The 53,969-nt window shown below is 64.0% G+C and carries 62 protein-coding genes (1 of these 62 cut by a window edge); 36 read left to right on the top strand and 26 right to left on the bottom strand.

Annotated elements, in window-relative coordinates:
* A protein-coding gene (locus ACIP5Y_RS07770; RefSeq protein WP_400348524.1) for a zinc-binding alcohol dehydrogenase family protein crosses the window boundary here: on the bottom strand, positions 1-775 show its 5' portion. The gene continues 185 nt to the left of window position 1, outside the view; 775 of the gene's 960 nt are visible here — the first part of the coding sequence; it begins with the start codon at positions 773-775; the stop codon falls past the left edge of the window.
* Between the two features lie 83 nt (positions 776-858).
* On the opposite strand from ACIP5Y_RS07770, the gene ACIP5Y_RS07765 reads away from it, so the two are divergent.
* On the top strand, positions 859-1,461 hold the full coding sequence (locus ACIP5Y_RS07765; RefSeq protein ID WP_400348523.1) for a TetR/AcrR family transcriptional regulator C-terminal domain-containing protein: 603 nt from the start codon (positions 859-861) through the stop codon (positions 1,459-1,461).
* 18 nt (positions 1,462-1,479) lie between these two features.
* On the opposite strand, the gene ACIP5Y_RS07760 is transcribed toward ACIP5Y_RS07765, so the two are convergent.
* A complete protein-coding gene (locus ACIP5Y_RS07760; protein WP_400348521.1) occupies positions 1,480-2,514 on the bottom strand; it encodes an endonuclease/exonuclease/phosphatase family protein in 1,035 nt (344 codons plus the stop codon).
* Between the two features lie 341 nt (positions 2,515-2,855).
* Between ACIP5Y_RS07760 and ACIP5Y_RS07755 the strand changes: the two genes are divergently transcribed.
* Positions 2,856-3,116: a hypothetical protein gene (locus ACIP5Y_RS07755; RefSeq protein ID WP_400348519.1), complete on the top strand. Its 261-nt coding sequence runs from the start codon at positions 2,856-2,858 to the stop codon at positions 3,114-3,116.
* A 101-nt stretch (positions 3,117-3,217) separates the two neighbouring features.
* A complete protein-coding gene (locus ACIP5Y_RS07750) occupies positions 3,218-3,562 on the top strand; it encodes a hypothetical protein (RefSeq protein WP_400348518.1) in 345 nt (114 codons plus the stop codon).
* Between the two features lie 31 nt (positions 3,563-3,593).
* Here ACIP5Y_RS07750 and ACIP5Y_RS07745 read toward each other — a convergent pair whose 3' ends face one another.
* The gene (locus ACIP5Y_RS07745; protein WP_400348517.1) at positions 3,594-4,802 is read right to left on the bottom strand and encodes a NupC/NupG family nucleoside CNT transporter; all 1,209 of its coding nucleotides are present in this window, start codon (positions 4,800-4,802) and stop codon (positions 3,594-3,596) included.
* Positions 4,803-5,026: 224 nt separating this feature from the next.
* On the opposite strand from ACIP5Y_RS07745, the gene ACIP5Y_RS07740 reads away from it, so the two are divergent.
* The 3 genes from ACIP5Y_RS07740 to ACIP5Y_RS07730 all read left to right on the top strand — a co-directional run bounded on the left by ACIP5Y_RS07740 (position 5,027) and on the right by ACIP5Y_RS07730 (position 7,330).
* Positions 5,027-6,232: a diguanylate cyclase domain-containing protein gene (locus ACIP5Y_RS07740; protein ID WP_400348515.1), complete on the top strand. Its 1,206-nt coding sequence runs from the start codon at positions 5,027-5,029 to the stop codon at positions 6,230-6,232.
* Positions 6,233-6,237: 5 nt separating this feature from the next.
* Positions 6,238-6,939 carry a nitroreductase family protein gene (locus ACIP5Y_RS07735; RefSeq protein WP_400348513.1) on the top strand — a complete coding sequence of 234 codons (702 nt, stop codon included), beginning with the start codon at positions 6,238-6,240 and terminating at the stop codon, positions 6,937-6,939.
* A gap of 208 nt (positions 6,940-7,147) precedes the next feature.
* The gene (locus ACIP5Y_RS07730; RefSeq protein WP_400348511.1) at positions 7,148-7,330 is read left to right on the top strand and encodes a hypothetical protein; all 183 of its coding nucleotides are present in this window, start codon (positions 7,148-7,150) and stop codon (positions 7,328-7,330) included.
* Between the two features lie 234 nt (positions 7,331-7,564).
* Here the strand turns inward: ACIP5Y_RS07730 and ACIP5Y_RS07725 are convergent, their stop codons facing one another.
* Positions 7,565-8,458 carry an NADP-dependent oxidoreductase gene (locus ACIP5Y_RS07725; RefSeq protein ID WP_400348510.1) on the bottom strand — a complete coding sequence of 298 codons (894 nt, stop codon included), beginning with the start codon at positions 8,456-8,458 and terminating at the stop codon, positions 7,565-7,567.
* 87 nt (positions 8,459-8,545) lie between these two features.
* Here ACIP5Y_RS07725 and ACIP5Y_RS07720 point away from each other — a divergent pair, with 87 nt between their 5' ends.
* The gene (locus ACIP5Y_RS07720) at positions 8,546-9,151 is read left to right on the top strand and encodes a TetR/AcrR family transcriptional regulator (RefSeq protein WP_400348509.1); all 606 of its coding nucleotides are present in this window, start codon (positions 8,546-8,548) and stop codon (positions 9,149-9,151) included.
* 30 nt (positions 9,152-9,181) lie between these two features.
* On the opposite strand, the gene ACIP5Y_RS07715 is transcribed toward ACIP5Y_RS07720, so the two are convergent.
* Entirely contained in the window at positions 9,182-10,063 is an 882-nt protein-coding gene (locus ACIP5Y_RS07715) for a cyclase family protein (protein ID WP_400348508.1), read from the bottom strand.
* 345 nt (positions 10,064-10,408) lie between these two features.
* Between ACIP5Y_RS07715 and ACIP5Y_RS07710 the strand changes: the two genes are divergently transcribed.
* Positions 10,409-11,272, top strand: coding sequence for an SDR family NAD(P)-dependent oxidoreductase (locus ACIP5Y_RS07710; protein WP_400349184.1), 864 nt, complete (start codon positions 10,409-10,411; stop codon positions 11,270-11,272).
* A gap of 10 nt (positions 11,273-11,282) precedes the next feature.
* Positions 11,283-11,759, top strand: coding sequence for a MerR family transcriptional regulator (locus ACIP5Y_RS07705; RefSeq protein ID WP_400348506.1), 477 nt, complete (start codon positions 11,283-11,285; stop codon positions 11,757-11,759).
* Positions 11,760-12,256: 497 nt separating this feature from the next.
* On the opposite strand, the gene ACIP5Y_RS07700 is transcribed toward ACIP5Y_RS07705, so the two are convergent.
* The gene (locus ACIP5Y_RS07700; protein ID WP_400348504.1) at positions 12,257-16,447 is read right to left on the bottom strand and encodes a HEAT repeat domain-containing protein; all 4,191 of its coding nucleotides are present in this window, start codon (positions 16,445-16,447) and stop codon (positions 12,257-12,259) included.
* A 177-nt stretch (positions 16,448-16,624) separates the two neighbouring features.
* Positions 16,625-17,221 carry a hypothetical protein gene (locus ACIP5Y_RS07695; RefSeq protein WP_400348503.1) on the bottom strand — a complete coding sequence of 199 codons (597 nt, stop codon included), beginning with the start codon at positions 17,219-17,221 and terminating at the stop codon, positions 16,625-16,627.
* A 197-nt stretch (positions 17,222-17,418) separates the two neighbouring features.
* On the opposite strand from ACIP5Y_RS07695, the gene ACIP5Y_RS07690 reads away from it, so the two are divergent.
* The 10 genes from ACIP5Y_RS07690 (at position 17,419) to ACIP5Y_RS07645 (ending at position 24,982) form a co-directional block, all read left to right on the top strand.
* Positions 17,419-18,300 carry a hypothetical protein gene (locus ACIP5Y_RS07690; RefSeq protein WP_400348502.1) on the top strand — a complete coding sequence of 294 codons (882 nt, stop codon included), beginning with the start codon at positions 17,419-17,421 and terminating at the stop codon, positions 18,298-18,300.
* A 75-nt stretch (positions 18,301-18,375) separates the two neighbouring features.
* A complete protein-coding gene (locus ACIP5Y_RS07685) occupies positions 18,376-19,299 on the top strand; it encodes a DUF4365 domain-containing protein (protein ID WP_400348501.1) in 924 nt (307 codons plus the stop codon).
* Positions 19,300-19,302: 3 nt separating this feature from the next.
* On the top strand, positions 19,303-19,647 hold the full coding sequence (locus tag ACIP5Y_RS07680) for a DUF6968 family protein (RefSeq protein ID WP_400348500.1): 345 nt from the start codon (positions 19,303-19,305) through the stop codon (positions 19,645-19,647).
* A 127-nt stretch (positions 19,648-19,774) separates the two neighbouring features.
* Entirely contained in the window at positions 19,775-20,236 is a 462-nt protein-coding gene (locus ACIP5Y_RS07675) for an NUDIX domain-containing protein (protein WP_400348498.1), read from the top strand.
* Positions 20,237-20,277: 41 nt separating this feature from the next.
* The gene (locus tag ACIP5Y_RS07670; RefSeq protein ID WP_400348496.1) at positions 20,278-20,619 is read left to right on the top strand and encodes a PCC domain-containing protein; all 342 of its coding nucleotides are present in this window, start codon (positions 20,278-20,280) and stop codon (positions 20,617-20,619) included.
* Positions 20,549-21,028, top strand: a complete 480-nt coding sequence (locus ACIP5Y_RS07665; protein ID WP_400348494.1) for a VOC family protein — start codon at positions 20,549-20,551, stop codon at positions 21,026-21,028. Before ACIP5Y_RS07670 ends, ACIP5Y_RS07665 begins: the two co-directional genes overlap by 71 nt.
* Before the next feature lie 138 nt (positions 21,029-21,166).
* On the top strand, positions 21,167-21,766 hold the full coding sequence (locus ACIP5Y_RS07660; RefSeq protein ID WP_400348492.1) for a hypothetical protein: 600 nt from the start codon (positions 21,167-21,169) through the stop codon (positions 21,764-21,766).
* A 980-nt stretch (positions 21,767-22,746) separates the two neighbouring features.
* Entirely contained in the window at positions 22,747-23,760 is a 1,014-nt protein-coding gene (locus ACIP5Y_RS07655) for a tyrosine-type recombinase/integrase (protein WP_400348490.1), read from the top strand.
* Positions 23,761-24,249: 489 nt separating this feature from the next.
* Positions 24,250-24,393, top strand: coding sequence for a hypothetical protein (locus ACIP5Y_RS07650; RefSeq protein ID WP_400348488.1), 144 nt, complete (start codon positions 24,250-24,252; stop codon positions 24,391-24,393).
* A gap of 118 nt (positions 24,394-24,511) precedes the next feature.
* A complete protein-coding gene (locus tag ACIP5Y_RS07645; protein ID WP_400348487.1) occupies positions 24,512-24,982 on the top strand; it encodes a hypothetical protein in 471 nt (156 codons plus the stop codon).
* A gap of 72 nt (positions 24,983-25,054) precedes the next feature.
* On the opposite strand, the gene ACIP5Y_RS07640 is transcribed toward ACIP5Y_RS07645, so the two are convergent.
* Positions 25,055-26,512: a hypothetical protein gene (locus ACIP5Y_RS07640; protein ID WP_400348485.1), complete on the bottom strand. Its 1,458-nt coding sequence runs from the start codon at positions 26,510-26,512 to the stop codon at positions 25,055-25,057.
* Between the two features lie 99 nt (positions 26,513-26,611).
* On the opposite strand from ACIP5Y_RS07640, the gene ACIP5Y_RS07635 reads away from it, so the two are divergent.
* Positions 26,612-26,920, top strand: a complete 309-nt coding sequence (locus ACIP5Y_RS07635) for a GFA family protein (RefSeq protein WP_400348483.1) — start codon at positions 26,612-26,614, stop codon at positions 26,918-26,920.
* 163 nt (positions 26,921-27,083) lie between these two features.
* Here ACIP5Y_RS07635 and ACIP5Y_RS07630 read toward each other — a convergent pair whose 3' ends face one another.
* Together ACIP5Y_RS07630 and ACIP5Y_RS07625 are read right to left on the bottom strand one after the other, a co-directional pair.
* Positions 27,084-27,509: a hypothetical protein gene (locus tag ACIP5Y_RS07630; RefSeq protein WP_400348481.1), complete on the bottom strand. Its 426-nt coding sequence runs from the start codon at positions 27,507-27,509 to the stop codon at positions 27,084-27,086.
* Between the two features lie 181 nt (positions 27,510-27,690).
* Positions 27,691-27,834 (bottom strand): hypothetical protein, encoded by a 144-nt coding sequence (locus ACIP5Y_RS07625; protein WP_400348479.1) that lies wholly within the window; start codon positions 27,832-27,834, stop codon positions 27,691-27,693.
* Positions 27,835-28,441: 607 nt separating this feature from the next.
* Between ACIP5Y_RS07625 and ACIP5Y_RS07620 the strand changes: the two genes are divergently transcribed.
* The gene (locus tag ACIP5Y_RS07620; RefSeq protein WP_400348477.1) at positions 28,442-28,855 is read left to right on the top strand and encodes a hypothetical protein; all 414 of its coding nucleotides are present in this window, start codon (positions 28,442-28,444) and stop codon (positions 28,853-28,855) included.
* A 186-nt stretch (positions 28,856-29,041) separates the two neighbouring features.
* Here ACIP5Y_RS07620 and ACIP5Y_RS07615 read toward each other — a convergent pair whose 3' ends face one another.
* From ACIP5Y_RS07615 to ACIP5Y_RS07590, 6 genes are all read right to left on the bottom strand, one after another.
* The gene (locus tag ACIP5Y_RS07615) at positions 29,042-30,001 is read right to left on the bottom strand and encodes a hypothetical protein (RefSeq protein WP_400348475.1); all 960 of its coding nucleotides are present in this window, start codon (positions 29,999-30,001) and stop codon (positions 29,042-29,044) included.
* Positions 30,002-30,104: 103 nt separating this feature from the next.
* Entirely contained in the window at positions 30,105-31,010 is a 906-nt protein-coding gene (locus tag ACIP5Y_RS07610; protein WP_400348474.1) for an endonuclease/exonuclease/phosphatase family protein, read from the bottom strand.
* A gap of 444 nt (positions 31,011-31,454) precedes the next feature.
* A complete protein-coding gene (locus tag ACIP5Y_RS07605; protein WP_400348472.1) occupies positions 31,455-32,342 on the bottom strand; it encodes a hypothetical protein in 888 nt (295 codons plus the stop codon).
* Positions 32,343-32,667: 325 nt separating this feature from the next.
* The gene (locus ACIP5Y_RS07600) at positions 32,668-33,336 is read right to left on the bottom strand and encodes a hypothetical protein (protein ID WP_400348470.1); all 669 of its coding nucleotides are present in this window, start codon (positions 33,334-33,336) and stop codon (positions 32,668-32,670) included.
* Positions 33,337-33,461: 125 nt separating this feature from the next.
* Entirely contained in the window at positions 33,462-34,355 is an 894-nt protein-coding gene (locus tag ACIP5Y_RS07595) for a hypothetical protein (RefSeq protein ID WP_400348468.1), read from the bottom strand.
* A gap of 17 nt (positions 34,356-34,372) precedes the next feature.
* Positions 34,373-35,767, bottom strand: coding sequence for a hypothetical protein (locus ACIP5Y_RS07590; protein ID WP_400348466.1), 1,395 nt, complete (start codon positions 35,765-35,767; stop codon positions 34,373-34,375).
* Between the two features lie 131 nt (positions 35,768-35,898).
* On the opposite strand from ACIP5Y_RS07590, the gene ACIP5Y_RS07585 reads away from it, so the two are divergent.
* Positions 35,899-36,576: a hypothetical protein gene (locus tag ACIP5Y_RS07585; RefSeq protein ID WP_400348465.1), complete on the top strand. Its 678-nt coding sequence runs from the start codon at positions 35,899-35,901 to the stop codon at positions 36,574-36,576.
* A 69-nt stretch (positions 36,577-36,645) separates the two neighbouring features.
* Positions 36,646-36,981 (top strand): hypothetical protein, encoded by a 336-nt coding sequence (locus tag ACIP5Y_RS07580; protein WP_400348463.1) that lies wholly within the window; start codon positions 36,646-36,648, stop codon positions 36,979-36,981.
* Between the two features lie 18 nt (positions 36,982-36,999).
* On the opposite strand, the gene ACIP5Y_RS07575 is transcribed toward ACIP5Y_RS07580, so the two are convergent.
* The 3 genes from ACIP5Y_RS07575 to ACIP5Y_RS07565 all read right to left on the bottom strand — a co-directional run bounded on the left by ACIP5Y_RS07575 (position 37,000) and on the right by ACIP5Y_RS07565 (position 39,107).
* Positions 37,000-37,167: a hypothetical protein gene (locus ACIP5Y_RS07575; protein WP_400348461.1), complete on the bottom strand. Its 168-nt coding sequence runs from the start codon at positions 37,165-37,167 to the stop codon at positions 37,000-37,002.
* A complete protein-coding gene (locus ACIP5Y_RS07570) occupies positions 37,164-37,727 on the bottom strand; it encodes a hypothetical protein (RefSeq protein WP_400348460.1) in 564 nt (187 codons plus the stop codon). The genes ACIP5Y_RS07575 and ACIP5Y_RS07570 overlap by 4 nt, the downstream gene beginning before the upstream one ends.
* A gap of 315 nt (positions 37,728-38,042) precedes the next feature.
* Entirely contained in the window at positions 38,043-39,107 is a 1,065-nt protein-coding gene (locus tag ACIP5Y_RS07565; RefSeq protein ID WP_400348458.1) for a hypothetical protein, read from the bottom strand.
* 484 nt (positions 39,108-39,591) lie between these two features.
* On the opposite strand from ACIP5Y_RS07565, the gene ACIP5Y_RS07560 reads away from it, so the two are divergent.
* Both ACIP5Y_RS07560 and ACIP5Y_RS07555 read left to right on the top strand, forming a co-directional pair.
* Entirely contained in the window at positions 39,592-40,623 is a 1,032-nt protein-coding gene (locus ACIP5Y_RS07560) for a hypothetical protein (RefSeq protein ID WP_400348456.1), read from the top strand.
* Positions 40,620-41,030: a hypothetical protein gene (locus ACIP5Y_RS07555; RefSeq protein WP_400348454.1), complete on the top strand. Its 411-nt coding sequence runs from the start codon at positions 40,620-40,622 to the stop codon at positions 41,028-41,030. Before ACIP5Y_RS07560 ends, ACIP5Y_RS07555 begins: the two co-directional genes overlap by 4 nt.
* Before the next feature lie 208 nt (positions 41,031-41,238).
* Here the strand turns inward: ACIP5Y_RS07555 and ACIP5Y_RS07550 are convergent, their stop codons facing one another.
* The 4 genes from ACIP5Y_RS07550 to ACIP5Y_RS07535 form a co-directional block, all read right to left on the bottom strand.
* Positions 41,239-41,652 carry a GNAT family N-acetyltransferase gene (locus tag ACIP5Y_RS07550; protein WP_400348452.1) on the bottom strand — a complete coding sequence of 138 codons (414 nt, stop codon included), beginning with the start codon at positions 41,650-41,652 and terminating at the stop codon, positions 41,239-41,241.
* Positions 41,649-42,338, bottom strand: coding sequence for a cysteine hydrolase family protein (locus ACIP5Y_RS07545; protein ID WP_400348451.1), 690 nt, complete (start codon positions 42,336-42,338; stop codon positions 41,649-41,651). Before ACIP5Y_RS07545 ends, ACIP5Y_RS07550 begins: the two co-directional genes overlap by 4 nt.
* A 257-nt stretch (positions 42,339-42,595) precedes the next feature.
* Positions 42,596-43,342 (bottom strand): creatininase family protein, encoded by a 747-nt coding sequence (locus ACIP5Y_RS07540; protein WP_400348449.1) that lies wholly within the window; start codon positions 43,340-43,342, stop codon positions 42,596-42,598.
* Between the two features lie 10 nt (positions 43,343-43,352).
* Complete coding sequence (locus tag ACIP5Y_RS07535) at positions 43,353-44,576, bottom strand: helix-turn-helix domain-containing protein (protein ID WP_400348447.1); 1,224 nt, start codon at positions 44,574-44,576, stop codon at positions 43,353-43,355.
* A 376-nt stretch (positions 44,577-44,952) separates the two neighbouring features.
* Between ACIP5Y_RS07535 and ACIP5Y_RS07530 the strand changes: the two genes are divergently transcribed.
* From ACIP5Y_RS07530 to ACIP5Y_RS07505, 6 genes are all read left to right on the top strand, one after another.
* The gene (locus ACIP5Y_RS07530; RefSeq protein ID WP_400348446.1) at positions 44,953-45,600 is read left to right on the top strand and encodes a DUF5753 domain-containing protein; all 648 of its coding nucleotides are present in this window, start codon (positions 44,953-44,955) and stop codon (positions 45,598-45,600) included.
* A 64-nt stretch (positions 45,601-45,664) separates the two neighbouring features.
* Positions 45,665-45,979, top strand: coding sequence for a hypothetical protein (locus ACIP5Y_RS07525; RefSeq protein ID WP_400348444.1), 315 nt, complete (start codon positions 45,665-45,667; stop codon positions 45,977-45,979).
* Positions 45,976-46,236, top strand: a complete 261-nt coding sequence (locus ACIP5Y_RS07520) for a hypothetical protein (protein WP_400348442.1) — start codon at positions 45,976-45,978, stop codon at positions 46,234-46,236. Before ACIP5Y_RS07525 ends, ACIP5Y_RS07520 begins: the two co-directional genes overlap by 4 nt.
* Positions 46,237-46,526: 290 nt before the next feature.
* A complete protein-coding gene (locus ACIP5Y_RS07515; protein ID WP_400348440.1) occupies positions 46,527-46,844 on the top strand; it encodes a hypothetical protein in 318 nt (105 codons plus the stop codon).
* Between the two features lie 11 nt (positions 46,845-46,855).
* The gene (locus tag ACIP5Y_RS07510) at positions 46,856-47,110 is read left to right on the top strand and encodes a hypothetical protein (protein WP_400348438.1); all 255 of its coding nucleotides are present in this window, start codon (positions 46,856-46,858) and stop codon (positions 47,108-47,110) included.
* Positions 47,111-47,239: 129 nt separating this feature from the next.
* Positions 47,240-48,433: an AAA family ATPase gene (locus ACIP5Y_RS07505; RefSeq protein ID WP_400348436.1), complete on the top strand. Its 1,194-nt coding sequence runs from the start codon at positions 47,240-47,242 to the stop codon at positions 48,431-48,433.
* 120 nt (positions 48,434-48,553) lie between these two features.
* Here ACIP5Y_RS07505 and ACIP5Y_RS07500 read toward each other — a convergent pair whose 3' ends face one another.
* From ACIP5Y_RS07500 to ACIP5Y_RS07490, 3 genes are all read right to left on the bottom strand, one after another.
* The gene (locus tag ACIP5Y_RS07500; RefSeq protein WP_400348435.1) at positions 48,554-49,249 is read right to left on the bottom strand and encodes a hypothetical protein; all 696 of its coding nucleotides are present in this window, start codon (positions 49,247-49,249) and stop codon (positions 48,554-48,556) included.
* Positions 49,250-49,323: 74 nt separating this feature from the next.
* On the bottom strand, positions 49,324-49,818 hold the full coding sequence (locus ACIP5Y_RS07495) for a hypothetical protein (RefSeq protein ID WP_400348434.1): 495 nt from the start codon (positions 49,816-49,818) through the stop codon (positions 49,324-49,326).
* A gap of 222 nt (positions 49,819-50,040) precedes the next feature.
* Positions 50,041-50,448, bottom strand: coding sequence for a VOC family protein (locus ACIP5Y_RS07490; protein WP_400348432.1), 408 nt, complete (start codon positions 50,446-50,448; stop codon positions 50,041-50,043).
* Positions 50,449-50,708: 260 nt separating this feature from the next.
* Between ACIP5Y_RS07490 and ACIP5Y_RS07485 the strand changes: the two genes are divergently transcribed.
* The 5 genes from ACIP5Y_RS07485 to ACIP5Y_RS07465 all read left to right on the top strand — a co-directional run bounded on the left by ACIP5Y_RS07485 (position 50,709) and on the right by ACIP5Y_RS07465 (position 53,909).
* Positions 50,709-51,149, top strand: a complete 441-nt coding sequence (locus ACIP5Y_RS07485; RefSeq protein ID WP_400348431.1) for an NUDIX domain-containing protein — start codon at positions 50,709-50,711, stop codon at positions 51,147-51,149.
* A gap of 6 nt (positions 51,150-51,155) precedes the next feature.
* Entirely contained in the window at positions 51,156-51,779 is a 624-nt protein-coding gene (locus ACIP5Y_RS07480) for an exonuclease domain-containing protein (protein WP_400348429.1), read from the top strand.
* Positions 51,780-51,887: 108 nt separating this feature from the next.
* Positions 51,888-52,298, top strand: a complete 411-nt coding sequence (locus ACIP5Y_RS07475) for a hypothetical protein (RefSeq protein WP_400348427.1) — start codon at positions 51,888-51,890, stop codon at positions 52,296-52,298.
* A 94-nt stretch (positions 52,299-52,392) separates the two neighbouring features.
* Positions 52,393-53,154: a hypothetical protein gene (locus tag ACIP5Y_RS07470; protein ID WP_400348425.1), complete on the top strand. Its 762-nt coding sequence runs from the start codon at positions 52,393-52,395 to the stop codon at positions 53,152-53,154.
* Between the two features lie 209 nt (positions 53,155-53,363).
* On the top strand, positions 53,364-53,909 hold the full coding sequence (locus ACIP5Y_RS07465; RefSeq protein WP_400348423.1) for a hypothetical protein: 546 nt from the start codon (positions 53,364-53,366) through the stop codon (positions 53,907-53,909).
* The last annotated feature ends 60 nt before the right edge of the window (positions 53,910-53,969 follow it).

The raw sequence follows: 53,969 nt of genomic DNA, 5'->3' as shown, positions 1-53,969 counted from the left end.
CCCCCGAGGTGCGCAGGGCCTCCGCCGAAATGGTCGCGGTGGGCCCGGCGGATTCACCGATCTGCACCAATCGGATCGGAGTGGGGAGGGCGAAGGAATCCGGTATCAGGGTGCTCAACAGGATCTCGGTCGGTCTGCCCCAGAGGAAGTCGACCACGACGTCGTAACCGCTTTCCTTCGCGTCGGTGAATTGCCGCCGTAGCTCGTCGTCCGATACGGCCGTGGTGATCACGGAATCCGCGCCGAGGGCGGTGATTTCGTGCAGCGCCGCGCCATCGCGGCCGGTTGCCACGATGCGGCCGGCGCCCATCAGACGGGCTATCTTGACGGCCAATCGGCCGGCGACGCCGGTGGCGCCTTGGATCAGCACCGTCTCTCCGGCGGTGAAACCGGCTGCGGCAAAGGCGCATACGGTCGGCATGGCCGAGGTGAGGGTGACGGCCGCCGCCGGGTCGAGGCCCTCGGGGATCGGGCCGAGATTGCCCGCGGGAACGACCGTCTGCTCCGCGAGTGCGCCGTAGGGTGCGCGCGGGTTGGCGAAGCCGACGATCGTCCCGTCGGGCAGGGCGCCGGCGCCGTCGAAACACGGAATCATCGGCAGCTCGGACAGGTATCGGGCCGCCGTGTAGTGGCGTCCGGCGGCGATCGCCTTGTCCACGTTCTCGACCGCGACGGCCTTCACCTCGAGGACGATCTCGTCGTCGCCGGGGATCGGGTCGGGGAAGTCCTCGTAGCGCGGTACTCCGCCGATCTCGTGCAATACGGCTGCCTTCATGGGAGTTCTCCTCGATTCAACAGGCTCTCTAACACCGTTAGAGAGAATCTAACAGTGTTAGAGTCGCTTGGGAAGGAGGAACCGTGTCGCTCACCGAGCAACGAATCGTGGCCGAGGCCGTCACCCTGCTGGACGAGGACGGCCTGGACGGGGTGACCCTGCGGAAGCTCGCCCAGCGCCTGGGCGTGCAGGCTCCCACCCTCTACTGGCATCTCCGCAACAAGGCGGCGCTGATCACGGCCCTCGCCGAAGCCATCCTCGCCGAACAGTTCGCCGAGCTGCGACCGCCGGATCCGGCTGTGCGCTGGCGGGATTGGCTCATGGAGCTCGCCGAGCGGCTCCGCGGCGCCCTGCTCGCGCACCGGGACGGCGCGCGCGTGGTATCCGCGGCGCAGCTGTCCACCCGGATGAACGCGTTCTCCGAATTCGCCATGAAGACGCTCGTCGATCGCGGCCTGCCACTGCGGGAAGCACGGCTGAGAGTCCTTGCGATGGAACGCTTCACGATCGGCCACGTGCTGGAGGAACAAGCGGCCCGCCCCGACGACGATGCGCTCGCCGGCTTCGACGCGGACGCCTTCGCCGCCGCACATCCGACCCTGGTCGCCGGCATCGCCGAGTACTTCCGGCCCGGCCGCACCGTTGACGACCTGTTCCGCGATACCCTGCGGCTCGTCATCGAATAATGGTGCGGCGCAACTGGTTCAGACGGTAATCGCCGCCCAGATGCCGCGATGATCGGAACCCGGCAGGTCGACGGTGTGCACCTCGTGGGCGATGGCGTCGCGCAACAGGATGTGGTCGATCGCGATGGCTGCGGGGTACCAGCGGTCCGCGGCATAGGTGGGCTGGATGCCCGCGCCGACCGAGATCGCCGCGTCGCGGTAGGGGCCGTCCAGCAGGGCGCGGTAGGGGCGATGATCCATGGTGGCGTTGAAATCACCGGCGACCAGCACCGGACCGGCATCGTCGGGGATCTTGGCCAGCAGCTGGCGTAGTAGTTCCAATTCCCGTAGCCAATCGCCCGGCGGGTGCGGCCACGGCGGCATCGGGTGCACGGCGAATACGAGGGGCGCGGGATCGTCCGGTAATTCGATTCGGGCGGAGAGCAATTCGGTGACGAAGCCGTCGTGACGCTGTGTATCGGACAGGGGATAGCGGCTCCAGATGCCGGTGCCCTTCCCGCGGTCGGCGGTGCTGCAGTAGTGATACGGGAGCAGCTCGGGCAGTCGGGATGCCATGAGATTGTCCAGCCCCTGCGGCGTCAGCTCGCACACCGTCAGCACATCGATGCGCAGTCGATCGACTGATGCGGCCAGCGCATCCGGATTCGCGCCGCCGATCAGGATATTGGCCTGCATCAGCCGCAGTGTCCGGCCGGACGTCTCCAATTGCCGGGTGCCGTACGGCCGCAGCGGTGCCCGGTCCGGCAACTGCCGCGCCCGGTGCATCGGCCGATGCGACCGGAACAAGGGCAGCCGTGCCCGGTACAACGGCCACTGGGTGGCCAGCGCGGCGCCCAGCAGGACGGCGCTCGCGGCGACCGCGATCCACTGCCGGGCCGCGGCGGCCAGGACCAGGGCGGGCAGGGCCGCGGCCATCAGCCACGGTGCGAGCGCCGCGGCGACGATGACCGGCTGGCGTCGCGAGCCGACCGTCCGCGCGACCAGCCCGGTGGCTGCCACCAGCAGCAATGCGGCCGTGGCCGCGAGCATCAGGGTCGAGAGCGAATTCAGCACACCGTCGATGGTTCCGGCGCAGGCTGTGTCCCGGCTGAGCGAAGGCTGCGAACAGACCCTCGATCTCCGCGAGTGTTTCGGGGCGCCGACTACCTGTCCGGTGGCGTAATTCGCATTTCGTAGTAATTGCTGTGACCCGCCGCAGAATTGGATCGGAAAAGGCTGGGAGCAATCATTATCCGATGCCGGAATTCTGTCGTAGGAATACTGCGATCCGTGTGTATCGGCCCGGTGGGAATGTGCTGAGACTTCAAGCGATTTCGTTGTATCCGACGTGTGCCTGTTCTGAAATTAATTCGGCCTCTGAGGCCTTCATGGGTAACAGAAAGGTAGTGACTGTAATGAGAAGGTTGGCGGGAACACTGGCGGTCGCGGCCGCCGCGGGCGCACTGCTGGTCGGCCCGGTGGTGGGTGCGGCATCGGCCGAGATCCCGGGCGGCGGTATGCCGGTCGCGCAGGACTGGGCCGGCTTCAACCATCCGGGCTGGCACGACCCGGGCGATCCGTGGAACAACGACTGGCATTGCGACCGTCAAGGCAACTGGCACAACGACGAGCACGATCAGTGGGGTCACCGGGACGACCGCTGCCGCCAGTGGTGACGCCGCGGCCGATATCTCGATGACCATCGAATAGCCGAAGCCTCTGGGCGGCACGGCCGTCCAGAGGCTTCATTTTGTGCCGTCGCATATAGCATGAGCGGATGACCCGCGAAACCCTCTACGACGACGGACTGGTCCTTCTCGACGACGAGGCAATCACATTGCGGCGCTATTATTTTCCATTCGCGACCGGTAAACGCATACCGTACGGCCGGATCCAGGGAATCAGCGTGCGCCCGATGGGTTTGATGACCGGGAGGGGACGCCTGTGGGGGACCTCCTCCCCGCGATACTGGCTCCCACTGGATGTGGGCCGGCCGCACAAGGACCGGCTGATCATTCTCGATCTCGGTGGGCGGGTCCGCCCGGCCTTCAGCCCCGACGACCCCGACCGGGTACTGGCCGTGCTCGAACAGCGCGTCGGCCACCCGATCGAACACGGGTAACCGGCCGGCCCCGAATCGAATCCCCGCATCTTCACAGCACCAGGCCGACGATGGTGGCGCTGATCAGGCTCACCAGCGTCGCACTGTAGATCAGCCGCAGGCCCTTTCGGGCGACCAGGGCGCCTTGGCCGGCGTCGAGGATGCGTACCGCGCCGGTGACGATGGCGATGGTGGTGAGGTTGGCGAAGGACACCAGGTAGGTGGAGAGGATCGCCATCGTGTGGCCCGAGAGCGGGGTCGGGCGGCTGTGGAGTTGCTGCATGGCGACGACTTCGTTGGAGACCAGCTTGGTGCCCATGAAGGTGCCGGCGGATCGGGCCTCGTCCCAAGGGATTCCGGTCAGCCAGGCCAGTGGCGCGAAGCCGTGGCCCATCACGTCCTGGAAGGTGGTGCCGTGGAACACCGCCGCGAAGATGCCGTTGACCATTGCCAGCAGGGCGGTGAAGCCGAGCAGCATGGCGGCGACGGTGATCGCGATGCGGAAGCCCACCAGGATGTAGTCGGCGAGCATTTCGAAGAACGAGGGGCGGTCCTGCGCCTCGGTTTCCTCGACATGCAGCAGGGCGTCGTCCTCGGCGCCGGTGGTCCGGTACGGGTTGATGAGCGCGGAGACGACGAACGCGCCGAACAGGTTCAGGGTGATGGCCGCGATAACGTATCGCGGTTCGACGAGTTGCATGTACACACCGAGAATGGCGGCCGAGACCGTGGACATGGCCGAGGTGGCCAGGGTCAGCATCCGCTGTTCCGGGATCCGGCCCAGGATGTCGCGCAAGGAGATGAACACCTCCGACTGCCCGAGCAGCAGGGCCGCGACCGCATTGAACGATTCGAGCTTGCCGAATCCGCTGATCCAGGACACCACCCGGCCCACCACGCGAATGATCAAGGGCAGCAACCGGATATGTTGCAGGATCCCGATCAGGGCGGACACCAGCACGATCGGCATCAGCACCGAGAAGAAGATCGCGGGCTGCTCGCCGACCTTCGGCAGACCGCCGAACACGAACGTGGTGCCGGTGCCGGCGTACGCGAGCAGATGATCGAACGTCCTGCTGATACCGCGCACCACGGCGTCGCCCACCGACGATTTCAGCAGCAGCACGGCCAGCGCGGCCTGCACCAGCAGCAATATCGCAACCCGTCCTAATCTGCTGCCCGCTAGTCGCCGGTCGCTGCTGGGCAGCCAAGCGAGGAACAGGAATCCGGCCAAACCGATACTGCCGATCACGTAGTGCACGCACGCCTCCGGGAGTTCGAGCGAGATACTTGCAAATAGTCAGCTAACGAATGCTCACCCGCAACCGGGCTGCGACTCATTCAACCGGCAATTTTGCGAAAGGTATGCACAATCTCATATTGCGTGCCGACCGGAATGCTCATAACCTGCGGAAAGCAGGCTCGATTCCGCAGCCTGAGCGACCAGAGGTACACACCGGAGCTCCTGTCGACCCGAGGCGGTTCATGACCGACGCTCGATCGCTCTATCGAACCTGGTGGCGAGACCGGGTCGATTATCGCTGGCTGGTCGACACCCTCCAATCCCATTCGGCGCTACGGGGATTCAAGATCATGCTCGGCGCCGGCGGCATCGTCATGCTGATGATCGCGGTGCTGGCCGCGCTCGCGCAGGGGGATGTGTCGGGGCCACTCGGCTGGCAGGGCGGCATCGAAGCCACGGTGGCGGGTGCGTGGACCCTGCGCTGGTGGCTGCTGCCGTGGCCGCGGGAAATCGAATCGCTCATCTGGATCGTGCTGTTCGATCTCGACACCACCGCCAACGATCTGCTGGCCCACGACCGCGTCATCGCGGTGCTCGGCATCGTGCTGCTCATGGCCATGGGCGGGTATGTGACCGTGTTCCACGGCCCGCGCATCCTGGCCCTGCACGTCGGCTGGTCCATGCTGGCGACGGTCATGCTGGGCGTGCTCATCGCCATGGGCTACCTGCCGAGCACCGGGCGCAACGAGCCCGACCTCGGCGGGCGGCAGCAGGATATCGCCCTCGGCCTGGCCATCATTCTGGTCATGGCGGTGGTGGTCGGCGTCATCCTGCCGTTCGTGCAGGTGTGCCATTGGATCGTGCGGGTCGACGCGCAGTCGGATCCATTGACCAAATTGCTCAATCGCCGTGGCCTCGACGCCAATCTCGCCGCGCACGTCGGCCGCTGCCGGCGCCGATCCGCGTATGTGGCATCGCTGGATCTGGACCGCTTCAAATCCATCAACGACACCTTCGGGCACGCCTTCGGCGACGAAGCGCTGGTGTACACCGCCCAGCGATTGCGGGAGACCGTCGAATCCGACGCCCTGGTGGCCCGTACCGGCGGTGAGGAATTCGTGGTGGTCGGCTGCCTGCGCGAGGAACCCGCCACGGTGGGGGAGCGATTGCGCGCGGCCATCGAAACCATGTCCGAGCTGCCGGTCACGATCACGGCCAGCGTGGGCATCGCCGTGGTCGACGCCTCGAGGCCAGATACCGAATACACCGAAGCCACCTTCGAGCGGCTGCTGCGCCGCGCCGACTACGCCATGTACCGGGCAAAACGCCTGGGCGGCAATACCACCGTGGTCGCCGGCGACGAGGAGCCGCTACCGGACCTACCGCCGCGCCCCACGGCCGCGCTGACCGAATCCCCAGTGCCCGAACATGATCGCGTGGCACGCTGACTGTCATGACGAACCAGTCCACCGGGCCGGCTCCGCGGGTCCATCAGCACCCGTTCGTGCCCTACTCCCCGCCGCGCCTGGACCAGGCCGAGGGGCTGCGCCGCGCCCGCGAATTCCACGAGTTTCTCGAATCCCGGCGCAGCGTCAGATTTTTCGCCCCCGACCCGGTCCCGTGCGAGATGATCGAGCTGGCCGTGGCGGCGGCCAATACCGCCCCCTCGGGTGCGCACCACCAGCCATGGAAATTCGTAGCCGTCGCCGATCCGGACCTCAAGCACCGCATCCGTGCAGCCGCGGAACACGAAGAACGCATCAATTACGAGGGCGGCCGGCTCCCCGAACCTTGGCGAGATGCCCTCGCCCCCTTGGAAACCGATGCCGACAAGTCCTATCTGGACGTGGTCCCCTGGCTGGTGGTGGTTTTCGCCGAGAAGAGCACGCCGCGGCCGGACGGAACGCTGCGCAAGAACTACTACGTGAACGAGAGCGTGGGCATCGCCTGCGGCCTGTTCATCGCGGCCCTGCACACCATGGGTCTCGCCACCCTGACCCACACCCCCAACCCCATGGCCTTCCTGTCGGAGATCCTGCATCGCCCCGCGACCGAGCGTCCCTACATCCTCTTCCCGGTCGGCTATCCCGCCCCCGACTGCGAGGTGCCGGATCTCCGCCGCAAGCCGCTCCCGGAGGCCCTGGAAATTTACTGAGGCAGACTTATAAGAGCTTCCCGACTCGAGCCGAAGTCATCGATTCCGCCCGGTACCGAACAGTATTGGGCTCCTGAGCATCCTCCAATTGGAAGCAATCGGTTGTAGCCTGGCCCGCAGTGCACTCATCCGATCGGGCGAGTGCTTTGCGCCGGCGCGAGCGAGGATCGCAGAGGGCCTGGCGTTCAATGACTTTGGAGGGTCGAAAATGACGCGGAATCGGTTCGCTGTCGTCCAGTCGCTGGTCGTGGTGGGCATATTGTTGCTCGTGCTCGGAGTCGCGGGCTTCTCGCTGCATTACAAGGGCGTGGCCGTGGCGCTCTGGAGTGTGGGTGTCCTCTCGCTGCTCGGCGCCGGGATTGCCTGGACGGCCCTCAAACCCTCGAAGTGATTGTCGCCCGCCTCCGCGGTATGTGGTGGTGGCCATAATGTGTGGCGAACGGAGATGGGCGCCGTTAATATGATTGCCGCGACGCGGGGAAGTTCCTGGATCTATAGCTGGGGACCGAGTTGAGTTCCTCCGCGTCGTCCAAACACTTCCCGAGCCTCCGATCACCATGACCGGGGGCTTGTCTCGTATTCGGGCACGGGCTGCGTCTTATCGGTTGCTTCGGGTGTGGACGGCTCAGACGAGCAGGACGCGGCGCCCGCGGGTATGTCCGGATTGGCTGTCCGCGTGTGCTGCCGCGGCCTCGGTGAGCGGGTACGACCGGTCGACCGGGATGCGGAGCTTGCCGCGTCGAATAAGGTCGACGGCGGTGGCGAGTGCTTCGGGCATGCTGCCGCCGACGCCGGCGAATCGGATACCGAGCATCGGCGCCTCGAGGTCGGCGATGGTGACGACCTTGTCCGGGTTCCCGGTCAGGTCCAGGAGTCCGCGCAGGACGCCGGTGCCATTGAGGTCCAGCGCAGCGTCGATCCGACCGAACCGGCGTACGCGCTCGACCCAGCCCGGACCGTAGGTGGTGGCGATCGCGCCGAGGCTTCGCAGATAGTCCTGGTTCGCGGTCCCGGCGGTGCCGATCACCGTGATTCCCCGGTCGCGGGCGATCTGCAAAACCGTCGACCCGACCCCACCTGCGGCACCGCTGACCAGCAGCGTTTGCCCGGGTTCGACGCCGACCATCCGGATGATCCGCAGCGCGGTCTCGACCACCGATGGGTACCCGGCGGCCTCGGCGAAGGTGAGCCCGCCGGGCAGGCGCGCCCAGCTGGAGAGCACGGCGTACTCCGCGTACGTGTCGGCACCGCGGCCGAACACGGGCTCGCCGACCGCCAGATCGGTGACACCGTCACCGATTTCGTCCACCACGCCCGCGGCGTCCTGTCCGACGCCGGCGGGCAGCTGGAGCGGGTGGACTCGTTGGAACTGACCCTCGCGAACCCGCCAATCGTGCGGATTCACCCCCGCTGCCCGCACGGCGATGCGTATTTGGCCGGGGCCGGCGTGGGGCTCGGCCACCGCTGTCAGTTCCAGCACATCCGGGCTGCCGAATTCGGCGAAGCGTATTGCTCTCACGCCTCCAAAATAACGCTAACCGTTAGTGTTTTGCAACGGATAGTGTTTAATGATTGATGCATATTCGTATCTGATAGCATCGGAGCCATGGCCGTGCCCATTGGACGCCGGGAGCGAAAGAAGGCCGCGACCCGCGAGAAGATCGCCGACGCCGCCCGCCGGCTGTTCCTGGAACGCGGGTACGACGCGGTGGGAATCCGCGATGTCGCCGCCGAGGCCGACGTGGCCGTCACCACGCTCTTCGCCCACTTCCCCTCGAAAGAGGCTCTGGTGTTCGAGCATGACGAAGACTTCGAATATCGCCTCACACACGCGGTCACCGACCGGGCGCCGAACGAACCGCTGATTCCCGCGCTGCGCCACGAGATCCAGGCCATGGTCCGGCACTGCGCGGCCGAACAGGCCGCCCCGCTCTGGCACATGATCGACCACACACCCGCCCTGCGGCAGTACGAGGGGTCGGTCCGGCTGCGCCACGCGGAGTCGCTGGCGGCAGCCATCGCCGCCGATCTCGACCAACCGCCCCCCGCAACGGCCTGCCGGACCATCGCCAGATTCGTGATCGACGCCTATTCCCTGGGTCGTGAGTCACCCGACCCAGAGTCCGCCGTGAACGAGATCTTCCGGATGATCGAGGCAGCCTGGGCGGTCACCGGTAGTTCTGAGCACGCAACCGCGTCGATCGGTCCGTGACTTCTCGCGGTGATCGACGCGGTTGCGCGATCAGAACACGGCGATGGGATTGACCGTGACGCCGGTCAGGCCATGGATGCGCGGCGGGCCGACGGTGAGCAGGAAGCTGTAGCGCTTCAGCTCCGCGCACAGCGCCGCAAGGTCGTCGAGCTGTGACCCGTCGATCAGCGGCATCGCCATTCGGCCCAGTGCGATGCCGTGCAGCGGGGACGGCCCATCGGGGTCGAGCGCCGGGTGGGCATCGCCCCTGTCGCCCGTGTAGAGGGCGACCCCGCGACGGTGCATCCAGCGCACCGCGTCGAGGCTGATTCCCGGAGTCGGCCTATCGGCAATCAGTGGGTCGGCCGGCCAGCCGAACCGCACCGCCAACGCATCACCCGCCCCTACCTCGACGCCTTGCCGCTGCTCGGCGTCTTCGAAGTCGCGCGATGTCACCGCGTGCCCGGCCGGGAGCGGCTCTTCGACAGCCAGATCGAGTAAAACTCCTCGTGTGACGATTCCGGCGGCGAAGGCCGTCGTCGAGGCGAAGGTAACGCCCGCGGCCGTCACGATCCGGTCCCTCGGACGACCGGGGTAGACCTCGTTGCCGGTCGACCAGTGCGCCAGGGCGTCGATGTGCGTCGACTTCGCGTGATGGTTCGTGATCACCACCAGGTCGGCCGCCACGCCTCTCCCCGTGTGGGACATCATCTGCTGCACGGGAGAGACTTCCACCGTCGTGGGCGCGAACGGACCGCTGATCATCGGATTGGGCGTAATCGGCTGGGCCAGCGACGCCCATCGACCGGTCCGCACCTCGGCGGCGGCCTTCGCACGCACGTCGTCGGTGATGAGGTTGAGTGTGCCGAGTTCGTCGTCGGATCCCCACCGGCCCCAGTTGTCGGGCAGGTCAAGGTCATTCGGATCGGCCATATGATCAGGCCCCTCTCATCACGATCCACCAGAACGAGGTCGTCCGCTGTCGCGGCGCGCCGCCCCGCAAGACAGTCGGATCCGCGCGTCAAGATTGACGCTACTCCATCGAGCACAACCGGAATCGCAGCGGACGACCCTGCCGGACAGCATGTTTGGCCTGCTCGCGACGTCCGGCCAACCCCTTGTCGCCGCCCCCTCACTACGACCTTCATGCGCCGGTTCGCCGAGGAGGCGGGCAGTCTCACCGAGCCAGGGCGTCACCTGGCGAGGGGTGCACGGAGCAAACCGCACCCCTGGCATGGTCTTGCCTTTGAGCGCGCTCGAAGCCATACCGTCGCCGGCATGACTACACATGCAACCCAGACCTGGATCATCACCGGTGCCTCGAAGGGTTTCGGGCGCGCGCTGGCGGAGGCGGCGCTCGCGGCGGGTGACAATGTCGTTGCGGCGGTGCGTAATCCGGAAAGCGTGGCAGACCTGGCAGCCGAGTATCCCGACACCTGTCTGCTCGCTCGCTTCGATGCGCGCGATACGCACGCCGCCGCTGGGCTGGTGAGCAGCGCCCTCGACCGATTCGGCCGTCTCGATGTGCTCGTGAACAATGCGGGCCGGGCCGTGATCGGCGCGATCGAGGAGGTCGGTGACGCGCAGTTGCGGGACCTGATGGACCTGCACCTGTTCGGCCCGGCGGCGCTCGTGCGGGCGGCGCTGCCCGTGCTGCGCGGCCAGGGTAGTGGCACGATCGTACAGATGAGCAGCCAGGGCGGACGAGTGGCGTTTCCCGGTGTGTCGGCCTATTGCTCCTCGAAGTTCGCGCTCGAAGGCTGGTCCGAATCCCTTGCGGCCGAGGTCGCGCCGTTCGGGGTGCGCGTGATGATCGTCGAGCCGAGCCGGTTCCGTACCGCGTTCAACGCCGAGCTCGAGTTCAGCACGGTGTCGGAGAGCTACCGGGACACGCTCGCCGCCCTGCGGGCCGACATGGCGGGTGCCGACGGTGTTCAGGAAGGCGATCCAGTGCGAGCGGCCGACATCATCGTGCGCCTCGCGCACAGCGAGGAGGTCCCGCTGCGCCTGCCGCTCGGGCATGAGGCGGTCGAACGGCTGTCCGGTGTATATCGTCGTGGCCTGGCCGAGGTCGAGCAGTGGGCAGAGACCGCCCGCAGCGCCGATTTCGACGACGCCGTCTCCTCGGTTCGCCCTGTTTAGGCTCGATGACGTGGCGACGGACGAACTAATGGAACGGGCGCTGGCAATGCTCGGCGACGAGGACGACGACCTGGCCTCGATCGAGGTGATTCACCGTCTCTCGAACGCCGCGGACATCGATGCGCCGATGACCATCGCCGAGGTCGCGGACATGCTCGACGTCTCACCCCACACCCTGCGCTACTACGAGCGCGCAGGGCTGATCGAGGTCGGTCGTGACAGCAGCGGTTACCGCGCCTACGACGTCGAAGCGGTGCGGCGGTTGGTGTTCCTGACCCGAATGCGGCTGTCCGGCATGCCGATGCGCGATCTTCAGCACTACATCGAGCTCGTCGACGCCGGTGAGGACACCGTGCCCGAACGGCTCGACATGCTGATCGAGCACCGCGACATGATCCGCCGCCGTATCCGCGAACTGACCCTGTCGCTGGCCGCGACGGAGTACAAGATCGCCACGTACGGCGGCCGCACCGGCCCCGACGTCTAACTGCCGCGGCGGATTTGGTCGACCGCCAACCGCTTCGTGCCCCTCGCAGCGGTCACACTCGGCCGCCGCGAGTGCACAACCTTGTAGCGGCAGCTGCGGACGTTCGGCTGGTACCCGCACGATGGGATCGATCCCTGAGCGGTAGCCACTCGAGCAGGTGTCAGACTCATTTGTGCTGCTGGAGTGGGGTTTTGGCGGGACGGCCGGTCAGCGGAACGGGTAGGCGCTGAATTCTTGGGGTTTCTTTGGAAATCACCTGGCAGGACAGGTAGAACGAATATGGCCCCTGGCCAGGATGTCTGGTCAAGGGCCACATTGTGGTGCGCCATCAGGGACTTTGACACACTTTCCCTACTCACAGCCAGGCTGTGAGTGTTCATGTGGTAGAGGGTAGCCCTCGGATCTGGGCCGGTCAAGGCGCTGAAAATTCGGCGATTCGGCCGGTGTCGCCTGTTCTCATGTGGTCGCCATTGGCGATCTTCGAGGTGCCTCTCGATCTATTCGAGGAGGTTGCCAGGTCGGGTTGCGAGGGTCACGAAGGTATGGTCGTTGTTGATTCGCACGCCGAGCAGCGCGTGCCCATCGAATGCCGTCAGCACAAAACACGTAGTCGGTCTCGATCGACGGGGCAGATGCGTCGGGCCGCGGTGTCCCACCCCTGGTTGTTGTCGGGGGGCAAGCTCACCTCGTAAGAGGTCGGCAAAGTCCGGTTCGCCGCTGATCCGTACCTGACGCCACACTTGCCGCCACCTGTGGTCCGGGTGTAGCGCGATGTACAGAAGCCCGCCGGTGTCAGCGAACGAGTTCTGGTTTAGAAGGTGCGTGCAAGTGTCGTTGAGCTGTTGAGCGAAGTTGGATCCGGGTTCGATGATTGCCGTCGCGTCGGCGTTGTAGATCAAGGAGTCGGCGTTGGCGACGGTAACGGCCGCGACCGTCTCGGTAGTCGGGCCAACGGGTTTGAACCCGGCGTGGCGGAGAACGAGGCGTGGGGTTATTGATGCGTGGGCGGTATCCGCGACGACATAGACCGCTTCTTCTTCATCGCCGCGGGCGTGGTCGACGATTCGGTAGAGGAGTTCGTCGTCGGTGTTCATCGCAATCAGCGTCTCGAGTGCGTCGAGACGGACGCTGTGGCTTGTGTCCTCGAAGACCCGACCACAGAGAGCCTCGACGATCCTGGGGTCGTTGGGCCAGCTCGTAGCGCTCGCCTTCACCATTTCGACGCGGAGTTCATCGTCAGGGTCGTCGGCGATCGCGGCGACGAGTCGGGGCAATGTGGCGGTGTCGGTAGGCCAGTGTCGAACGAGTTGGGTCAAGGCACAGAGTCGTACTTCGAAACTTTCGTCGGTAGTCCGAGCGTGCAGCAGTTCCAGAGTCTCGGGGTGTCCCGTCCAGAATTCCCCGACGGCCGAAACCGCTATCTCACGGCCTTCCGGGGTGGTATTGCGGAGCGCGTGTCGCCGCAGTATCTCAAGTGTGTCCGGGTGTGTCGCATGGGATTTGACGAGTCGCTCAAGCGCAAGCAGACACAACATGGGGTCAGTGCTTTGGGTGAAACGGCTGAGGGTACGGCGGTCGCGAGGATGGAGATCGACATACAGACAAGCGGCTTGTTTCCAGGAAGCCGTCTGCCCAAGAAACCAGTCGGAAGTCGGGGGCAGGTGGTAGCGGGGATGAGAGAAAAAGGTTTGGTACCACGAAAGGTACTGTCGGCGATCTACCCACCAGCGATGACCGAGCAGAGAGCTCACCGAGCTAACCGCACCTGAGAGCCGTTGTGATTCGGCTCGGCAGGATTCCTCCAGGAGGCGGGTTATGCCGCGGGTGATGTCGGCCGTATGCGGCCCGAAAGTGGTAGCCGTTGCAGTCGGAAGCAGCCCGCCCAGGATGGACAGTGCGAGACTGGTGTGCAACGTAGGGACGAGCTCCTCCCAGTAATCGTCATCGGGGTCGGTGTGGCCGGAGTCGTAAACCATCGCGGTGTCGCCGTGGTTGATGAGTTCGGCACTGAGAGTGACCCGTAATGAATCAGGGAGCATTTTTGAGGTGAGGAGCAGCGCCGCAGTCCATGCTGAGTCGCCAGCCTTAGTGACGAAGGCCGTCACCAGCTCCTGCGCTGTGAGCTCGTTGTTGCGGAATCGCGCTTGGATGTCGTCTGCTGCGAGATAGTCGAGGAAGGCTCTGTGTATGAAGCCGTACACATCTGAGCCAAGGTGTGCGAGCAGTCCGTTGCGTTCGCGGAATCGTGTCAACATGGTGCGGGCTGCGAGGACGGCCTGATCGGCGGGCAAATATAATGTCCTGCACAGATATTCGCGGAATTGCTCGACGAGCACAGGGCCGGGACAGTGGTTCCCTGAAGCAGCGTCGGCGTCGTGCATCCGGCGAGCTGCCAGGTGAAGTAGTCTCAGCTTGTCGTGGCCATCGAGCTTAATGGCGTCGGGGCGGTCATCAGACAGAAGTTTGCTGGTATCCCACTGTTCGACGAGGACGGTGACGGCATGACGCAGGACTGAATGCCGGTCACGGGGGAGGTCGCTGTGACGTGCGGCCGATGCCAGGATCGTCAGCAGCAGGGGGTTCGCGGCGAGTTCACCGACGGCAGTTGATTTGTCGATTGCGGTCAGAAGGCGGTGCCGCATCTGTGTGGCTTCTGCGAGGTTGTGCGGATACGCGTGGGTTGACCACCGATGCGCGAATTCACCTATTTGGCCACGGGTTAGATCCTGGAGTGTGAGGTGGTCGAACCCCGTGTCTGCCAAGAGCTTCCGGCGGTATCCGAGGACCCGCGACGTGACGAGGATCCGAACGCGGTTGTAGCGGCGGGCGAACCCCTCGATCTGCCGGGTAACCTGCTCACGGATGCGCGGGTCGAAGATCTCGTCTAGGCCGTCGAACACGACTACCGCGCGTCCATCCTGACGCAGGTAGTCATCGAGAAGGTCTTTTGGGAATCCGAAGTGTTCGTTGGCGTACTGCATGTCCAGGAAGTCGAGGACGGTGTTGCACTGCGGCTGATGCGAGGCATAGTTACGCAGCTCAATCCATACCGGAAGCCACCCGGCGAGATGCGACAGATCGCCAGCGGGACGTACCGGAATGGTTTCGATTGGCTCGTCCGAATGGTTGTCGCGTGCTGAGGGTGCGGGCACAAGCCACCGGATAGTGTACTCGCGGCCGGTGACGATTTCGATGGCGGTGGCCAGAGCAGAGGTATTGCTCGGATCACTAAGTCGGACAGCCAACTGGCCGAAGTCGTGGCGGAGTTCGAGCACATCACCGTTGATCGCGTGTGGCTTGGCCCCGTGCAACATCGCCTGCAATGCCGGTGAGTACTTCTGAACGAGAGTGCGGATATACACCCAGGCGTCGGCGATCCTGCCAAGCTCATCGTCACCGGGTGTGTTCGATGACGTCCTCATTCCAGCGATGTTGCGAGGCAGGCACGTTGGGGCTATGCGTCGCAGGTAGGTAGGCACATCCTCCTGGTCCGGGACGGGGTGGTTGGCCACTATCTCGAAGTCCGGTGCCACTGGCGCGGGTTGAAGCATCGGGGATATTGGTTGAGAAACCAGTGGTAGTTGGCTCGGTTCGTCCCCATGCGGCGCGGCTAGTCGAAGGACGAGATACCGTGCGAAGGCGGATTTGCCAGCGCCGGGATCGCCCAGGAGCACGGTCCGCCGGCGCTGTGGCGCCGCTACGGCGTCGAGGACAGGTTCCGGTGGCCGGGCGTGATATGCCCGTCGCAATGCCTCCAGATGCTGTTTGTCAACAAAGTTTGGTAGCTCGTGGTCAGTGATTTGCCCGCCGTCGATAAGGATCTGCCGCAACGACTTGGGCAGTTCCACAGGTGCAAGGTCGGCGCGCACGGATTGAGGTACGAAGATGGACTCCAAACCCATCACCGGATGGTCACTGAATTCCCCAGGAGGGGCCAAGATCTCAAGGTCAATGCTTCGCAATCGCTGGCGCAAGCCGACGGTGTAGTCCCGGCGCAGCTCAGCGAACGGCGGATGCACTGTTGGGTTGCGGACGAGGGTGTTGTCGATGCGGGCGAGTACGTCGCCGACAGTAAGTAATGCGGGGAAGGCGCGCCGTACGGTCTCGGCACCGTCGAGGAGGGTGTGGATCTGGTCGGCGTGCCACAGTCGGATCTCCCGGATGCCGAGCCGACCGACCGGATGCGTGCGATCGGCGAGCACGGATGTGAAGTGCTCCTGCAGTGTATCGATTCCGCCGACAACCCCGGCGGGGGAAAGGCGGACATTCGAAGCCACGATGAGATAGTGGGGAGCGCGAATGCGGGAGCCTTTGCCGAGCGCCTCCACCCACCGGTCGAGTTCTTTGGTGATCTCAGCCTTGAGCCAGGAGGCATTGGATTTGACGCTTGTAGGGTGGTAGTGGAATTTGGCTTGGATGACCGTGTATCCGCTCCAGATGTCGTCGCCGTCAGTTGTGGTAGCGGACCAGTTGATCGATCCCTCGTAGGTGGCTTCGCGGCCGCCGTCGGCTCCGTCGCCGAAAGCTGAGACCCCGGGTCCGAGCACGTGCGCGGCGAGGCTGACCACCAATTGCTCGAACGTACGATCACCGAGCCGATCGATGTTGTAGTCGGGCATCAGACCATCATCTCGCACGACCGCCAGGTCTGAGTGGCCGTCGACGAAGAACCAGACCTCTTGATCCACCCGCGAGCCAACCGAACTCGGGGCATCGCCATCGGCGCGACACCCCTCGTTGAGTTGCCAGTGCGCGCGGCGGATGGTACGTGGTGGGCCCGCAGAGCACGCCGGGTGTGGGGGAGCTCGCGCCAGCAGTGGCTGCTGTGAGGTCGCATCACGTACCCGGTGTTCTTGGCTGTTTGCCTAGGTGGGCGTGAGGTATCGGACGTGGAGCTTGTGGGCGGTGATGATGCTATCCACGTCGAATCCGCCACCGGCAGCATGGAGGAAGAGTCGCGCGTTGGCGAGTGCATCGTCCTCGGCATCGTGCAGAAGCCACTTGTTGGCCGGCTGTGTCGACGGGCGCGTGTCGTACACCGCGCTCAGTTCATCACGCGTGAGCAGATTTAGACCGAGCACCACCGTTTGCAGGGAGCCGGCGGCGGGCCAGAGCGATCTGGCCAGAGCCAGCCCGTTAACGACGGGTATGGGGCGGATAGGCAGCTTTTCGAGGTTGAGGAGCCGCACGAGTTGCTTTATGTCGTAGCTGTATCCGTACGCTGCGGTAAGCCGCTCCCCTATGAACGCATCGACGTAGGGCCACACCTCGATGAATCGGGGTGTGGGATTGACACTTGTTGCGGGCCAACCGTAATGCGGTGATCGGAACTTGACCAGCCATGAGTCCTCGACGGCGTTGCCGATGATCTCGGCGATCCCGATGTACCCGAACGGGCTGGTTCGGCCACCGGGCTCGACGTCGATCGACACCAACGACGCTGAAGGCCAAGGCGTGCTCATGTCATCCGATCATGCACTGCCCCAACGACATTGAAGGGCCATTCATAATCAGCGGCGGTTTGTCGGTGTGTGCTGTCACTATGTGGCGCATGGATCTCGCAGGAGCCAACGAGCTTCGGGTAGCTGTAGGCGTTCTGGACGAGGGGTCACCGTACCGGAACGTTTGGCAATGGGGTTGTCGCTGCGGCATGTGCTACATGTCGGACATCGAGTGCGTCGATGAGTTCATGGGTAACTTTCTCATTGTGGCGACCGGCTCGGTCTGTGCGCACCGCAACCCCTCTCACCCGTTGATGTGCGCGAATTGTTCGTTAGCCGCGTTGTGTTGTGTCGAGCGGGTCGACATGACCGGACGGATGTCGATGTCTATGCGGGAGCAGGTCCAGACCTGGGTCGATACGGCGCATCTGTGGTCTCGCGCGAATCCTGTTGCGGCCGAACTATTCGACGAACTCGGGCCCGCACTGCTCGCCGTCGAGGATGCGTACGGCATCGACGCGGACGGCGAGAACTGGCAAGAGGTTCGGGAGCAAATCATGATGGCGCTCACCGTGTTTATCATGGCGCAGAGCAGCGGTCCAGGCGCGAGTGGCCTCGCGATCGCCCACTCTGTGATCGACGCCTATCTGACTGTCGTGGCGGACTATCGGCCTGATGGGACGATCCCGGTGCTCCCACGTACCGGTAACTCCACTCCGAAACGTGTGTGGCCGTCGCGCGGCGAGCTGGACAAGGCGCGCCGCCACGGCTGGGATGAGCCTGAGCGGATTACTATCGAGCGCCTGGTGCGCGAGTCCGCGATCAATGCCCACAATGAAGCAGCTTTCGTCCGGAATTGCCTGGCGGCCGGGCTCGTGCTGTCGGCACGGAAATCCGCCGATGGCCTGGGCGTTTGCGGATACGGTGCATCGCGACCGACCGACTTCGGCCCAGGGATCGGCTTCGCAGGTTCCAGCCTTGCGCCGGATCTATCGCTGCCGAGACTTCGCGAAAGCTGGTCCTGGTATCCAGAAGCTGAATACAGCGCCATCGCTACCTGGGCGACACTTGTCAACCGTGATCTGCTCGCCGCGCCCTGAGCTGTTGGTGAGCGCGCTATCGTCAGGCCGACCGATCGTGGTAATGAGATTTCCACTCGCATAAGGAGATTCGCTGTGCCTCCACGTCGACCCGACACGCATGTCAACGCGGACATCACGACTACTAAGCTGCGCGGCGCCTTCCTCAGTGCGGGATGGACGGTGCAGGAGCTGAACAGCAGCGACTATGGAGAGGACCTGCTGGTCCGCATCTTCGATGAAGGCATCGCGACGCCGTACATGTTCTTCGTGCAAGCCAAGCATCTCGAACCCGGATCAAAGCACCGAAGCAAGAACGACCGATACGTTTCGTACAGTCGATTCAAGCGGCGCCACGTGGAGGTTTGGGAGAACTTCTGGCAGCCGGTTGTGCTGGCCCTCTGGGATATCGATCAGGACCAGATCTACTGGGACATAGCGCAATCGCTGGATTGGCCGCCGACGGACAGGGACACCGAAAACTGTACTATCCGATTCCCGACCGACAACCTCCTCGACGCCGACGGGCTGGCTCGCATCCGAGCTCGCACGATCAACAGGGCACAGCGACATGAAGGGGAACTCAGCGGCATCAAGGTGCTGATCGACCGCGTGCGTGAACTGTTCGACGCGGAGGTCGACTTTGACCCGGGTGCTGAACGGATCCTGATCACGCTCCCCAACGGCGACGGCGACCTCACCTTCTTCGGTGGGATGGCGAAAATGATCACCGAGGTGACAGAACAGACCGGTCTGGATGGCAGAACTGCTTATGAATTGCTGCTGATCCTGGGCACTAGCTTCCTCAAATGTGCTGACGAGCACCCCGTCCCGTTCATCCGCAACGGTTCCGTACAGCTAACGACAGGCGCGAAAGGCGTTATGAGGGAGGCTCTTCGGGATCGCGAGGTGGGCGGACTCGACGTTCCGATGGGAGATGGTCTAGCACAGTTCATCGAGAACCACTCAGACCTTCTGGGACCACTTATCCAACATCTGCAGGGTTCGGACAGCGAGTAACGGATGATTGATCCGGGCGACAGCGGGAGCGCCGCATGGCCAATCGAGAAACTCAACGTACAACTCGGGCGAGCGCAACCGTGGTACTGGGAGGAACTCGGGCGCACCGCATACGCCTGCCCGTACCGGATTACCGGCGGCGATCCGGGCGACCCCGGTGGCGGCGACGGCTACGCCAAAGGGTTGGACGAGATGGACGCGCTCACCTTGGCGGTGCACGCGATCGAATCCGTCCTCTACCTGTGGAACCTGCGGCTCGGACGACAGCTCGGATGGAAGGCCGGACACGGCCTGTGGCGGCTGTCGTATCCCTCACCTGAGCCCGGTACCGGGGAGAAGCGAAATTGAACGCTGCCACCGGGTGACCGAAAATGAGCGGGACGGTGGACTGCCAGCATTGGGACGAGGAGTCCACTCAGCGCAAGCTCGATGAGATTCGTGCGGTCAACGTCGGTCTCACTGCTAGCGTGCGGGCATGGCTGATACAGGTTACGTGCCGCATCTGTATTCGATCTCGGTCAAGGGTGTTGTCGTCCGGGACGGACGCGTGCTGCTGTTGAAGAACGAGCGCAATGAGTGGGAGCTGCCTGGCGGCCGGATCGAACCGCACGAGCCGCCCGAAGAATGTGTGGCCCGGGAGATTGCCGAGGAAACGCAGTGGCCGGTCACTACAGGTCCGATCCTCGATTCATGGATGTACTACATCAACCAGGTCGAACGGAACGTGTTCATCGTGACCTACGGCTGCTATCCCGACACTGACGCTGAACCTGTGCTCTCACACGAGCACAAGGAGGTCGGTCTGTTCCTTGAGGATGAGATTGCTGCCCTCGCTATGCCCGACGGCTACAAGCGTTCGATCTCAACATGGTTCGCCCGACTGCGTACCTCGCAGAGCATCTCGCCAAACCCGAGCGCGGGAGCGGACGTCGGCTGAACTCGATCGGTGAGTTCGCCCGGATGGCTAGCATGCCGAGCATGCTGATCTTCGAGATCGAAACCGGTGAGATGATCGAATCTATTGAGCAGCAAGCGAAGTCCTTCGGCATTGCGCAGGCGGCGATCGTGTCCCTGATCGGCGGCGTCGATGATTTCACCGTCTCGACCATGCCTGCCGACGACGCCACCACGGACATCGTCTCGACCTATCGGCTTCCCGGCGAGATGCATGGAAGCGGTGAAATCCGCAACGGTAAGGCCCACGTGCACGCGACCTTCGCCGTGCAGGGCGACCGGGCCGTGGCAGGCCATGTGCATGCGGCAACGATTGGAACATGGTTCGCCCGCGCCTATGTGGTGCCGATCACGGCGGGTGGGTAAGTCGGCCATGGTCCATCGAAGTCGACTGTGCCACTTCGTCATCGATGTATCCGATCTCGACAGCGCGACGGAGTTCGGGTGCGCAGCACTAGCTGCGACCGAGGGGGCTGTCAATCCGGAAAGTCGCCACGTGTATCGGCGCCTACGGATTCCCCACTGCGACGTGCGGATCTTGTTGCAGGCGACGCCGGACATTAAGGGCACCAAGGAGCGGATGCATCTCGACATCGAAACTGACAACGTCGAAGCCGAGGTGCGCCGGCTGGAAGCTCTCGGAGCGATTCGTTGGGACCACCAGCAGGAACGTGGCTACGACTTCTGGGTCCTTCGAGATCCGTGGGCGAACGAATTCTGCGTGCTCCAAACAGAATTCCCGGACCTGCTGACCGAACGGCCAACCTGGACCTAACGATGCCGCGTAGTCGACCGCGCGGAAGGCCCTCGGATCGGACAGGCACCGAGCAGGTCTGTGGTGATGCAGCGACAACTGGAAGCCGGGCGGACGATTCGCCGTGTGCTGCAACGGAGTTTGACATGCTAGTGGATCATGATCAGTGTTCTTGTTGCGGTCGTGGGGGTGTTGGGAACTGCGCTTGGCGCTTCGCTCACGGCCATCATCGCGGCCCACACCGAGAATCGCCGACAGGCCGCGTTGGACCGGCAGCAGGCGCGGCAAGAATTGACTCATCGAGACAATCAGGCCCTCGAAGTGCGGGTTGAACATCTCCGATGGCGCCGCGCGCGTCGCCAATCCGCCTACCTGGACTTCCTTGACGCCCTCAACGCCGCAGACCGAGCCAATCAGCAGTACTTCCGTGACCGTCGCGCGGCTTCTGGCCCGGTGCCAGTTCAGGAAGCTCGGGTTGCGGAAATCCGGCAACTGTTCAAGGACGCGGAACAGCGTGGGAACAGGGTGCTGCTCGAAGGGCCAGCGGCCGTCGCCGAAGCGGCCTTCAAGTTGATAGGCGTGCAAGGTGCTTTGGTTCGGGAAGTTCAAGAATTTGGTGAAGCACAGTCAGCTTCAGCAGACGACGCTCAAAACCGGGCCAGCACAGCAGAAGAGACTGGACTGAAGTACTTGGTCGCGCACCGCGAGTTCATCAGCGTGGCACGCGCGGCATTGGACGAGTTCATCGACGCGAGCTGATCCGTAGCTGCCCGGCGAGAGTGGTCGGCCCGTACGCCGGCGCTCGCGGCCTGGCGGTCACGAATCAGCGCCGCTGCAGGATCGGTTCCAGTAACCCGGTCGAGACTGCGGCCACGACGAGAACTTGTCCGCGGTGTCTAGCGGCGCCAGGTCTCAATGAACGTGACAAAGGCTGCGGGAACTTGAGCGAAGTTATGTGATCTACGGGGATGTTGACAATCTGACAATTGCGGGGTGCGGACTGAAGTAACTATCGTGGTAGTACTCGGAGTATCGACGGTCTCGATATTGGTAACTGCGGATCAAGTGGCCGAGCATCGAATACTGCTTTTCTGATTAGATATATCTCCCTGTGTTTGATGACGTTATACGACCAGTTGGCAGCAAGCGAGTTGGGAGGTGCGAGATGTATCGACCTGCGACTCCATCTGCGAAACCTAATCGGAATCGGGGCGATAAGGCTTGGCTTTCGAGAACGGGCGGAGTCGCTTATGCCCCTCACACCGCGTGGTCCAGCCAAGCTGGTCATGATAGTTCCGGGCCTCCGGTGGAACAGGCAGTGTGTGCCGTTCCTGCCTTAGCGCGACATGACATAAAGCGCCTTCCTGTTCCGGATTTGAGGTCGAGCCGCGCTCGGAATGCTGATAGGTTTCTCTACTGTGTAACCACGATCTGTTGTCATGGGCAGCTCGGCGACCGTGCGCTTATAGCGTTACTGGGGTGGCTACCTGATCAACCCGTTTCACTTCGCGTCATTGGGCGAACTGTGGCTGTGATCGCCAGCCCCGACGGGGAAGCTCGGGTAAGCCCGAAAGGGTATCTGCGCCTGCCCTCTGTTGTCCGCCATCAGTGCCGGATTGAAGTCGGCGAAAGGCTTGTCCTCGCAGTATGTCCGGAGAAGGGGCTGGCTGTCATCCACCCCTTCGAAGTCGTCGATCGTGCACTGTCGGCGTTGCATTCCGAAGTTCGGGGGTTGACCGATGGCAATTCCTGAAGTGGAAGCGGCTCGGATTCTCCTTGAGCGGCTTGGGCTCACGCCGGAACAGCTTCTCGAACAGCTAACGCCTCGGGTCGTCCCGACCTTCGGCGAGTACATACCGACCCTCATCACATCGATACCGGGGAGCACCCTCCGCGTGTACGGCACTTACTTCGATCGTCTTGTCGAGGAATGGGGTTCACGTCGTCTCACTGAGCCGACAGCATCTGAGTTGAGGCAGCTTGCGGAGGTGACTAGGCGCAGAGCCATTATTCGTCGCAACTCTCGGGGCGGTCGTAGTGCTGCGGAGAACTTCATTGCTGCCGCTCGGTGCATCTACCGCCACGCCGAAGAGGATGGATACATCCAGGCGGACAGCAACCCCGCACGGCGAGTGGCGAAACCGCGACGTCTTGCCAGCACGAGACGAGCCATCTCCGATAGCCGATTGGCTGAGATCGTTCGGGTGGCTGCGACGACCGGCAACGACCCAGAGTTGGACTCGCTGATTCTGCGCCTACACATTGAAACAGCGTGCCGGCGATGCGGTGCCCTGGCTCTACGCCTGATGGACCTGGACCCCGAGCAATGCCTCGTGTTTCTTCGCGAGAAAGGTGACACCGTTCGATGGCAACCGGTAACCCCCACGCTCATGCGGGCCCTTCTCGAGCATGTGGCAGACCGACATGCGGACACCTCGATCAAGACAGCACCGCTGCTTCGTCGGCGGAACGGCGCGGCTATTACCCGCCGTCATTACGACTCCTTGTGGAATCGCATCGGTCGGGAACTGGAATGGGTTGCACGCCAACAGATTAGCACCCACTGGCTGCGTCATACGACGCTGACGTGGGTTGAACGAAACTTCGGATACGCGATCGCTCGTGCGTATGCTGGACATGCCAACCCGGATGGCCGGATCGGTCAGACTGCTACCTACGTCAGGGCAAGTTTGGAAGAGGTTGCCGAAGCGCTTGCTGCAATGACCGGGGAAGCGCATCCACTTGCAGTCTGATCGCCCTTCAGGATGAAAAGCAGCTCACCTTCCGACCTCGGGAGCTGGGACTATGCTGCCACTGCTCGGATTTCGGCGAGCGAAGGGAGACAACGCATCTAAGATCGACAGCTCGAAGCGGTGAACATTACCGCCCCGCAGAAGGACTTTGATCAAGCGGATGAATGCGGCCCCCAGCACCATTCTATTCGGTATATTCACGCGAAAGGAAATGTCCACCATGCGTTCTGGTGGCTGCTTGTGACAACATCCGGTATCAGGCATCAGGTCAGTTGTCGTTCGTCCACTTGCGTAGCTGTGATCACTGCCAACGGCTGTCCGGTAGCCCGGTCATGTCGTGGCTCGACTTCCCCCGCGAAGGTGTCGAATGGACCGGGCCAGGCGGAGAACCGTTCTGGTATAACACCTTCCCCAACTATTTCCGACTCCAGCCATGCCCGATCACCGGTTAACTCCCAGCGCGGGTTCTGCGGTGTCTGCGGAAGTTCGGTGGCCGCCCAGGACGACGGTGACGCCGAATTGGTCGGCGTCACCCTGATGAGCCTCGATGATCACACCGGCTTGGTGCCGGAACGGCCGAGCTTCCGCCCCAGCGCCGTCCCGTGGCTTCCAATCGTCGGTACACAGGACTGAGCAAGTTCAGCCTTGACCGTAGCCCAGTCCCAACACGAAAGCATTGTTAGCCGAACGGCTTCAGACTGATCGGTGGGTGCAGCTGCGATAGCCAGAATTGGCCCTCTAGCCTTGGGTTATGGCGATAGCAGCGCTCGTGATCTCCCTGATTTCGCTCGTTTCGGTCCCAGCGGCGATCTTCAGCGCCATATACGCACACCGAAATGCTGCGAGCGCCGACGCGCAGGTGCACGACGCTCGGCGACCTGACTGGACGTCGACATTCGACGCACAGGGCGACGGCGGCTTGCTGGGGCTGCGGCTCCGGTCCAACCGTGGGCTGAAGAGCGTTAGTGCCACGATTGTGGACAGCCCAGGAATCAGCTTCGCTACCAACCAGGAAGGTGTCAACCCGGCGGCCGCATCGCCTGTCCTGACTGCGGAGACAGGACAGGTTGAGCCAGCCGACCGGGCCTGTTGGCGTCTGATAGTCAACCGAGCGAATCATGCAACGCTGCTCCACCTTCGAGTCCACTGCATCGACGACACGGGCGAGTCCTGGGACGTGGCCGTCGAAGTCCGGATTCCCCTGGCTCCCTTCGTACTTTAGGAAGCCTGACGGATCACCGGCCACGGAGGCGCCGCCCCTCGCCGAGTCCCAGGCTCGCCGATGGCCCTTTAGCTATTGGCATGTACGCCGGATTCGTTCAAGGAGTTGCTGCCGGTCGGTCAGTATGTCCAGCAAGTACACCATGGGGACGAGGACGATATCGGCCGGGAGGCGCCCGGTGTGCTCGGCGAGGATCTCACTGCCCTTTCCGCCGAAACCATGAGTCGTGTTGCGGCGTGCATTCCACAGTTGGATGAGCCGCGATTCGATCGTTGCATCGGGGTTCGGGCTAGCGATGAAGAAGTCGTCAGCAACTTGAGTTGCGGCAGCCAGCGCACGGTAGGCCGGTGCCATGATCACCGGTTTGATGCGGTCAGGGACATGCTCCTCGATCGCGGTGATCCGCTTCTGAATTCGTTTGGGCGACATGAGCTGACCGATTCCATTGCTGCCGGTAAAGCTGTCGCCGAGGATGTCCATCGCGGGAAACATGAGCATCAGTTGCGTGGCCTCGTCACGAGGATGACGAGTGATTGCGCTGATACGGGACAACAACTGCTCGAGATTAAGCATCCACCGCTGATGCGCCTCGGGCGCGTACAAGCCGTTCTTGTCAAGGTAGTTGGTCGGAGCGAAGATGTCGGCCATCGTCTTGTTGATCCGCTCGGCCCACCAATCAACAGCATCCGAATACGCCGCCTTGTGCAACGTGGAGTCGTCCAGCGCGTCGACGTTGAAACCGCGGGCAGAGTGGTGCTCTGTCAGAGCCTCCAGAGAGTCGATCGCGTGCGGAGTGGCACCCTGCCCGCGGCCGCCGATCTGCCGGCCGAACGTATAGACGATGATCTGGCCGGCGCGAGATGCGCCGAACCCCCAGACGTTCGGAGAAAGACTGCCGAGAAGTGGCGCAAAGTAGAGTCCGCCGAGAATCGTGCCTTCCAGCAGCGCCCCGGAGGACTGAAATGCCAAGGCGGACGGATCATCCATCGAGCTCTTGATGATCTCGTCCACGCTGTTGTGCTTGAGCCGAAGAAAGACCTGCGGGAGTTTCGACCAGCGGTAGGCAATATCCGAGACCCGGATGTCGTGGACCGAGTGTCTTGGGAACAACGGCTCGGTCGAGCCATCTGAGTGAGTCAGGGGGATCGCGGCGAGTACGTCGCTGCCCCATTTGATTGTCTCGGGGACCTCATTGTCCGGAACCGCGAAGAGCATCTGGCGGATTCGTTCGAACCTGGAGGGCAGGGTGGGGTGTGCGTCGAGCGCTTGCGCGAACCGATTGAACACGTCCGACTTGTCGGCTGGAATGCCCCCGGGCACTGTCGGTGTAGGCGCACGCGAGACATCGAACCGGCTCCGCTTGAGAGAGGGTCCGTGCAAGGTCTGAGCCTCGATGAGGTCGATCGGTTTTGCTGAGATCTCCCATTCGATGCCAGCTCCCGACGGGGCCCTGTCGATACTCAGACCGAGGCGCTCCAGCAGACCGGCTGGGTTCCCGCCGTACATCTGTGGCGGAACGTTGATCTTCATGGTTTGACATCGTGACACGGGAAGCCGACAAAGATCAGGACACGGGTGGGGCTCGATCCCGCAACTTGCATCGCCTGAACAGAAGCACTTGACAGGGAATTGTGCTCGTGCCGGCACTGTCAGAAGCTGGCCGGCGGCCCGGTCGTGGCGTGGACCGGCTTTCCCGACGAGCACTTCCGCTGGACCGCGGGCGAGCCGGACTGGTACAACACCTTTCCCACCACCCAGCGCGGGTCCTGCCCGCGCTGCCACAGTCTCGTAGCAGCCCGAGACAGCGAGGGTGAGTTGCAGAACGAGATGGGCATCACGATCATGAGTTTCGATGATCCGTCGGGTGTGGTTGCGGTGCACCAGTCCTGCAAGAACGCAGTGGCGTGGCTACCGGTTATCGGAACCAGTGACTCCTAGCAAGCGACCCGGCCAACCCACATCATGGGCCCGAACCGGGCCGGAGCGGGCGGGCAGGAGATCTACATGACGTGCACTGTCCCCGGGGCGGTTTCGTTTCCGGGACAGGAGGAGTACCCGCGCAGGGATAAGCCGCCATCTTGAGCCTTGGATATGTATTCGTTTACGGTGCCGACTTCCATCCGGCGCTGTGGCGGATATCGACCAGGCCGATCCCGGCGGGTACCTCGATCATTTGGTCACCGGCCCACCGCACCCACAGGGTGCTGGCTCCGGCGTCGGCTTCGGCCTGGAGTTTGTCCAGCGACCACATCTTGTTGGCGCGGTCGATCTCGATCGCGATGGGGCGGCGGAACCAGGACGTGCACAGCAGATCCAGCCGGCCTCGGTAGGGGCCGCGTCGCGTCGGGCGCGAGACCCGAGCGGGTGCTTCGAAAGTGACTGTCCACCAGTGCTTACGGGCCCACTCCGCAGTCTGGTAGGTCAGCATGGTGGTCGCTTCCCGCGCGGTCAGCCCCGACAGGGACACCGGTTGCAGATGCCGGTGCAACGACGCGGCCAAACGTGCGGTCCGATTCCTGCTTCTCACCTGCGCCACCCTAGAACACCATCCCTGGCACCGGACAGCGTGAGAGGAACAGCCCTGTTGTCCGCGAGGTATGCGCGCCAACGGATTTCGCTGTTCGCAGGGTGAGAATTGGCAGGTCGATCGAGACAGGGCGCTGGGGACGAGCCGGTCCCGGCTCGGGGCCGGGACCGGCTCTATCGGTTCAGTTGTCGTGTTGTTCGTTGCGGTCCGCGGCAGCTTCGGCGCGCTCGTCGAAGCCCGATTGCGCGGTGGGGCTGTGCGGATCGCGTTCGGCGGCTGCGGCGATCCTGTCGGCGGCGTCGCGGTCCATGTGTTCTTTGCCCATGACTTCCTCCTTGGATGGGAGTAGGCCACGCCCGAACACCGGCGAGAGAGGTGTCAACGCGTCGAAAGACTGCCCAGGCGTGGGTGATCGACGACGGCCGTTGCACCACCCTGGGGTAGACGTGCGCAGCGTGCTCCGGTGGATTCCGTCCGCTGCGATACCCGTCGCCGCCGAAACGGCAACGGTCTTCATGCTGTATGTACCGCTCGCTGATTTCGAGGCACACCTGGCCGTCGAGAGCGCGCCTTGCCACCGGGAACCACGCGCAGGCCCGCGGCGGATTCCTCTGCCTGCGTCCCGAGAAATCTGATGATCCTCGCACCTGCCGTCGCGGACACCTCGAATCAGTGAATCTGCCGCAAACACACTATGGGCCCGCACGGTGTTCTCGCACCGGCGACTGCGAGCCGGTACTCGACGCGAGTGCGGTGGGTGGGGGTAACGCTGGGGTCGATCGGTGCGTTGCTGGGTCGTGCGGGGGGTTACAGCACTACACCGATGTCGGCTTGCGCACTTCGAGGCGGGTTGGGGTCGTGGTTGTTGTCGCAGGTCAACTAGCCTGCCCTGCGGCCGTTGTGTCGTGTGGTCGTGTGGAGGGAAGGGATTGATGACGAGGACGAACGCCCCGGCTTGGCGCATGCATGCGCGTCAAGCGCTGGGTGCGGCGATTGATGAGGACGTGACCACGGCGCTCACGCATCTGGGCGAGATGCTGCGGCTGGGTCCGGACACGGTGGTCGCCGAGGCCAGTATGTTGTGGATCGATGAACTGTTCGCGGTCGTGGCACCACCGCCGCCGCCGTGTTATGTGCCCGATAATCCCCCGGCCTATCTGCGGCTGAGCGAGGAGGATTTATGGGCGATGCGGCTCATGGCCGCACGAGTCAACGGGGATGGCCGGGCCGCGCAGGCGTTGTTCGCCGAAGCCGGCCGGGATTGGGACAGCGCGAGTGAGCGGCTCGGACATCTGCTGGCCTTGGTTGCGATGAAACTGAAGGCGCCACTGGCCTCGCAGGTGTGACCCTCACACGACGCCGATCCGGCCTTGAACACGGCGGTTCCTGCCTGTATCCGGTGTCGAGTGCCTGCCGGGGTGCGCCGCCGAGAAAGCTGGGCCGACACCGATAGCACCTGGTGCACACTAGGGCACACAGTCGTCGTGTCCGACGTGCTTCGGCGAACGCTGACGTCGTTGCCGCGATAACTTTTATTGTCGCCCGTATTGATAGGGCAGGGCGATGTCGGTGCGGAGGTCGAACTGGAACGGGGTTTCGTCGCCGAATCGGTGCACGACAAGCTGTGTGGGGGGATTGTGGTGGTCCTCGATGCATGCCATGGCGCTGTAGATCGCTGAGGGCAGGTAGCTCGTGGGGGCGAATCCTGTGCTCCGATTGTCTTTGACGGCGAGGATGCGTAATCCCTGATACCACCGCAGCACGCAGCGGTCCCGAAACACCACAGCGGTGAGTGCGGCAGGGAATCGGCTACGTGTGCCGTTCAGCTCTTCGTCGAGCCATCGGTCGGCGTCTTCGATGCTCCAGCTGGTGTCGGCTGCGCGTAGCCGGATGTCGGCGAGCTGCTCGCAGTTGCGTCGCAGTGACCGTAGGTCGAGTGTCGGATGCGGCGGCAACGTGAACTCGTCGTCGACGACGAAAAGTCCGTTCTGAGACCAGTAGGGGTCGCGGATGATGTCGCAGGGTATCCGGATCACGGTGGCCTCCCCGATTCCGTCGCTGGTCGGGGGGAGCTGCCAGATGACGCTGTCGCGTGCGGCACCGGTGTCGGCCATGGGTGTGGGCCATTTCCACACCGGGTCCTCACCCAGTGGCGCTGTCGGGGTTTTCGGGTGTGGGGCGACACTGTGCAACACGACCGGTACTTCCGACAGTTCCAGACTCGCGTTGAGCTGGGGGCCGTCAATCGGGTTGGGGCTGTAGCGAATCGGCATGTCCGGGTCGGGTTCTGCGGCCAGCAGTTCGGCGACCGCGACCGCGGTCGGGCCACCTCTCCAGCTCACCCGCAACGGGATCGGTCCCGCGATGGGGGAGCGGTGCCAATTGTCTGTGCCGAGTACGTATTCCACTCGCAGCCCGTAGAGCGGGCCGTGAATGTTCTGGCAGCGCAATGCCAGCCATCCCGCCACATTCCGATAGTCGGCCGATTCCACCCCTACCACCTCCCCGCACTCTCCCCGGCCAGCCGGCATCATCGACCTCGATCACCGCGCCTCGCAAGCGGTTCCCGTCACGTGGCCGGCAATTGTCGCTCACCTAGTATTCGACCACAACCGGCAGGTGATCGGAGGCTGTGGTGGTCACCTTGTTGTCCACCACCTGGTGAGCCCGCAACGTCGGCAGCAGCTCGTGGGTCACCTTGATCGCGTCGACGCGTCTGTCCGGGAACGGGTCTCCGGTCTCCCAGTAGCCGCAGGTGCGTTGCCAGGGGACCCGCAGGTGCGCCGCCGTGTCGGTCAGGCCACCGGCCCACAGCACCTCTGCGGCACCGCGACTTCCCCACCATCGCCGCTGCCCGCGCTCGTCGTAGTCCCATTCGCACTGGTAGACGAAGTCCGGATGCCACTGAAGGCCGGGCTGCTGATACGGATCGTGATCGTAGTACTCCCAGCCCTCGCCCACGCCGTCGTGTGCGGATACGAGTATCCGATCGGCGTGCAGGCAGTTGAAGTCACCGGCGATCAGGCCCGGCGGCCGGTCGTCGGGACGGGTCATGATCGAGAGGATTCGCTCGTTCTCATCGGCACGGCGGTGTCGTCCGAAGGGAGTCGCGTGGACCGAGGCATGCGACACGATCTGCCCGCCGATATCCAGGTCCACCTTGGCGAGGCCGTGCCACAACTGGGTACCCGAACAGGAATACCACGCGACCGCCTCGATACCGGGGGTCCACAGTACCGCGGTATGGAAAGGCAGATTCCCGATCGCGACACTGACGCGCCCATCGGGCAGGTCACACCTCAATCCGGTGGCTTCGGCAAGCTCGTGCACCAACTCGGCTGCTCGTTTCGCCTTGTGTTCTCCCTCGGCCCAGATCTCCTGCACCGCAAGCACATCGGGGTTGCAGCCGCGAATCACCGAGTGCAGCAGGTCACGACGCTGCTGCTCGACATTGCTGTCCTTGGCGCCGTAATTCAACAGGTTGTAACCGACGACTCTCACGGTTCGAGGGTATCGCCGCGGCCCCGCGACCGGGAGTGAAATCGACTGGGCCACTATGGCTTCGAACGCGCTCAGAGGGTGATGTTTAGCTGAGGGCTGCTGGCAAGGAGGACAGTCCTAGCCAGCCAATTGGTGATTGTGCACGGTCATCCGACGTTTCGGGATAGCTGCCACTCCAACAACATTCGGATACCCCGGACGCGTGAGCGCGCAGACGGACGACATTTCAGCCAATCAATCGGCAGCCCCACTGAAAACGGTTCCAGAATCGGATTCAGAGGCGACAGACCGACAGTGTCGCATCCCGCCCGAGTATCGGCATCATAAACGGTCGAGACCGGCGGGGACCGACACTACGAGCTGGGCGACCACGCGCAGACAAGCTGTTCGGCCCGTCGTCGGACACCGTCTCGGCGAGAGGAATCCGGCGGCAGGACTGCGCGGTCAGCCGCCCAGTGTGAGGGGCACCCGGACTGCTACGGCGCGTCCGTCGGTGATCGCGGTGGCGAGTTGGTGGACATTGCGAATCGGGCCGGTGACGACGCAGACGCCTCCGAAGGCAGCGAGATGATCGATCGCCTCGGCGCGCCAGTCACCGGGCGCGACGAAGACTCCGTCGAACACCGGTGAACGGATGTCGGTGTGGGTGATCAGCAGTCGGCCCGTGCTGAGTTCGGCCCGCCACCCGGGTGTCACGGTGCGGCCGAAATGCGGCTGCCCGAATGCGGACAATGCCACCGTCTTGCCTCCGTGGCGCAGCAGCAATGTGCTGAGCACATCGGGGTCGGTGTGCTCAGTGTCAGTGAGTACTCGTGCGTTTTCGATCACGCCGAGCGCGAGCACGGGTTCGCCGCCGGTGAAGACAGCATCCGCCCACGCGGTGAGTCTGTCGTCCCCGTCCGACGTTTCGGGCTCGAAGGAGCGGATCGAACGACGAGGCGCCGAGGACAGGCTCCCGTCAGCCAATGCGGTCAGCCGATCTCGGATCAGGAACTCCGACTTCCACGGAGGGTCGTGCGGGGAGCGTTCAGCGATATCGATGATGTGGGTGTAGACGATCCGGCTGGCCACATCCACCACGTCCGATACCCCTGCTGTCCCCGCCTGCCGGACTGCGGCGATCAGGATCTCGTGGATATCGACGAGGGTGATCTCGTCGAAGCCCATTTTCTTGCGGTTCACCAGGGCATCGATGGTGCGGGCCACGACCTCTTGCAGGCGTTGGTGCTGGACGGGCTCGAACGGGGGCAGATCATCCATATCTTTCGGTGACCAGCTTATAAGCTGCTCGGCGATGTCGATCGCGGCGCTGCTGGGCGCGGGTGCTGTCATCGGATCTTCCCCTCTGATAGCGCGGTGTACTCGACTTCACACCGCCACTGTCCTTTCGCTACAACGATGCTGCCATCCACGCAACTGCGGTGACCGATCCGTCGGGCTGGCGGTCACGCCCCGAAGCCGTGTGCCACGAGCTACCCCAACTCGGTGCGGCACTCACCCTATCGTCGAAATAGGCTGGTTCACAGGCTAACTGAGCGCTAGCTCATGCAAGCTGAGTAAGTGGTGCTCAAAAGGATCCCTGGACAGCACGCTGCCGTAGCCACCAGGCACGTCCGGGCGACTCGAGGCGAGGGAGGATCGGGGCCTTCCCGCATAGCTAGCCTGCCAGGGGTATGGGATCCGACACTGGGCTCCAGGAGAATTCGCGGGTTGTGTCGTCGGCACGCACTTCGACCAGCAGCACGTGGGTGATCTCGATCGGTGCGAGCAACGAGTCGACCGCCTTGTACAGGTTGCGATTCCACGGATCCGAGTCGATCGTCTCCCCTGGCGGTAACGTGCAGAAATGTGTCGTCACATGAGGGCGCGGCTGTATCCAGGTCGCGGCCGGCTCACCGCGAACAGCTCGAATCGCTGTGCGGACCTGTCGCTGCGCGAGCATGAGTGGCGATGCCGGGCTGATATACAGTTTCGCGCCCGTCCCTCCAGCAATGGCCGGGCCGGCGGTACCTCGGAATGGCGGTACATCGGTGAGGTTCTCACCGATTGCTGCGGCGAGCTCGCGCAGCTCCGAATCCGGGATCCGCTCCAGTGGAACGTCGGCAACCACATCGATCGTCACGTGCAGGTAGCGGTCCGGCACCGCGACCACTGGCGCACCGGTCATCGCGTCTCGGAACTTCGGGATCAGCTCAGCCAGAGCGGGATTGCGCTCCAGCGCTACCGGCGCATACACCTGCAGTACGCCTTTGCCCGCGGGCCATTCCGCAGAACCGAACTGGAACCTTTGCCCACGCACCACAACTCCCGTCTTCTTCGGATCCATCGATCATGCCGGTGCGGAACCCACCTCGGGAAAGACCGCGCTGATCTGGACGGTAGCCGAAATCGATTGCCCTGACCGGGGATTGACCGCGACCACGAACAGATGATCGATGTTGTGTCGGTAGGTCAGTGGCGGTGGGTGAGGGTGATGGTGTCGCGGAGCAGGATGTACTGCTGGTGTAGCAGGTCATGGCTGGTGCGCCAGCCATGGGCGGGGAGCAGCTTGAGGGCCTCATCGATGTGGAGCAGGGCGCGTACCGGATCGCCGAGGAGGTGCAGACCCTGGGCGAGTCGTGCATGGAAAATATGGTCGTCACGGTAGCGGCCGAGCACGATTTGCGCCCGCTCGGCGAGCAACTCGGCTTGTCCGTCGAATCTGTCCGCGCGGGCGAGCCCGTTGAGTGCGATATCCACCGTCGCACGACCGGCGGCGCCGTCGATCCATGCTGTCCAGGCGGTTTCGAACTCTGTCAGCGCGTACGCCGTGGTGAAGCGCGGATCGACGAACGCGGCGAAGCACCGCAGCGCGGTGATCACCGGATCATCGTGACCGGCCCTGGCGACCAGACGAGAGGACTCGAGAAACTGGTGCAGAGTCCAGCCATCGAAGTTGGCGCGCAGCTTCCCGGCGTGGAACAGCGCCGCGTGCAGAGCGCCGAGCCGGTCGGTCATCGCGAGAATATCGGTTTCGGCGTCGGCGACCTGCTGGGCTGGCTCGACGTGATCGCGGGTCACGAAACCGTGCCCGAGTCCCCATTTCTCGACGACCTCGCGGCGGCCGGTGACCACATGCTCGGCGACCCATCCGGCGCAGTCGGCGGCAACCTCGATCCGGGGATCGGCCAGCAGCCGCAGCCCCCAGTAGCGGTCGCACAACACGAGAGCCGGATCGTCGGGATCGCTGGCATCGACGCTGAATTGCGGCTCGATCCCGAAGGGATATTCACGCGCGAGCTTGTCCGTGCGAAGCGACAGCGTCACCGGTCCGACACCGCGGAGTTGTTCGACGGCAGCGGCCATCTCATCATGATTCACTGTTAGCCCCGCCCCTGTCGGCGCGCCTTACGCGAGGCTTTGCGCGCCTTCTTCTTTCGCGTATCCGCTGCCGGAGCAGGGGGCGTCGGACGAGCAGGCGCAGCGGAACCGGTGCCGAACTTGTCGAACCTGCCCTCGGCGAGGTTCATGGAATCCTCTGTCAGGCGCAGGAATTCCGCAGTCTGGTCGGGCACACACGTCTGAAAGAGGGCCCCGGCGAAAGCTGCCGCCAAATGCAGAGCCTCGAACTTCGAGTCGACTGCGGCGGCCCCCATGATCCGCAACCGGACCCGATCCAGCGCAGCGCCTCCACCACGAGTGATCACCTCCAGCAGCCGCTGCACCTCGCCGTGCCGCTCCGGGGCGACGAGTCCGTCCAGCAGCGCGGTCATCGCGGGGAGTAGATCATCAGCCGTACCGCCGTAGTTCGCGGCCGTCCACCACTGCTGCGCGATCTTGGTGATCGCCTCGACCGCGGCCGGAGCGTCGGAAGGACGAATATGCATCAGTTCGTTCGCCACATCCGGTGCATAATCAGCAGTCAGCAGATGAAGCTCCAGATACTGCCTCGCCAGTTCCTTGCGCTTAAGGTAGTCGTCCGCAGACTCGCCGGGGTCACGCGGGGCGGCCAGGCTGTCAGGCAGGTTGAGATGACGATCCTGGATCGAGCACAGGTAGTGGCTCAGGAACAGCCGGCCCGCCAGCACACCTTGCATAATCCGTGCCGCCCACTGCGCGGTGCCCTGCGGTGGCAGCGGCTGATCGGGCGCCATGTATTCCGACGACTTGGGTCGTGCCGCACCGCGATTGCGGGTCGGCTCCGGCGCGCCTGCAACACCTTCGGCCTTGTCGGCCAGAAACCGCAGCGGGATCACCCCGGCCTCACGCTCGGCCGGGGACACGTAGTTGACGAGCGTAAGCGCGAGTAGACCCTGCGCGTCCTCGCCCCGCTCATACCACGCCCGCTCGCCCGTGCCAGCTGTGGAGGGGTCTGCCGCGTCGACCTCGGATTTCATCCGGTGAAACAGGTCGTAGAAGGGTTCGCCCTCACACGGCATCACCGCACGACTGGTCGGCGACACCCGCGACACCGCCGCCATCAACCATCCGGTGGCCAGACGGTGCCACAACTGCATCCCCGACAAATCCCCAAGATCCGCCGGCCGAGTGACCCGAATGCCTTCTCGATCGGCGTAATCCGCGAGAGCGAAAGTCAGCAGCATCGTCGGCACGTCCAACAATTGCGTCGGCTTACCCTGCGGCTCGTGCACCGACATCGACAGATCGCGAATCACCTCCGCGTACGCATACGCCGCCCGCCACAGCGACCAACGCGGGCCGACACCCTGCTCGCTACCGCCCGCACCAGAACCTTCGGGACCACCAGGACCACCCATGGGTTGCGACGCTAGCAGCCTCACAAGCACATGGCGCGCCGATCTCTATGCACACCAACAGCATTAGGGCCGCGCGGGCCTGGACCGACGTCCCGCTTCCGCCTACGCCACAGCGTCTACACTCAGCGGCTGTGAGCAGTGATGATGACCGGTGGGCCAGGGCATACGATCGTGCCGAGAAGCTGACCGCGGCCAAGCTCGGCCCGGAAGGCGATGGGCGAGCGGACTGGGACCATCACGGTGTCCGCGCCATGCTGGCGATCACTCTCTACGCCGTATCACTGCGCGACGACCTCGACGCCAGCGAAGTGACATTGAGCCGGCTGCTGGTACCGCTTCTGGATCGCGACGAATTCCAGGCACAAGCAGCCACCCTGACCACAGCAGGACACGATCTCAACAGATCGGCCGAATGCGCCGATCCGGTTGTGCAGCAATGGCACTGGTTGCACCGAACCTGGGATCCCAGCGTGCCACCCGCAACACGCTGGGACGGCATGACCCGAGGCATCGCCCGCGGCCTGCCCGATCCAGCCATCGACGTGCTCCACGGATGGGCCCGCTCAGCCATCACCACGCCCCTGGCACAAGAACGTAACGCTTTTCCTCACCGGACTACTGTCACGATCACCGCCGGTCCGCACCGCGGCGGCGTCGGTCGCGTCGAGGGCCACGACTACGACCGTGACCCCACCGACCCACACGACCTCGCGCCCGGCCCACCACCGCGATACGCAATCAACCTCGGCGCCGATCACGGCTACCACACCGAACTGATTGCCGCCGAGCACCTCTCGCCGATCGACTGACCGCGTGACCTAGGACGGAACGGGGCCAGGTATCTATCGATCACCTTCCATCCGAGTTGAAAGGCCACGATGCCTCGTCGCAAACCCACCATCCCCGAACGGTCGCAGCTGGCTCGCGCCGCCGTCGAATACATCGAGCATTTCCGACGCAAGGGTGAGAACGCCGAGCCCTATGACTTGGCGTTCCGTGGTCTCGGCAAGATCGACTGGCTCCACGCGCAAAGCCGCGATGGGATTGCGGCCTACGCGGCACGATGCTGGGCGAATGGGGAGCAGCCCTACGACGGATGGACAGCACAAGAAATGAACGAGGCAGAGCTCGACCGGCAGGCGCAGTCGCAGCACAACCGTCGCGTCGCCCTGCAGAACAGTGCCCGGTTGCGGGCAATCCGCGATGCAGACTGAGAACCTCGAGCGGTTCCGTCACTGCTCGGTGTTAGCTGCGGGGTCGTGGTCGTAGCGGAACCTGCAGTCCCCGAGGTGGGTCACCGTGGTGGCGGGGTCGGTGGCCAGACGGATCAACGCGGTCGCCACCAGCGAATACGGATCGCTCGGCGGTTTCCACCCGTCCGATACCAGCAGCCTGGTCATATCGTCGGGTAGAACTCGCGTCCTCCCGTGCGGGTGAGCTGGCCCCGAATCCGTGTGGCCGTTGTTCCGATCGGTGACGGTGCTGGATCGTATTGGTAGAGATCGTTTCCGATCGTGACGATGCCACGGCCTTGCTCGATCAACCTGGTCAGTGCCGCCTTCGTCATCTGTGGCTGATTCTTCCGTTTGCCGGGAAGACCCCACATATCGGCGTCCATCTCGAGTGCCAGGGAACCGGCTGTGAACGTCAGCAGAGGTTGTAGCTGCAGGTATCCGAGGATGAGCAGGTCGACCGATTCGTCGAATGCCGCCCGCACTGCGCTCGGATCGGACGCAGAGACGGAACCGATTCGTTGAAATGCCGTGGCGACCTGGTAGAAGCGATCCACTTCGTATTGCAGCCGCCGCGGAATCTCGGTGCTGACTCCCCGATCGGCCAGCACCTCGAGGTGGCGGTTGACCTTGGTGAGGGTATATGTTGCCCAGGCTATCTCCCGCGCGACGGCGGATTCGATACTGATATGTTCCGCAAAAGATTTCGTTGCAGACTGGCCTTGCATTGAGGATTCCCTTCATATTCGAGTGATGTTCGGATGAGAGTTGTTGTGCTGGCGAGATTTCCATCGGCCCGCCGTGTGTTTCCCTAACGAAGCACGCTGATTGGGCATAGACGAGCGGGCCACCGGTGTTGTGTTGTAGGGGTGATGGATGCGAATTCTTCTGTGCCCGCGGCGGCTTGGCGCGAACTCGCCAACTCCAGGTAAAGAGAAGGAGCATTGGAACCACACGGCATGGGCTTCAGCTGTGATCCGTGTGCGGGTCGACGGTCCTTAGGAGGCCGTGCAACAGCTGCTCGCCGAGCGGCAGGGTGGGTGTCAGTTTCGGATGGGTATGGATGCCTGTAGCCATTCCCTTTGGCGGCGTTGGTGTTCGGGGTTGTCGAGTCCGGCCGTGCCGGGTGGGTTCGGCAGGACGCGGTCCAGCCACGCGGGGTCCGCGCCGACTCGTTCCAGCGCCTCGCGGTCTCTGGTGTCGGAGTGACGCTCGTAGTGGCAGCGCATCTGTATCGCCCCGGGGCGGTCGTGTGGGTGGGTGAGGGTGAACATGCAGCAGGTGTTGAACAGGCTGTCGACGCGGCAATCGCAGTCGCTCTTGTGGACCTCGAGCGGGATGCCCCAGACCGGGTCGGTGAGCGCTTCCATCAGGCGGGTGTGATTGAGCAGGACGTCACGGCGCGTGTCGGTGTCGATCACCCACTGGTGTCGCATGTTGGTCCAGAGCCGCAACGAGTAGGCGGTGCTGACCGTCTGCACGATGTTGATCCGCCGCAACAACGCTGAACCGAGCCATGCCATGTCGTCTCGTTCGGTTGGGTGTAGGCCGTAGTGGTCGAGGTGTTCGAGTTCGTGGCTGGTCAGTGCCGGCTCGTCCCAGACTGCGATTTGGTCGGCGTCGGAGTCGAGGATCTCTTTTCGCCGGCGCAGCTTCGCATTCCAGGCGACATCGTTTTGACTGGCGCGCAGGATCACCTTCGCGCCGGTGCCGAGCAGGCGCAGCACCAGATCGGCGCCGCCGATGCTCGCGACGCGTAAGCCGATGACCCCATCGACCTGGATATTCGGCAGTGCTGCGGGCATGAGTGCCTCGACGACGGAGTATGCGCCGCTGATGGGGAGATCGCCGACGGCGTCGAGGTAGATGATCAGGGTGTTGTCCGGTTGCAGGCGGATTCGAGAGATTCCGAGGAAGTGCGCGAACCGCATTCCGCGGTTGGTCAGCTGCCGCAGGATCATCGCTTCGAGACGAGCTTGGTCGTCGGGCGCGGCGGGGATGGGGGTGGCGCGGTCGATGTCGAGGCAGCTCTTGACGTACTGAAGTGATTCACCTGTGTAGTCGCAGTACCGGCGTGCGATGTCGCCGAAGGATCCGCCAGCAGACACGGGTATCCATTCTCGGACACTGCCGCCCGGAGCGCCCGAACACAGGTCAGCGCCCTGGCGGGCGGTCACGGTGGTCAGAAATGGTGCAGGCGGGCGGAGCCACTGCTTCTTCATCCCGAACGGTGGCTACCTCGAGGGGCGGCGTAGCGCACCGGGAAGGGCCTTCCCATATGGCCCGTCGAGGATCCTGCTGCCGGTTCGGCGCGCGAGCAAGGCGACACGCGGTGGAATCGGTGAGTGGGCGTGGATCGGCGACACGTCGGTGCTGCGTTCTTGCCGTGACTGTTCAAGGTTGACATGATCACCGTGGCCGGCTCGGCGGCCCGTCCCGGTACCACGCTGCCCCCCACAGTGGTTGCCAACAGGGACCTGAGAAGCACCTCTCGACGCTTCGCCCGTGTCAGTCCACCATGAGCGCTCACCCAGCGGATTCCTACCAGCATTCGGATACTCGGGGCAGCGGTATTCGGGATGGGTCAGGAAATTGCGTACCTCCAAATCGCGCGGAAAGATCGCTCACCGCCGAAGCTTCTACACCGGCGAATCGTTTCGGTGGTTGATGGATCATGCCCGGCTACGCGGCGATGCTCGGCTTCCCGCGGCAACCGGTGATCAGGCGTGGCTGGAGTCGGAAATCTTCCGGCGGATAACCAATTCCGGTTGGTGGCTGGCGCATCCGCTGGGCATCGCGAGTGTGCAGATCGAGCGCGACAACTCGCTGACGATCCACCTCGACGGCTGCTTCCGAGCGGTGGACACCGCCTATCCGTTCAGCCTCCACGTTGTCCATGAATTGCTGCCCCACCTTGGGGTGGATGGCGAGTTCTGGGGTGTACCGGGGTTGCGAGTAAACACTGTGAACGGGCGGGACTTGGTTGTGTCGCTGGTGGATTCCCCCGCCAAGGTCACCTTGTGCAGTGTCCCCGCTGCCGAGCTGCAGGGCATCCCGCGTAATCGATGGAAGCACCAGATCGCCGATCTGGAGACGATGCTGAACCACGACGGCCTGCCGCACTTCTGGAACTCGCCGACTCGGACCGCGGCGGAACGTGATTTCGCAGTGCAGGCGCCACTGACCTCGGCATGTCGGCGCGAGCTGGCATGGCTGGGTTCGGCGTTGCTCCGCCGGGCAGCGCTGCTGCACACCGCAAGCACCGCCTACAACACGAAGAACCTGCTCAAGGGCGATACCTGGCATATCGAATTTTTCACACGCCACGGCGTGCCGGTCGATCACGACCGGCTGCTCAAGCGATTGTGCGACCCCGCCTTAGGACTGCCGATTCGCGTGATCGACTCCAGCTGCGCGTGCAACCTGTCCAAGGAACACGGCACGCTGTGCACTTTCAATCTCGCCGGTGAGGGCACCGAGCGCCCGGCCCTGCGACTCGCGTTCTCCCACCATCGCTACGGCGATGAGGAGCTCCGGATGAAACTGGCAGATGTTGGTGCGAGCGAGAATTGGCTCGACCGGGTGCTACCGAAGCAACCCGCCCCACAGCCCGAGGCTGCATGAAGCGTGGGGTGGACGCCGCCCCGAGCGTTGTGTTCGACCTACCCGTGGAGGCTATCGACATGGACCCATGGATTCACGATGAGACCGATCCAACCGAGACGATCCAGGCCGAACTACTCGCCGCGCACGGTCCGGACTGGCCCACAGAACTCCTGCGCAACTTACGATTCGACCCCAATGTCGAACCTGTCGAGTTGCCGGCTCTCGACGAGGAGATCGCGGTGGTCAGAAAGGTGTTCCTCCGGCTGCCCTACTCCGTCGATGAACAGTTCCAGCGCATCGGCAGACAGCGTGGCCTGACTCCCAGCGAACTGGTATCGGCATGGATCGGCGAACGCGTCGCCGGTGAACCACACGACACTATCGACAAGGAGGCAAGATCGTCCGATCTCGAAGACATCGAATAGCGGTGTGATCTAGCCGGAGGTGGAGCGACCCGTCGCGCGAGCGACCGTCGGAGAGAGGGTAAACCGCGGTTTACCCCTTCTCCGGTCGCCGGACGAGCGGTCGTCCGTCGAATGCCCTGGCCACGGTGCTCCAAGGACCGGGCATCACAGGGGATGGTCGGGATCATGCTTTTTGTGAGGTGGACGGACATTCTTGAGTGGCCGATGTTCAGCGTGCGGGCGTCGGTGCCGCTAGCCGAAGGTATCGGCCGCTCGGCTGAAAGCCCCATTTCGCGTAATAATCAGCGATGTGGTCATCGGCGACGAGACCAACGTGAAGGATGTTGTGCGTGCTGCTCCATTCGACCAATCGGTCCATGATCTGTCGGCCGACGCCGTGGCCCCGCAGGTCCTGGCGCACGACGACATCGACTATGGTGCAATAGATTTCAGCGTCCCCGACAATGCGGGCCATGCCGATCGTCGCGTCATCGTGCAGAGCGACGACTCCGAATAATGAACCATTCAGTGCTGCACGGCATTTCATTGAGTCGGGTACCGCCCAGCCGACCGATGATCGAAGTGTGCGGTATTCCTTCACCGTCGCGATTCGATCTGCGATCTCGACTGTCAGCGGGTTCATCGGGGTGCTGCCTCGATCGCGGTTTCGTCCCAATAAGCGGGGTTGCGACCATAGTTGGGGGTGGTGAAGGCCCGATCCCATTGCGCGCCTTCACCGATGAGTTCTCGCCAGGGGGCGACTTCGACGTAGAGGACTCGCATCGAATTCAGTGCGCCGTGGTGCAGGTCGGGCCCGTCGGTGGAGACGGCGTCGTCGGCGACGGCGACGTCATAGTTGTGTTCGAGCGCGGCGCGCACTGTCGCCTCCACGCACACATTGGTCTGCAGGCCCGCGACGAGTAGCCGGTCTACGCCCAGGCTGCGCAGGATCGGGTCGAGCTCGGTGTAGGCGAAGAAACTGTGCCGGGTCTTCTCCAGCACCAGATCCCCCGGCGCGGGCGCCAGTTCGTCGATGATTTCCCTGCGCCATTGTTGCTGTGCATCAGTCAATTCCGGCATCGCCGCGGCGCGCAGCCGCAGATGCCGGGCGGCTCGGGGATTGGCGGCGAGCAGCCCGGCGGGGCTGGTGACCTGTCGTGAGTACACGACCGGGATCCCCGCCGCCCGCGCAGCGGCCAGCAGGCCCGCGCACTCGGCGAGGACTTCATTCAATCGCCAGATCGGTGGCCAGCCCAGGGCATCGCGCACGCGATCTTCGGCGATGTAGCCGTTCTGGACATCGATCATCAACACCGCGAGCTCACCCACCGCAAACCCCTCCCGCCTCGGATCGATTGATCCCAATGATCGATCCAAACCCGACCGCGCACACCAGAATCGGCGATACTGAGTGCGTCTTCCCTCCGCGCGCAACGCGGAGCTGCAGCACCGCCACCCGACCAGCGGGTGCGGGCTGGCTTGTGTTCCTGTGGTGGTGACGCGGGTTTGATATCGGCCGCCGAAGGTCCGCCCGATCCGTTGTCGTACTCGATATCCGTCCTAGCCTGCCGGCGGCGGTTGCCGGGTCAGTCTGGGAGAGAAGGGGTGTCGATTTGTTCGGCAGTCGGGTCGCTGATCAGGGCGAGGTAGGTCGCGAAGGAGCCGGTGAGGGAATCCAGTGCTGCTTTTCCTTTGGCGGCGGTGGCGGCCGATGGACGTCCGATGATGCCGTTGCTGGTGTAGGCGGCTGTCCCGAGTAGGTGCAGGTGCGCGCGGTCGGGTGCGTGGTGGTCGGCGTCGCGGTAGGTGGGCCGTACCAGTTCGGGTGCGGCGTGGAGCAGGATCGAGGTCTCGAACTCGCCGCCGTGCATATCGTCGTGGCTCGTGGTTTCCATCCCGGCCGCGTTTCGGGCCTGCGTCAAATCGTCTCTGCCCGGGAACAACACGACATGGCGGCCGTCGACGTTGGCTTCCTGGGCGATATTGCCCAGGACGTAGTTGCCGCCGTGTCCATTGACCAGCACCAGGCAGTTGATTCCGTTGCGGGACAGCGATGCTCGGATGTCGGTGATGATGGCGGTCACGGTGGTGTGGCTGAGGCTCACGGTCCCCGGCGATGGTTCGTGTTCGTGCGAACAGGAAATCGTGACCGGTGGCAGGAGCAGCAGCGGATAGGTGTCGGCGAGATCGTGGGCGATGAGGCAGGCGATCACCGTGTCGGTGGTGAGCGGCAGGTGGTCGCCGTGTTGTTCGAAACTCCCGACGGGCAGGACCGCGATGCGAGGATCTTGGCGGGCTATGTCGGTCGAACTGGCGGTGGTCAGCAACTCCACTCGAAGGCTCCTACCTCGGCGTGGGGACGTAGGCGGTGCGCAGCTGATGGTTCAGCTCGCGCGCTTCCTCGGTCCGGCCCGCAGCACGCAACCCGGTCTCGGTGGCGAGTAGTTGTGTGAGCGTGCGGTGCGATCTGGTGTCAGCGACGATGTTAGTCGCGTAGCCGGCGGCCTCGATCGCCTCGGCCCAGGCCCCGGCCCCGGTGTAGGCGGTCGAGAGTCGCGCCAAGCCCATGCCGAGGTCGCGGCGCCCCCCACCGTGCCATTGGGCCAGTCGCGGTTCCAGGATCGTGACCGCTTTCTCGGGCTGGCCCAGCTCGATCCAGCATTGCGCCGCCTCGACGCTCACGTATTCCGGTGAGCAGTAGCCGGCGAGGGTATCGGGCGCGGTGACCGGCTCGGCCGCCGCGTCCGCCGCCCGCGCCAGGGCATCGACACAGTCGCGGACATCGCTGCGCTGGCCCGAGCGTGCGGCGCGTTGCGCGGTGACGTTGGCCCGTTGCCGTAGTTGCACGGCCCGTTGTCGCGGGCCGAGTATTGCCGCGTAGGTGAGTGCCTCGTCGATGAAATCGGCGGCCGCGTCGAGGTTCCCGGCGTCCCCGGCGATATTGGACAGTCGCATCAGCACGTACGCGCGCAGGGCCGGTTCGTCCAGGGACGTGCTGTCGGTGAGTGCGGTGCGGGTCCAATGCTCGGCGGCGGCGAGGTCGCCGCTGTCCTGGTGCAGCCAGCCGCGGAACTCGGCGTAGCGGCTCGCCACGGTTCGCAGGTGCCGACCGCCGTCCTCGCTACCGGCGGCGGTGATCCGGCCCCGCAGACCGGCCAGGTCGTGGTCGACGAGTTCGAGAACCTGGTGTGCTCCGTCGACCTGGTCACGCGCGCAGTAGCCGGCCAGCGTGGTCAGCATCGACTCGGCCAGATCGTTTTCCGGCGAGCCGGCGATCACCGCGACCAGGCCCGGCGGCAGCACACTGCGATCCCCGTGCCGCGGCGCGGCATCCGGATCGGTGCCCGCCTGGCTGGTAGGCAGGTCGAACCACAGCAGCGGTCGCGGGATGGCCAGCACACGTGCGTAGGCGATGAGGGTGTCGAGCTGGTTCACCGGCGCGTGGCCGTTCTCGATGCGCGAGAGGTGGCCTTGGGTGATCGACAACCAGCGGGCCATATCCTGCTGAGCGAGCGGCCGCCGACCATGGTGGGGGTGACGGCGGTATGCCCGGATCACCTGTCCCATATCGCGAGCGTCCAAGCCCTGGCGAAGATCGCCGCTCCACCACGCCTGCTGCGGTAGCGCCGGGGGCGCGTCACCGACCGCGCGGCATCGCGGGCACACCGCACGAGCCGCCGCTCGCCCCGCACACCAGCGGCAGCGATCTTGTGTCCCACCGACTTCGGCCCTCACCCGCCCCTGCCCCCTCGTTGGTCGGCAACGTATTGCCCGGATGCATAAAAAGTATGCACGATCTGCGCTTCCTTGCCGCCACTACAGATCGACACAATCAATGCCAAGACCCTGGACACCTCGACGGTCCGCACCGTTTCACCGCCTCAGGACCGCGCCGACGTACCGGGCGCTGAGCACCAGCCCTTTTCGACCAGAGGAACCGACGATGTCGATCACCCTGCCGTCGCTGACGCGACGCCCGCCCCTGCAGCCGTGGCGGCGCCACCATATCGACGACCTGCAACGCCGCACGCGCCACACCGAGGCGCGCACCGCACACCATCGCGTGTTCGAACCCGTCCTGGTGCCCGGGCTGCTGCAAACCCCGGACTACGCGACCGAGATACTCACCGCGTGCATTAACGCCGCCGGCCGCACCGGCGAGGATGTCGATTCCGCTGTCGCGCAACGCATGGCACGCCAGGCCGATTGGGAAGCCAGCAGTCGCAGCACACATTTCCTGCTCGCCGAACAAGCCCTCTACACCAGGGTCGGCGAAACCCGCACCATGGAGTTGCAGCTGCGCGCCCTGCTCGATGTCCTCACCCACCCACCTGCCGGAACACAGATCGCGATCGTGCCGCGCGCTGCCCGCTTCACCTGCCCCACAACCAATTTCGTCATCTACGACAGCCGCGAAGTCGCCGTGGAAACGGTGACCGGGGGCTTGCGCCTGACTCGACGCCACGATATCGCCGACTACGAAAAGGTTTTCGACCTGCTGACCGGTCACGCGGTGACCGGCACACGGGCCGTCGAACTGATCACCGACGCGCTGGTCTTCCACCTCGCCGGCCCGGCGCAGCACGAGTGAGCAGCACCCACCGAGACCGTACCGGCGCGAGGCGCGCGACGAAGATCCAGGAAAGGGGGCCACCGTGAGGGCACGACCGAGCGCACTCGGGCATGTCGATGAAGACCAGTCCGGTGCGTGCACGCAATGGCATCGAGCACAAGTCGCCAGACTCGCCCGCCGGCTGGGATACGAACTGCTCTGGGCCACAACCGAATCCTCGCTCTGTCTGGTCGATCAGGCCCGCCAATCCGACGTGGACGCCGTGATCCTCGCGTCCTGCCAGCACATCGATGTACTGACGCTGGACCGGCTCATGCACACCTGCGATGTCGAGATCGCCGTCCCCCGAGACACATTCGCTCGCTACCTCGGTGGGCAGCAAGGTTGGCTCGCATGAAACCCCTGGATCTGGAAGACATGGCCGTTCTCGCAGCAATGCGCCGAGCCCAGGACCCGGTCACCATCGATCGGCTCGCCGACACCGTAGCCCACCCGCCCGCCGGCCCGGGCCTGCACCTCAAACCCGACACGATACGTCGTGTCGTCGGCAAACTCCGAGCTCGTGGACTGGCCACCAGCAGCCCACACGGCTGGACACTCACCGACCAGGGACGAGCACTGTGGGCCAGCAAGGGGAACCGATTCACCCTCTGACCCTGACGCGGAGTCGCCGGCCGCGCCCACTGCCGAACGGATTTCCTCGGACCCGAACACGGCGAACCCGTCGAGGCGATGCCGCCGGGGTCTTGGGAGATGCAATTACGCGTGCGGGCTAGAGCAAGCAGCCGCGGATCTTGCGGTCGTGCCGATGTCGACCTGAGTAAGGCGAGGGGCCAGGCGCCCCGTGGGGCACTGGAGTAACCGGCACTCGCTGTGTAGACGTCGCCGCCCGCCCGTGATGCAGAACAAGTGGATAACAACTGAATCCGATGAGGGGATTACTGATGCGTTACATGACTCGCGCCGCGCTGTTGGCGACCGCTGCCCTGACCGGGGTGTGTCTGGCGACCGGTCCCGCGACCGCCATGACCGCCGAAGTGTGCGAATCGTTCCATGGGGTAGTGAATATCACGACTATGCTCAAGCCCCCGAACAGCGCGAAAGCTGAAGCGGGAGCAGCTTATTGCATCTGCCGCCACGAAGGCGACAAGGCGATCGACGGGATGCCGATCTGGGGTGACTGGGTGTGGGTCGGACAACCCGGCCCCTCCTCCGGTGGGGCACCGATCGGTTTCTATCAGTGCGTCAGCCCGACCGGGTAGGCTCGGCCGCCATGACCAGCGACGAAACCCCCGCCACGTCGGTCGGTAAACACCTCGGTCCACCGCCCGGTGAGTTCGTTCCGGTCGTTCAGATCGGAATCCCGCGCCCGTGGCCCGACACTCAGTTCATCGGGTGCGTGCTCCGAGTCGGTGACCGCGAATTGGTGTCCACCGGAACCACTCCCGAGGAGGCCATCGCCAGCGCGATCCGATCACTCGGCGACATCCTCGAGCATCGGCCGGCCTGGCTGACAGGCCGAGACTGAGGAAGGGGCTTACCACACGCCCTGCATGTAGTGGGGAATACGCAGTCGGACAGGACAATTCGGGCGCTGTCGGACCTCTGCCGTAGCGTGCAGTACGAGAGCGGTATCCGAGCGCGGCCGCATCGTCGGGTGATCGGCCCGCTGGGCTCACGTATCGCCGTCACCGTGACCGGCGGCGACGGCGGTTGTTCGCGGGTTGAAGGCTGCACGGCGATGCTGGTCGCGTCGAGAATTCGGGAGGATTCGGCCATGGACTGGGACGGTCTGGGCAGGCAGCTGGACGCGGTGTCTCGGGCGTACGCGCACCGGCACGGGTTCCGCAGGACCCCGGAGTGGCTGGTACTGAAAATCGCGGAGGAAGCCGGAGAGCTGGTGCAGCAGTTCCTCGCCGCTACCGGCCAGGGACGTGCGCGCGGCAAATCGCCGGCAGAACTGAATGATTCCCTGGACTGCGAGATCGCGGATCTACTCGGCCACACGATCCTCCTGGCCCACCATCGCGGCACCGACCTGCAAGCCGTCCTCGACCGCAAGTGGCTGCGGCGCAACGAAACCAGCGAGAGTCTCGCCTCGCCACTGACAGCGCTCCAGGATCTGGCCAGTGTGGGCACACGCCCCCAGGGCCCGCCGTCGCAAAAGTCCTCTCCTGTGTCGATGTCGGAAACCACGGAGTGGGCTGGGGGCAATGCTGCGCACAACGGCGACCAGACCGACATGGAGACAGCGACGGTACTGTCCACACCGGCGAAGAACGCGTTGATCGAGTGTGTGGGTCGCCTGGACGGGCGCGGGCTGATTGTGTTGTGCGGGTTTCCTGGGTCCGGGAAGTCCAGCGCAGCAAGGTATCTGGCGGCGAGGACCGGTGCGATGGTACTAGACAAAGACGCTTTCGCACCCAAGCTGGAATCGGCAGTGATGGCACAGCTGACCGGGGATCCCGATGATCGGGACAGCGACGCATACAAGTCGGTCGTCGCCCCGCATATCTACGACGGCCTGATCGCAATGGCGACAACCGCGGCCGCGCGCGTCCCCGTGGTAATGGACGGGCCGTTCCTGAGTTTCATCCGTGCCGCCGCCGACGCCCGAGTACAGCTTGCCGACTATGTGAAGGCCCGGGCCGGGGCGCCTGAGTCCTTGCCGGTGATCACGGTGTGGCTGGACAGCCCGGCCGAACAGATCCATACCCGGATGGCCGCACGCCACGCCGAGCGAGACGCATCGAAACTGGCCGACTGGCCCGCATATGAAGCCGCCGTTCTGAACGACGGATTGCGGGAAGCCGCGCACGCCTCGGTGGACATCATCATCCGCAATTACTAGTGAACCCTGGTGCCCCCCTCAACGCCACTCCGTCCAATGAAATCGTTTCGGTGAAGGCATCCAAATCAAACAGACCCTGCCGGCAGAGACCCGCTTCGAGCCGATGACTTGCGTGGGATGTCAAGGTCGCAGGACCCTGTCGGTCGGCTCGATCGACGGGTCCATTCCTACGAACTCCCAGCTGGCGCTCAGGTCGGGCACTCCTGATACGAGCGGATAGACGCTCCTGAATCGGTGCCCTGTCGAGGCCGTCCATGCCACGCCCGGCAGCGCGTGATGAGTACTCACCATTCCTGGATCGACGGCGATGGCCTTGTATGGGAAGTCGGCACCGTCGTCGAGCAGTGTCCCGTCAGTACCGGAATCGTCAATTTTAAACCAAACTTTTTCCGCTATCACACCCTCCCCCTCGGGCGTTTTGACCGCGATCCCACTGGTCTTTATCCGATATATGGTCTCCTTCGAACGGTTCTCGATGGTGATCAGCCAGTGCGGTGGTGAGGCGTCAACTTTGTGGACACATCGGATCCGTACACCGTTCGCACGCAATTGTGCGGCGGTCAGTTTGCTGGCCACAGCCTGGGCACGATTCGACAATGCCAGCATTATGACCACCGCGGTCGACGCTATCGAGCTCGCCCACGTCGCGACATTCCCCCACGCCATTTGCAGCCCGACATGCAGGTTCAGGCAGATAAGAAGCGCGAGCGAAAGGACTGCCGCCATTGCGACACGTGCAGCGATCGGTACAGGGGAAATCCACTTGAGAAAGGTCCCGCACGGGTCCTTCAGCGAGTTCCTCATTGCTATCGACACGAGGAAGAAGATACGTCCAAGCCCGCCAGCACAGCCACGATCAGCACACGACACACGCAGAGAGCTGCAGCCATTCAGCGATAGTCGTTCTGGACCTCATCTCGGAGGCGATCGGTGTCGTGGGCGCGTTCGGCAAATGCGCTGTCAGGATGACTAGTCTTGTAGTCGTAGTTCGCCGCGCGCGCCTGCAGGATTCGGTCGAGTGCCCACAACGTGGGGAAGCCGGGATCGTCGTCTTCCAAGATGTCGTAGGCCGGGGCAACGATCAACTCGACCATGTTGTCGGGCAGCATCTCCGGAGCAAAACGGTAGATGACGGCAGGGCTGAAGGCGCTGTCGCCGATGCGCGGTCCGTCGATGTCGTTGACCCAGATCGCTCCGGCGCGGCGGAGGAAGCACTGCCCGGCCCAGCACACGAATTCGTCGAGTACCGCGGCGTTGTCAGGATCGACGAGGTCGCGCTGCTCGGGAAAGTGCCAGCCGTAGAAGGCGTCCATCCAGTCCAGCATGGTGTCGGTGTAGCGGCCGGTCGTCGGCATTGGATCGGCCTCGACGGGGGTGGTCATCACCCGCCGGAACAGTCGGTCGACTTGCGCCTCTATCCGATCCGGTCGGCTCCATTCCAGCCACGCCGGATCGTGCTGTGCTTCTCGGTTCACCCGCACCCAGCGCACGCCGTTACCCCGAATCTGTCGACACCATTGGAGCTGTACCCGCTGACCATATCGACCAGGACCGACACCCCCCGGAAGTCCCGCACGTGATGGACGCTCCGGGTGCGCGAGTGGTTCTCAGTCCCATGCGGGACGGCGGGCGAGGTGATCGGGAAATTCGGTTTGGAGCACGCAGAATTCATTTCCGAAGGGATCGCGAAGGACCCAGAAGTCATAGCCGCGTTCTTGTTGATGGTCCCAGCGCACCGCACCGAGTGCCTCGAGCCGCGCGACCTCGGCCGGCACGTTGTCGGTCTCGAGGTCGAGGTGCATTCGTTCCTTCGTCGCCTTGGAGTCCGAGGTCGCTTGCAGCAGCACCCGAACGTCGGAATCGGGTAGGCGCAGGCGACGGTACACATGACGGCTGCCAGGGTTGACCGGCTCTTCGACAGCATCCAGAGCGCCGGACCAGAACGCGACTCCCTGATCGAGGTCGGAGACGTCAATGACGAAGTGGCACAGTCGACTACGATGGCTCACGCCCATCAGTCTATGACGGCGCCGGACGCCGTGAGCACGTCCACGCCCGCATTACCTTCGCCCCTCAGAGCCTATCGAAGACCACGCCCACGCTGGCTCGAGCCTGTTTCCGAACGCATGTTCGGTAGATATGCGGGCTTCTCATGCCTGGCGGAGATCCGACCGATATCCTCCCTGTCGATACGGCTGACGGACCTGGTCGCCTTTCAGAAGGCGTGATCGCGAGTATTTCTATACAGCAATGACTTTCGGGACTGGGAGGGTGTGTGAAGCAGCGGTACACCAGCGTTGTTGATGTTCATGTTGTGCTGTGGCGCAACGGACTGGTCCTGCTCGCGGAGAGAGCCAATACCGGCTTCGCTGACGGCTGGCTGAATCTGCCCAGCGGCCACCTCGAAGAAGGCGAATCTGTCGTCGACGGTGTCATCCGAGAGACCCACGAAGAGATCGGCGTCACCGTGACTGCGACTGACCTGCGGTTCGCTCACGTCCTGCACCACCGCGGCGACTCCGGCGCAGGACGCATCGGGTTCTTCTTCGAAGCCGAACAGTGGGCGGGCGAGCCGCGCAATATGGAACCGACCAAGTGCGCGCGCCTACTGTGGGCCGACCCGAACGCGCTCCCGCCCAACACAATCCCGTACCAGGCAGCCGGAATCAGAAACTGTCACAAGCGAGCACCATTCGATCTGCACGGATGGAGCTGACCGGCCATGATCGCTGAGGTCGCAGAGGCCCTGCGCGGCAAACGGCTCGCCGTCGTCGATGTCGAGGGCAACGGCCACAACCCCGCACCGGAAATCATCGAGATCGCCATCGTCCCCATCGACGGCCACGTGGTCGACGCGGAGGATCTCCGGTGTTGGCTTGTCCGGCCGCAGAACCCGATCAACCCTGTCGTCACCCGGAAGGTGCATGGCATTCGCGACAGCGACGTCGCCGACTGCCCCCAGTGGGCACAGATCGCGCCGACGGTCGGTGCGGCCCTGTCCGGGCGTGTGCTGGTGGCGCACAACGCGACCGTCGAACACAAAGCCCTCTCATCGCATCTGCCGCTATGGGAGCCGCCGATGGTGCTCGACACCTTGCGGTTGGCGAAGGTTGTTTGGCCTCACCTGTCCGGCTACGGGCTGGACGCACTGATCGAGCACGCAGCACTGGACATGGCGGCGGTCTGCGATCAACGACGACACCGCGCCGCCTACGATGCCTGGGCCGCCTGGCAGCTGCTGCACCGCCTGGTGCTCGATGGTGACCTCGACTGGGACGCGCTGGTCCGGGCCGGGGGTCTTCCCGAATTCGTGCCGGCGCCCGAACCCGAGGGCGGCTTGTGGTGAATTCGTGGACCTCTCTCCGCCGGAGTCCTCCCTTTCCTGTCGACTCAGGATCCTTATCCACCCGCGACTGCGATCAGGAGGCACTGATGACCGACGAGCACTTACCATGTGCCCCCAACGATCGACCCGACCGGATGGCAAACTCCGGCCGACGAGATCGAGGTCGATGCCGTGCTGCTCACCCGCCGGTTGCCGTGTGGTGGAGGGCAAATCGAGATCGAGATCGGCACCCCGCATCGGGTCGATCGGCTACTGGGCACCGAGCTGACCGAATGGACCCACCCGAACCTCACCTACGTCTGCCGGTATCGCATCCGCGGCCACCACGGCGAAGGATCGGCTCACTCCGGGTACGTGGGCGGATGCGACGCGTTCGATGCCCTGGCGGCAGCGATGATGATCAGCAACAGCATGGCCCTCGTCCGAACCGACGTCGAAGGTGACTATCGCGTCGCGAGCGAAGCCAGCATCGTGACACTGGAATACACCGTCAGCGCCGAACATCGAGGCTCGCAGTAAGACATCGACACGTCCGATTTGCGGCACGTCCGGCAAGCTAGCGAGCACGCCGATCGTCGTCCTCGGGCCAGTTCTGTAGCCAGAGTCCGAAGCAGTGGAGAATGTCGCTGATTCGGCGTTGTTGTTCCCAGACGTCGGGATCCTCTGGATCCAGACCGGCATCGATGAGCGCTTGCCGATCAATACTCTCGTACACATCTTCTTGGACGAGGCTGCGCTCCTTCAGGTTCCAACCCGAATCCATCTTCGGCTGGCTGTTGAAACGCCCGGAAGGTCGATGGCTCTCGGCGACAATCGAGGTATGAATCCGGGGGGTCACAACGGTAGCCGTCGTGGACTGAGCCTCGAGGCGGTCCACTGGCACCTCGCACGAGAAGATGCGCAACGAGCTGCGGTCTCGACACGTGCCGGTGCGGTCTTGAGCGCAAACCCGCTTGTCGTCGCCGGGACAGCGCTTGCCTTTTCATTGAAAGGTGCTAAGCCGCTGAGCATTTGGGCATTCGGACCAGCGTTGTGTGCGCTCGTCCTGGTCGGGGGCTCTGTTGTCTTCGCGACCCAGGCCCTGGTGATGCTGAGGAGTTCTGAACGGCGGTTCAGTCAGCCTCGCACCGCTGCCTCGACCCTCTACAGCCTGTCGCGGATCAGTCGGGAGTGGCCGATCTTCGAGCAGTTCCGAGCGGCAGTGGTTGACCAATCGCCCGAGCAGCAGCTCCGCGGAGCCTTGGACGAGCTCTGGCGCCACTCCCACCTGCACCTATTTCGCTACCGGAAACTCCGAACGGCCACCTGGCTCCTGTTGCTTGCTATCGGCATGCTCCTTGCCACGGTCATTTCATCTGCACTGTCGTACCGGTAGGCGGCTGGAGACAGGCCGACCATTATGAGCTGGCTCGTCGCGGTGGTTACGCCCCGCGTTCGGCACCGATCGCGCCACATGGCAGCGAGGAAATTCCACGGGCTCGGTGGTCCTGGTGCGCGGATGATGGTGATCAGGCTTGTGCATCAACGCGATTGGGGGATGCGATGATCAGCGTTCTGGTAGCCGGAGTCGGAGTCCTGGGCACCGTGCTGGGTGTGACCTTGACGGCATACATCGGAGCGCGGACGGAGACGCGTCGACAGGCCGCGATCGAGCGACAGCAAACCCGACAGGACCTTGCCCAGCGGGACAACCATCTCCGGGAGCTACAGATTGAGCACCTGCGATGGCGGCGAGAACACCGCCAAGCCGCCTACCTCGACCTGATCGAAGCCTCGAATACCGCCGACCAAGCCAACCAACAGTACTTCCGCGAGCTGTTGGCGATCACCGAACCGATACCCGCAGACCAGGCTCGCCTGGCCGAGATTCGCCAGCACTTCAAGCATGCTGAGCACCTCTCATACGAGGTGATGCTCGAAGGACCCGCCGAGGTCGCCCAAGCGGCACAGCGATTGATCGATGCCCTCGCCGCGGTCATGAGCGAAGTACGAGAATACGCACAGACTTCCGCCCGTCAGACTCGCTCCGCCGCAGGAGCCGAAACGGCCGGCTGGACATACTTGGATCAACAGAAGGAGTTTCTCGGCACCGCGCGCGCGGCGCTCGACGAGATCAGCAATCTGGCCTGACCTCGCGATAGTCCTGGATTACCCTACGCCGCTTCAAGTTCCGCTCGGAGCTCTCACAGC

This window comes from Nocardia sp. NPDC088792, assembly GCF_044750615.1.
Classification (GTDB): Bacteria; Actinomycetota; Actinomycetes; order Mycobacteriales; family Mycobacteriaceae; genus Nocardia.
Note: the sequence above shows the minus strand (reverse complement) of the source record. Positions and strands in the feature narration are given on the sequence as shown.

Coding starts and splice junctions, on each gene's coding strand:
- ACIP5Y_RS07665 (WP_400348494.1), top strand. CDS start 20,549: ATGTGCATGCGGCAACGATTGGAACATGGTTCGCCCGCGCCTATGTGG.
- ACIP5Y_RS07535 (WP_400348447.1), bottom strand. CDS start 44,576: ATGGGACAGGTGATCCGGGCATACCGCCGTCACCCCCACCATGGTCGG.
- ACIP5Y_RS07480 (WP_400348429.1), top strand. CDS start 51,156: ATGATCGCTGAGGTCGCAGAGGCCCTGCGCGGCAAACGGCTCGCCGTC.
- ACIP5Y_RS07550 (WP_400348452.1), bottom strand. CDS start 41,652: ATGAACCCGCTGACAGTCGAGATCGCAGATCGAATCGCGACGGTGAAG.
- ACIP5Y_RS07750 (WP_400348518.1), top strand. CDS start 3,218: ATGACCCGCGAAACCCTCTACGACGACGGACTGGTCCTTCTCGACGAC.
- ACIP5Y_RS07605 (WP_400348472.1), bottom strand. CDS start 32,342: ATGACAGCACCCGCGCCCAGCAGCGCCGCGATCGACATCGCCGAGCAG.
- ACIP5Y_RS07690 (WP_400348502.1), top strand. CDS start 17,419: ATGTCGGACATCGAGTGCGTCGATGAGTTCATGGGTAACTTTCTCATT.
- ACIP5Y_RS07590 (WP_400348466.1), bottom strand. CDS start 35,767: ATGGGTGGTCCTGGTGGTCCCGAAGGTTCTGGTGCGGGCGGTAGCGAG.
- ACIP5Y_RS07710 (WP_400349184.1), top strand. CDS start 10,409: ATGACTACACATGCAACCCAGACCTGGATCATCACCGGTGCCTCGAAG.
- ACIP5Y_RS07580 (WP_400348463.1), top strand. CDS start 36,646: ATGCCTCGTCGCAAACCCACCATCCCCGAACGGTCGCAGCTGGCTCGC.
- ACIP5Y_RS07490 (WP_400348432.1), bottom strand. CDS start 50,448: ATGGGCGTGAGCCATCGTAGTCGACTGTGCCACTTCGTCATTGACGTC.
- ACIP5Y_RS07625 (WP_400348479.1), bottom strand. CDS start 27,834: ATGGGCAAAGAACACATGGACCGCGACGCCGCCGACAGGATCGCCGCA.
- ACIP5Y_RS07640 (WP_400348485.1), bottom strand. CDS start 26,512: ATGAAGATCAACGTTCCGCCACAGATGTACGGCGGGAACCCAGCCGGT.
- ACIP5Y_RS07575 (WP_400348461.1), bottom strand. CDS start 37,167: ATGACCAGGCTGCTGGTATCGGACGGGTGGAAACCGCCGAGCGATCCG.
- ACIP5Y_RS07510 (WP_400348438.1), top strand. CDS start 46,856: ATGACCAGCGACGAAACCCCCGCCACGTCGGTCGGTAAACACCTCGGT.
- ACIP5Y_RS07655 (WP_400348490.1), top strand. CDS start 22,747: ATGGCAATTCCTGAAGTGGAAGCGGCTCGGATTCTCCTTGAGCGGCTT.
- ACIP5Y_RS07600 (WP_400348470.1), bottom strand. CDS start 33,336: ATGGATCCGAAGAAGACGGGAGTTGTGGTGCGTGGGCAAAGGTTCCAG.
- ACIP5Y_RS07680 (WP_400348500.1), top strand. CDS start 19,303: ATGATTGATCCGGGCGACAGCGGGAGCGCCGCATGGCCAATCGAGAAA.
- ACIP5Y_RS07660 (WP_400348492.1), top strand. CDS start 21,167: ATGATCAGTGTTCTTGTTGCGGTCGTGGGGGTGTTGGGAACTGCGCTT.
- ACIP5Y_RS07595 (WP_400348468.1), bottom strand. CDS start 34,355: ATGGCCGCTGCCGTCGAACAACTCCGCGGTGTCGGACCGGTGACGCTG.
- ACIP5Y_RS07645 (WP_400348487.1), top strand. CDS start 24,512: ATGGCGATAGCAGCGCTCGTGATCTCCCTGATTTCGCTCGTTTCGGTC.
- ACIP5Y_RS07695 (WP_400348503.1), bottom strand. CDS start 17,221: ATGAGCACGCCTTGGCCTTCAGCGTCGTTGGTGTCGATCGACGTCGAG.
- ACIP5Y_RS07720 (WP_400348509.1), top strand. CDS start 8,546: ATGGCCGTGCCCATTGGACGCCGGGAGCGAAAGAAGGCCGCGACCCGC.
- ACIP5Y_RS07555 (WP_400348454.1), top strand. CDS start 40,620: ATGAAGCGTGGGGTGGACGCCGCCCCGAGCGTTGTGTTCGACCTACCC.
- ACIP5Y_RS07755 (WP_400348519.1), top strand. CDS start 2,856: ATGAGAAGGTTGGCGGGAACACTGGCGGTCGCGGCCGCCGCGGGCGCA.
- ACIP5Y_RS07620 (WP_400348477.1), top strand. CDS start 28,442: ATGACGAGGACGAACGCCCCGGCTTGGCGCATGCATGCGCGTCAAGCG.
- ACIP5Y_RS07570 (WP_400348460.1), bottom strand. CDS start 37,727: ATGCAAGGCCAGTCTGCAACGAAATCTTTTGCGGAACATATCAGTATC.
- ACIP5Y_RS07670 (WP_400348496.1), top strand. CDS start 20,278: ATGCTGATCTTCGAGATCGAAACCGGTGAGATGATCGAATCTATTGAG.
- ACIP5Y_RS07735 (WP_400348513.1), top strand. CDS start 6,238: ATGACGAACCAGTCCACCGGGCCGGCTCCGCGGGTCCATCAGCACCCG.
- ACIP5Y_RS07530 (WP_400348446.1), top strand. CDS start 44,953: ATGTCGATCACCCTGCCGTCGCTGACGCGACGCCCGCCCCTGCAGCCG.
- ACIP5Y_RS07740 (WP_400348515.1), top strand. CDS start 5,027: ATGACCGACGCTCGATCGCTCTATCGAACCTGGTGGCGAGACCGGGTC.
- ACIP5Y_RS07515 (WP_400348440.1), top strand. CDS start 46,527: ATGCGTTACATGACTCGCGCCGCGCTGTTGGCGACCGCTGCCCTGACC.
- ACIP5Y_RS07730 (WP_400348511.1), top strand. CDS start 7,148: ATGACGCGGAATCGGTTCGCTGTCGTCCAGTCGCTGGTCGTGGTGGGC.
- ACIP5Y_RS07520 (WP_400348442.1), top strand. CDS start 45,976: ATGAAACCCCTGGATCTGGAAGACATGGCCGTTCTCGCAGCAATGCGC.
- ACIP5Y_RS07675 (WP_400348498.1), top strand. CDS start 19,775: ATGGCTGATACAGGTTACGTGCCGCATCTGTATTCGATCTCGGTCAAG.
- ACIP5Y_RS07715 (WP_400348508.1), bottom strand. CDS start 10,063: ATGGCCGATCCGAATGACCTTGACCTGCCCGACAACTGGGGCCGGTGG.